51 protein-coding genes (2 of these 51 only partly in view) are annotated in these 56,439 nt (G+C 72.8%); 28 read left to right on the top strand and 23 right to left on the bottom strand.

All coding sequences use genetic code 11. From position 1 onward, the window contains the following. Positions 1-461, bottom strand: partial view of an FAD-binding and (Fe-S)-binding domain-containing protein gene (locus ACZ418_RS37605; RefSeq protein WP_468371981.1) — the start only. The gene continues 2,575 nt to the left of window position 1, outside the view; 461 of the gene's 3,036 nt are visible here — the first part of the coding sequence; it begins with the start codon at positions 459-461; its stop codon lies beyond the left edge, outside the window. Between the two features lie 125 nt (positions 462-586). On the opposite strand from ACZ418_RS37605, the gene ACZ418_RS37600 reads away from it, so the two are divergent. The 5 genes from ACZ418_RS37600 (at position 587) to rfbC (ending at position 5,707) form a co-directional block, all read left to right on the top strand. Then, complete coding sequence (locus ACZ418_RS37600; protein ID WP_468371979.1) at positions 587-1,024, top strand: MarR family winged helix-turn-helix transcriptional regulator; 438 nt, start codon at positions 587-589, stop codon at positions 1,022-1,024. After that, entirely contained in the window at positions 1,021-2,427 is a 1,407-nt protein-coding gene (locus ACZ418_RS37595; RefSeq protein WP_468371976.1) for an MFS transporter, read from the top strand. The genes ACZ418_RS37600 and ACZ418_RS37595 overlap by 4 nt, the downstream gene beginning before the upstream one ends. A 7-nt stretch (positions 2,428-2,434) precedes the next feature. Beyond that, positions 2,435-3,019, top strand: coding sequence for a hydrolase (locus ACZ418_RS37590; protein ID WP_468371974.1), 585 nt, complete (start codon positions 2,435-2,437; stop codon positions 3,017-3,019). A gap of 125 nt (positions 3,020-3,144) precedes the next feature. Next, positions 3,145-5,094 carry a glycosyltransferase family 2 protein gene (locus ACZ418_RS37585; RefSeq protein ID WP_468371971.1) on the top strand — a complete coding sequence of 650 codons (1,950 nt, stop codon included), beginning with the start codon at positions 3,145-3,147 and terminating at the stop codon, positions 5,092-5,094. Between the two features lie 4 nt (positions 5,095-5,098). After that, complete coding sequence (gene rfbC / locus ACZ418_RS37580; RefSeq protein WP_468371969.1) at positions 5,099-5,707, top strand: dTDP-4-dehydrorhamnose 3,5-epimerase; 609 nt, start codon at positions 5,099-5,101, stop codon at positions 5,705-5,707. On the opposite strand, the gene ACZ418_RS37575 is transcribed toward rfbC, so the two are convergent. The 6 genes from ACZ418_RS37575 to ACZ418_RS37550 form a co-directional block, all read right to left on the bottom strand. After that, entirely contained in the window at positions 5,697-6,500 is an 804-nt protein-coding gene (locus ACZ418_RS37575) for a class I SAM-dependent methyltransferase (RefSeq protein WP_468371966.1), read from the bottom strand. The genes rfbC and ACZ418_RS37575 overlap by 11 nt on opposite strands. After that, a complete protein-coding gene (rfbD, locus tag ACZ418_RS37570; RefSeq protein ID WP_468371964.1) occupies positions 6,497-7,363 on the bottom strand; it encodes a dTDP-4-dehydrorhamnose reductase in 867 nt (288 codons plus the stop codon). Before rfbD ends, ACZ418_RS37575 begins: the two co-directional genes overlap by 4 nt. Next, positions 7,360-8,331, bottom strand: coding sequence for a dTDP-glucose 4,6-dehydratase (gene rfbB / locus ACZ418_RS37565; protein WP_468371962.1), 972 nt, complete (start codon positions 8,329-8,331; stop codon positions 7,360-7,362). The genes rfbD and rfbB overlap by 4 nt, the downstream gene beginning before the upstream one ends. Next, on the bottom strand, positions 8,328-9,395 hold the full coding sequence (locus ACZ418_RS37560) for a glucose-1-phosphate thymidylyltransferase (RefSeq protein ID WP_468371959.1): 1,068 nt from the start codon (positions 9,393-9,395) through the stop codon (positions 8,328-8,330). The genes rfbB and ACZ418_RS37560 overlap by 4 nt, the downstream gene beginning before the upstream one ends. Positions 9,396-9,496: 101 nt before the next feature. Next, the gene (locus tag ACZ418_RS37555; RefSeq protein WP_468371957.1) at positions 9,497-9,691 is read right to left on the bottom strand and encodes a hypothetical protein; all 195 of its coding nucleotides are present in this window, start codon (positions 9,689-9,691) and stop codon (positions 9,497-9,499) included. 115 nt (positions 9,692-9,806) lie between these two features. Beyond that, positions 9,807-10,163 carry a DUF6479 family protein gene (locus tag ACZ418_RS37550; RefSeq protein ID WP_468371954.1) on the bottom strand — a complete coding sequence of 119 codons (357 nt, stop codon included), beginning with the start codon at positions 10,161-10,163 and terminating at the stop codon, positions 9,807-9,809. 108 nt (positions 10,164-10,271) lie between these two features. Here ACZ418_RS37550 and ctaD point away from each other — a divergent pair, with 108 nt between their 5' ends. Together ctaD and ctaF are read left to right on the top strand one after the other, a co-directional pair. Then, positions 10,272-11,954, top strand: coding sequence for an aa3-type cytochrome oxidase subunit I (gene ctaD / locus ACZ418_RS37545; RefSeq protein WP_468371951.1), 1,683 nt, complete (start codon positions 10,272-10,274; stop codon positions 11,952-11,954). Continuing rightward, complete coding sequence (ctaF, locus tag ACZ418_RS37540; protein WP_468371949.1) at positions 11,951-12,334, top strand: aa3-type cytochrome oxidase subunit IV; 384 nt, start codon at positions 11,951-11,953, stop codon at positions 12,332-12,334. Before ctaD ends, ctaF begins: the two co-directional genes overlap by 4 nt. Here ctaF and qcrB read toward each other — a convergent pair. From qcrB to ACZ418_RS37525, 3 genes are all read right to left on the bottom strand, one after another. Continuing rightward, positions 12,270-13,763: a cytochrome bc1 complex cytochrome b subunit gene (gene qcrB, locus ACZ418_RS37535; RefSeq protein WP_468371947.1), complete on the bottom strand. Its 1,494-nt coding sequence runs from the start codon at positions 13,761-13,763 to the stop codon at positions 12,270-12,272. The genes ctaF and qcrB overlap by 65 nt on opposite strands. Further along, a complete protein-coding gene (locus ACZ418_RS37530; RefSeq protein WP_468371945.1) occupies positions 13,760-14,035 on the bottom strand; it encodes a hypothetical protein in 276 nt (91 codons plus the stop codon). Before ACZ418_RS37530 ends, qcrB begins: the two co-directional genes overlap by 4 nt. 613 nt (positions 14,036-14,648) lie before the next feature. Then, positions 14,649-17,108, bottom strand: coding sequence for a SpoIIE family protein phosphatase (locus ACZ418_RS37525; protein WP_468371943.1), 2,460 nt, complete (start codon positions 17,106-17,108; stop codon positions 14,649-14,651). A gap of 273 nt (positions 17,109-17,381) precedes the next feature. On the opposite strand from ACZ418_RS37525, the gene ACZ418_RS37520 reads away from it, so the two are divergent. Next, positions 17,382-19,526, top strand: coding sequence for a PP2C family protein-serine/threonine phosphatase (locus ACZ418_RS37520; protein WP_468371941.1), 2,145 nt, complete (start codon positions 17,382-17,384; stop codon positions 19,524-19,526). Positions 19,527-19,567: 41 nt separating this feature from the next. On the opposite strand, the gene ACZ418_RS37515 is transcribed toward ACZ418_RS37520, so the two are convergent. Beyond that, a complete protein-coding gene (locus ACZ418_RS37515; protein WP_468372031.1) occupies positions 19,568-20,974 on the bottom strand; it encodes a S1 family peptidase in 1,407 nt (468 codons plus the stop codon). Between the two features lie 200 nt (positions 20,975-21,174). Here ACZ418_RS37515 and ACZ418_RS37510 point away from each other — a divergent pair, with 200 nt between their 5' ends. The 5 genes from ACZ418_RS37510 (at position 21,175) to ACZ418_RS37490 (ending at position 28,196) form a co-directional block, all read left to right on the top strand. Further along, a complete protein-coding gene (locus tag ACZ418_RS37510) occupies positions 21,175-21,588 on the top strand; it encodes a PaaI family thioesterase (RefSeq protein ID WP_468371939.1) in 414 nt (137 codons plus the stop codon). Positions 21,589-22,039: 451 nt separating this feature from the next. Then, positions 22,040-22,255, top strand: coding sequence for a type A2 lantipeptide (locus tag ACZ418_RS37505; protein ID WP_468371936.1), 216 nt, complete (start codon positions 22,040-22,042; stop codon positions 22,253-22,255). A 100-nt stretch (positions 22,256-22,355) separates the two neighbouring features. Beyond that, on the top strand, positions 22,356-23,162 hold the full coding sequence (locus ACZ418_RS37500) for a hypothetical protein (RefSeq protein WP_468371933.1): 807 nt from the start codon (positions 22,356-22,358) through the stop codon (positions 23,160-23,162). Further along, positions 23,159-25,378: an NHLP family bacteriocin export ABC transporter peptidase/permease/ATPase subunit gene (locus ACZ418_RS37495; RefSeq protein WP_468371931.1), complete on the top strand. Its 2,220-nt coding sequence runs from the start codon at positions 23,159-23,161 to the stop codon at positions 25,376-25,378. Before ACZ418_RS37500 ends, ACZ418_RS37495 begins: the two co-directional genes overlap by 4 nt. A 1-nt stretch (position 25,379) precedes the next feature. Then, a complete protein-coding gene (locus tag ACZ418_RS37490) occupies positions 25,380-28,196 on the top strand; it encodes an NHLP bacteriocin export ABC transporter permease/ATPase subunit (RefSeq protein WP_468371928.1) in 2,817 nt (938 codons plus the stop codon). A gap of 29 nt (positions 28,197-28,225) precedes the next feature. On the opposite strand, the gene ACZ418_RS37485 is transcribed toward ACZ418_RS37490, so the two are convergent. Then, positions 28,226-29,056: a ribonuclease BN gene (locus ACZ418_RS37485; RefSeq protein WP_468371925.1), complete on the bottom strand. Its 831-nt coding sequence runs from the start codon at positions 29,054-29,056 to the stop codon at positions 28,226-28,228. 181 nt (positions 29,057-29,237) lie between these two features. On the opposite strand from ACZ418_RS37485, the gene ACZ418_RS37480 reads away from it, so the two are divergent. After that, positions 29,238-30,347: an MGDG synthase family glycosyltransferase gene (locus tag ACZ418_RS37480; protein ID WP_468372028.1), complete on the top strand. Its 1,110-nt coding sequence runs from the start codon at positions 29,238-29,240 to the stop codon at positions 30,345-30,347. A gap of 510 nt (positions 30,348-30,857) precedes the next feature. Here the strand turns inward: ACZ418_RS37480 and ACZ418_RS37475 are convergent. From ACZ418_RS37475 to ACZ418_RS37455, 5 genes are all read right to left on the bottom strand, one after another. After that, on the bottom strand, positions 30,858-31,595 hold the full coding sequence (locus ACZ418_RS37475; protein ID WP_468371922.1) for a polysaccharide deacetylase family protein: 738 nt from the start codon (positions 31,593-31,595) through the stop codon (positions 30,858-30,860). Between the two features lie 38 nt (positions 31,596-31,633). Beyond that, positions 31,634-32,569: a DMT family transporter gene (locus ACZ418_RS37470; RefSeq protein ID WP_468371919.1), complete on the bottom strand. Its 936-nt coding sequence runs from the start codon at positions 32,567-32,569 to the stop codon at positions 31,634-31,636. 6 nt (positions 32,570-32,575) lie between these two features. Beyond that, entirely contained in the window at positions 32,576-33,430 is an 855-nt protein-coding gene (locus ACZ418_RS37465) for an SDR family NAD(P)-dependent oxidoreductase (protein WP_468371917.1), read from the bottom strand. A 343-nt stretch (positions 33,431-33,773) separates the two neighbouring features. Continuing rightward, positions 33,774-34,301, bottom strand: coding sequence for an SRPBCC family protein (locus ACZ418_RS37460; RefSeq protein WP_468371915.1), 528 nt, complete (start codon positions 34,299-34,301; stop codon positions 33,774-33,776). 6 nt (positions 34,302-34,307) lie between these two features. Beyond that, positions 34,308-34,652, bottom strand: coding sequence for an ArsR/SmtB family transcription factor (locus ACZ418_RS37455; RefSeq protein WP_468371912.1), 345 nt, complete (start codon positions 34,650-34,652; stop codon positions 34,308-34,310). 163 nt (positions 34,653-34,815) lie between these two features. On the opposite strand from ACZ418_RS37455, the gene ACZ418_RS37450 reads away from it, so the two are divergent. From ACZ418_RS37450 to ACZ418_RS37425, 6 genes are all read left to right on the top strand, one after another. Then, complete coding sequence (locus ACZ418_RS37450; RefSeq protein ID WP_468371909.1) at positions 34,816-36,324, top strand: MFS transporter; 1,509 nt, start codon at positions 34,816-34,818, stop codon at positions 36,322-36,324. A gap of 90 nt (positions 36,325-36,414) precedes the next feature. Continuing rightward, positions 36,415-36,912, top strand: coding sequence for a methyltransferase family protein (locus ACZ418_RS37445; protein WP_468371906.1), 498 nt, complete (start codon positions 36,415-36,417; stop codon positions 36,910-36,912). Positions 36,913-36,967: 55 nt separating this feature from the next. Next, entirely contained in the window at positions 36,968-37,144 is a 177-nt protein-coding gene (locus ACZ418_RS37440) for a hypothetical protein (RefSeq protein ID WP_468371904.1), read from the top strand. Between the two features lie 575 nt (positions 37,145-37,719). Then, positions 37,720-38,727 carry an iron-containing redox enzyme family protein gene (locus ACZ418_RS37435; protein ID WP_468371901.1) on the top strand — a complete coding sequence of 336 codons (1,008 nt, stop codon included), beginning with the start codon at positions 37,720-37,722 and terminating at the stop codon, positions 38,725-38,727. Beyond that, the gene (locus tag ACZ418_RS37430; protein ID WP_468371897.1) at positions 38,728-39,402 is read left to right on the top strand and encodes a HemK2/MTQ2 family protein methyltransferase; all 675 of its coding nucleotides are present in this window, start codon (positions 38,728-38,730) and stop codon (positions 39,400-39,402) included. Next, positions 39,383-39,592: a CDGSH iron-sulfur domain-containing protein gene (locus ACZ418_RS37425; RefSeq protein ID WP_468371894.1), complete on the top strand. Its 210-nt coding sequence runs from the start codon at positions 39,383-39,385 to the stop codon at positions 39,590-39,592. The genes ACZ418_RS37430 and ACZ418_RS37425 overlap by 20 nt, the downstream gene beginning before the upstream one ends. A gap of 211 nt (positions 39,593-39,803) precedes the next feature. Here the strand turns inward: ACZ418_RS37425 and ACZ418_RS37420 are convergent, their stop codons facing one another. Continuing rightward, complete coding sequence (locus tag ACZ418_RS37420) at positions 39,804-40,238, bottom strand: protease inhibitor (RefSeq protein WP_468371891.1); 435 nt, start codon at positions 40,236-40,238, stop codon at positions 39,804-39,806. 335 nt (positions 40,239-40,573) lie between these two features. On the opposite strand from ACZ418_RS37420, the gene ACZ418_RS37415 reads away from it, so the two are divergent. From ACZ418_RS37415 to ACZ418_RS37405, 3 genes are all read left to right on the top strand, one after another. After that, entirely contained in the window at positions 40,574-41,137 is a 564-nt protein-coding gene (locus tag ACZ418_RS37415; protein ID WP_468371888.1) for a hypothetical protein, read from the top strand. A 719-nt stretch (positions 41,138-41,856) separates the two neighbouring features. Next, the gene (locus ACZ418_RS37410) at positions 41,857-42,552 is read left to right on the top strand and encodes an alpha/beta fold hydrolase (RefSeq protein WP_468371886.1); all 696 of its coding nucleotides are present in this window, start codon (positions 41,857-41,859) and stop codon (positions 42,550-42,552) included. 68 nt (positions 42,553-42,620) lie between these two features. Next, positions 42,621-43,790: a lactate 2-monooxygenase gene (locus ACZ418_RS37405; protein WP_468371883.1), complete on the top strand. Its 1,170-nt coding sequence runs from the start codon at positions 42,621-42,623 to the stop codon at positions 43,788-43,790. A 64-nt stretch (positions 43,791-43,854) separates the two neighbouring features. On the opposite strand, the gene ACZ418_RS37400 is transcribed toward ACZ418_RS37405, so the two are convergent. The 3 genes from ACZ418_RS37400 to ACZ418_RS37390 form a co-directional block, all read right to left on the bottom strand. Beyond that, positions 43,855-45,612, bottom strand: a complete 1,758-nt coding sequence (locus ACZ418_RS37400) for an RICIN domain-containing protein (RefSeq protein WP_468371880.1) — start codon at positions 45,610-45,612, stop codon at positions 43,855-43,857. A gap of 483 nt (positions 45,613-46,095) precedes the next feature. Further along, a complete protein-coding gene (locus ACZ418_RS37395) occupies positions 46,096-46,473 on the bottom strand; it encodes a hypothetical protein (RefSeq protein ID WP_030739759.1) in 378 nt (125 codons plus the stop codon). A gap of 3 nt (positions 46,474-46,476) precedes the next feature. Continuing rightward, the gene (locus tag ACZ418_RS37390) at positions 46,477-46,716 is read right to left on the bottom strand and encodes a hypothetical protein (RefSeq protein WP_468371877.1); all 240 of its coding nucleotides are present in this window, start codon (positions 46,714-46,716) and stop codon (positions 46,477-46,479) included. Between the two features lie 175 nt (positions 46,717-46,891). On the opposite strand from ACZ418_RS37390, the gene ACZ418_RS37385 reads away from it, so the two are divergent. Together ACZ418_RS37385 and ACZ418_RS37380 are read left to right on the top strand one after the other, a co-directional pair. Continuing rightward, positions 46,892-47,401 (top strand): methylated-DNA--[protein]-cysteine S-methyltransferase, encoded by a 510-nt coding sequence (locus tag ACZ418_RS37385; protein WP_468371874.1) that lies wholly within the window; start codon positions 46,892-46,894, stop codon positions 47,399-47,401. 11 nt (positions 47,402-47,412) lie between these two features. Next, the gene (locus ACZ418_RS37380; RefSeq protein ID WP_468371871.1) at positions 47,413-48,135 is read left to right on the top strand and encodes a 2OG-Fe(II) oxygenase; all 723 of its coding nucleotides are present in this window, start codon (positions 47,413-47,415) and stop codon (positions 48,133-48,135) included. Between the two features lie 40 nt (positions 48,136-48,175). On the opposite strand, the gene ACZ418_RS37375 is transcribed toward ACZ418_RS37380, so the two are convergent. Then, the gene (locus tag ACZ418_RS37375; protein ID WP_468371868.1) at positions 48,176-51,268 is read right to left on the bottom strand and encodes a glycoside hydrolase family 2 TIM barrel-domain containing protein; all 3,093 of its coding nucleotides are present in this window, start codon (positions 51,266-51,268) and stop codon (positions 48,176-48,178) included. Between the two features lie 264 nt (positions 51,269-51,532). On the opposite strand from ACZ418_RS37375, the gene ACZ418_RS37370 reads away from it, so the two are divergent. Beyond that, positions 51,533-53,932, top strand: a complete 2,400-nt coding sequence (locus ACZ418_RS37370) for a SpoIIE family protein phosphatase (RefSeq protein ID WP_468371866.1) — start codon at positions 51,533-51,535, stop codon at positions 53,930-53,932. Between the two features lie 122 nt (positions 53,933-54,054). Here the strand turns inward: ACZ418_RS37370 and ACZ418_RS37365 are convergent, their stop codons facing one another. Next, positions 54,055-54,603: an RNA polymerase sigma factor gene (locus tag ACZ418_RS37365; RefSeq protein WP_468371863.1), complete on the bottom strand. Its 549-nt coding sequence runs from the start codon at positions 54,601-54,603 to the stop codon at positions 54,055-54,057. A 47-nt stretch (positions 54,604-54,650) separates the two neighbouring features. On the opposite strand from ACZ418_RS37365, the gene ACZ418_RS37360 reads away from it, so the two are divergent. After that, positions 54,651-56,042, top strand: a complete 1,392-nt coding sequence (locus ACZ418_RS37360) for a serine/threonine-protein kinase (RefSeq protein ID WP_468371861.1) — start codon at positions 54,651-54,653, stop codon at positions 56,040-56,042. 153 nt (positions 56,043-56,195) lie between these two features. Beyond that, positions 56,196-56,439: the beginning of a DUF4232 domain-containing protein gene (locus ACZ418_RS37355; RefSeq protein WP_468371859.1), read on the top strand. Its footprint extends 449 nt past the window's final position; only the first 244 of its 693 coding nucleotides appear in the window; the start codon lies at positions 56,196-56,198; the stop codon falls past the right edge of the window.

Below are 56,439 nucleotides of genomic sequence, written 5' to 3'. Positions count from 1 at the left end.
GCGGAGGCGCCGCAGGAGTTGTTGCCGATCATCCCGCCGAGCGCGCAGTGGCTGTGGGTGGCGGGTTTCGGCCCGAACTGGAGCTGGTGCGGGGCGAGTTGCCGGTTCAGTTCGTCCAGGACGATCCCGGGTTCCACCACGCAGGTGCGCCGTTCGGGGTCGACGGAGATCAGCCGGGTGCAGTACTTGCTCCAGTCGATCACCACGGCGGTGTTGGTCGACTGTCCGGCCAGGCTGGTGCCGCCGCCCCGGGAGAGGACGGGGGCGTCGAAGCGTGCGCACACCGACACCGCCCGGGCGCCCGCCTCCACCGTGCGGGGGACGACGAGGCCGAGGGGGATCTGCCGGTAGTTGGAACCGTCCGTGGCGTAGGCGCCGCGGCTGCCGGCGTCGAAGCGGACCTCGCCGTCCACCTCGGCACTCAGAGCGGCCTCCAGGCCGGACGTGTCCGGAGGGGTCATCTGCGCTCCCTGGGTTCACCGACGTACTGCGCTGTCCGAGGACCGGCGAGTACCCGACAATCAGTAAGGCAAAACTGAACAGTTCAGACTGGACAGTTTCCGCTGTCGGTCCTAGGGTGGGCGGCATGGCTGACATCTCCGACTCCGCCGCCCGCGCCGCGCGCGATCTGCGCGTGGTGTTCAGCCGGCTGCGGCGCCGTATCCGCGAGGTCGCGCAGGACACCGACCTCAGCCCCTCACAGGAGTCGGCGCTCACGCTGGTCGGCAAGCACGGCGCCGCCACGGCCAGCGCGCTCGCCGCCGCCGAGGGCGTACGCCCGCAGTCGATGGCGACCACGCTGGCCGCGCTGGACCAGCACGGTCTGATCCGGCGCGCCCCCGACCCCGAGGACGGCCGCCGCCAGCTGGTCACCCTGACCGACGCCGGGCGGGCCCGTATCGAGGGCAACCGCCAGGTCCGCGAGGAGTGGCTGGCCCGCGCCTTCCAGGACCGCTACACGGAGGAGGAACGGCAGACCGTCCTGACGGCACTGGAGTTGATGGAACGGCTGTCGCAGCCGTGATACCGAGGCTCACCGGACGCACCGGGAAGGCCACCGGCCCCGCCCCCGCCGGATTCGACCGCCGGCTGATCCCGCCGATGCTGTTCGGCTCGGTCCTCAACCCGGTCAACTCCTCGATGATCGCCGTGGCCCTGGTGCCGATCGGCGTCGCCTTCGGCGCCCCGCCCGCCGAGACCGCCTGGCTGGTCTCGGCGCTCTATCTGGCCACGGCCGTCGGACAGCCGGTCATCGGCCGCCTGGTGGACATGTACGGCCCGCGCAGGCTCTATCTCGCCGGTACGGCCCTGGTCGGCGTCGCCGGTCTGCTCGGCGCGCTCGCGCCCTCACTGGGCGCGCTCGTCGCGGCGCGGGTCCTCTTGGGCTTCGGGACGTCGGCGGCGTATCCGGCGGCCATGCGGCTGACCCGCAGCGAGGCCGAACGCACCGGGCAGGACAGCCCGGCCGGGGTACTGGCCGCGCTGGCCGTCGCCAACCAGACGGTGGCCGTCGTCGGGCCCGCGCTGGGCGGCCTGCTGATCGGCCTCGGCGGCTGGCGCGCCGTGTTCACGGTCAACGTGCCGCTCTCGGTGGTCTGCCTGGTGCTCGGCACCCTGCGGCTGCCCCGGTCCGGGACCCGGCGGCGGGCCGTCGACCTGCCCGGCATGGCGCTGTTCGCGCTGCTGCTGGTCGCACTGATGCTGTTCCTGATGCACCCGCGCGCCGACCGCTGGTACCTGCCGGTGCTGTCGGCCGTCGCCGCCGCCGGTTTCGCCGTGCGCGAGCTGCGGGTGCCGGACCCGTTCATCGACCTGCGCGTCCTCGGCGGCAACGGCCCGCAGCTCGCCACCTATCTGCGCCAGCTGCTCGCCTACACCACCTCCTACGCCTTCATGTACGGCTACACGCAGTGGCTGGAGCAGGGGCGCGGGCTCGGCGCCTCCACCGCCGGGCTCGTCCTGCTGCCGCTGTCGGTGTCCGCGCTGATCGTGTCCACGCTCACCGGGCGCCGGGAGGCGGTGCGCGGCAAGCTGATCGTCGGCTCCGCCCTCCAGGTCGCGGGCTGCGCCCTGCTGCTCCTCGTGCGCGCCGACAGCGCGCTGTGGCTGCTGCTCGCGGTCGGCGCGCTGCTCGGCATCCCGCAGGGCCTGATCGGCCTGGCCACGCAGAACGCCCTGTACCGGCAGGCCGATCCGGAGCGGATCGCCTCCGCGGCCGGACTGCTGCGGACCTTCACGTACCTCGGCGCGCTGGGCTCGTCCGCCGCCACCGCGGCGTTCTACCCGCACCGTGCCGACACGGCCGGACTGCACGGCCTGGCCCTGTTCATGCTCGCCGGCTCCGCGCTGCTGCTGGCGACGACCCTGCCGGACCGCTCCCTGGGCCGGCTCGGCACCACCACCCCCCGACCCCTCGGAAAGGCCTGACCGACCCATGTCGCTCACCACGCTCGACCCCCGTACCGCCCTCGTCGCGATCGACCTGCAGAACGGCATCGTGGGCATGCCCGTCCAGCCGCACGCGGCCTCGGACGTCGTCTCCCGCACGGCCGGACTGGCCGAGGCCTTCCGGACCCGGAACCTGCCCGTGGTCCTGGTCCGCGTCTCCTTCGCGCCCGACTGGGCCGACGCCCTCCCCGGCCGCACCGAGCGCCAGGCGCGCGGCCTCGCCTTCCCCGAGGGCTGGGACGTCGTCGTGGACGAGCTGTCCGGCCACCCCGGCGACATCCGCGTCACCAAGCACAACTGGAGCGCCTTCCACGGCACCGACCTGGACGTCCAGCTGCGCCGCCGCGGCATCACCCAGATCGTGCTGACCGGCATCGCCACCAGCATCGGCGTGGAGTCCACCGCCCGCGACGCCTACGCCCACGGCTACCACGTCACCCTCGCCACCGACGCGATGGCCGACGCCGACGCCGAGGCACACGCGAACAGCGTGGAGCGGATCTTCCCGCGGCTCGGCGAGAGCGGCACCACCGCCGAGATCCTGGAGCTGCTCGCCAAGACCCACGCCTGACCCGGGCGGCCCGGCCCCTTGCCGTGGGGGTGCCGCACCTCCGCGCAAGGGGCCGGGTTAGCATTCGGCCACGCCCACCGTGCCAAGGAGGCAACGGCAAGCGAATTGAGGGGGCTTGGAGCCGGATGCCGGTCAAGGTCAGCGTCATCGTCCCCGTGTACAACCCGGGGCCGTACATCGAGGACTGCATCGCCTCGCTGCTGCGCCAGTCGCTGCCTCCCGACGCCTATGAAGTGATCTTCGTGGACGACGGCTCCACCGATGCCACCCCGGCCCGCCTGGACGCGCTCGCCGCCGAGCATCCGCACGTACGCGTCATCCACCAGGAGAACTCCGGCTGGTCCGGCAAGCCCCGCAACGTGGGCATCGAGGCCTCGCGCGGCGAGTTCGTGATGTTCGTCGACAACGACGACCGGCTCGGCGACGAGGCCCTGGAGCGGATGTACGACTACGGGGTCGCCAACAAGGCCGATGTGATCGTCGGCAAGATGGCCGGAAAGGGCCGGCCGGTGCCGGTGGAGCTGTTCCGCCGCAACCGTCCGCACGCCACGGTCGAGAACGCGCCCCTGATCGACAGCCTCACCCCGCACAAGATGCTCCGGCGCTCCTTCCTGGACCGCACCGGACTGCGCTTCCCCGAGGGCCGGCGGCGACTGGAGGACCACGTCTTCATCACCGAGGCCTATCTGCGCGCGGACAACGTCTCGGTGATCGGTGACTACGTCTGCTACTACCACCTCGCACGCGACGACGCCTCCAACGCCGGCTTCCAGCGCTTCGAGCCGGTCGGCTACTTCCAGAACCTCCGCGAGGCCCTCGACGTGGTCGAGCGGTACACCGAGCCGGGGCCACTGCGCGACAAGCTGCTGCGCCGCTGGCTGCGGGTGGAGATGGTCGAGCGGATGAGCGGGCGCCGGCTGCTGGCGCTGCCCGACGACTACCGGCGCGAGCTGCTCAAGGAGATGCACGAGGTCGTCGTCGAGCGCTTCGGCCCCGGGGTCGCCCCAGGGCTGCGCCCCGCCCAGCGGATCGTCGCCGCGCTGATCCGCGAGAACCGCTACGACGACCTGGTCGCCTACGCCGAGTGGGAGGCCGGGGTGCGGCCCCGTGCCGTCCCGGCCGGTGTCGTCTGGCGGGAGGGCACCCTGCGCGTCGACCTGACCGCCGAGTACACGACCGCACAAGGCCCGCTGACGGTCCCGGCTGATGCCTCAGGGCCCCCCGCGGACGGCGCGCCCCGCGATCTCGCCGAGGCCGCGTCCTGGCTGGCCGCGGCCGCCGGGGACGGTTTCGACGCCGCCACCGTCGATCTGATCGTGCGCGACCGGGAGAGCGCGGCCTCCTTCTTCCAGCCGGTGGAGGTCACCCGCGAGCGGGTCCAGGCCGAGGACGGCGGCGTCCGGCTGGTACTGCGCGCCACGGCCGGCGTCGACCCCGCCACGGCGGCCGGCGGCGACCCGCTCGACGGCGGCCTGTGGGACCTGTACGTGCGGGTCGGGCTGGGCGGCTGGACCAAGGAGTGCCGGCTCGGCCCCGCCCCCGCGCAGGGGCTCGCGCTGCCACCGGCCGGGATCGTCGCGGGCCGGGTCGTCCTGCCGTACTGGACGAAGCAGTACCGCAACCTGTCCCTGGACGTGGACCGGGCCGTGAAGTCCCTCGGCCTGCACCGGCTCACCCCGGCGGACGCGGCGGTCTCCGACGCCGAGACACTGACCGTCGCGCTGCCGCTGTACGTGCCCGACAGCACGGAGGTGACCGTCCGGCTGGCCGGCGCCTCGGGCCGCACGGTCGACGGGCCGGCCGTGCTCACGCCCGCCGACGGCGTCCACGCGCTGCTGGCGGCCGGTCTGCCGCTGCGCGAGCTGCGGGGCGCCCTGTGGCGCACCGAGCTGCGCCTGGCCGGCGGACGGACCCTGAAGCTGCCCCTGCTGCTGCGGGTGGGCCGCACGCCAGGTGCCGTGGCGGTGGTCCGCCCGTCGCCGCCCGGTATGCTGCGCCGGCTGCTGCGCAGGGCACGGCGCCTGCTCGGCGGGGTGCCGGGAACGGGCACGACCACGACGACACGGAAGGCATGACGGCGTGCGGCAACTGGGGATAGGTGACGCGTGGGTGCTGGAGCCCCGGGTGTTCCCGGACGACCGGGGAAGCTTCCACGAGTGGTACCGGGGCGCGGAGTTCCGCGAGGCCACCGGCTATGACCTCGGCCTCGCCCAGGCCAACTGCTCGGCGTCCCGGCGGGGCGTGCTGCGCGGCATCCACTTCGCGGACGTGCCGCCGGGCCAGGCCAAGTACGTCACGTGTGTGCGCGGAGCCGTCCTCGACGTGGTCGTGGACATCCGCGTCGGCTCCCCCACCTACGCACAGTGGGAGGCCGTACGGCTGGACGAGGACACCCGGCGTGCGGTGTTCCTCGCCGAGGGGCTCGGGCACGCCTTCATGGCGCTCACCGACGACGCCACGGTGGTGTACCTGTGCTCGACCGGGTACGCACCGAAGCGCGAGCACGGGGTGCACCCGCTCGATCCGGCGCTGGGCATCGCCTGGCCGGAGGGCATCGAGCCGGTGCTGTCCCCCAAGGACGCCGAGGCGCCCTCGCTGGCCGAGGCGGAGCGGTCCGGGCTGCTGCCCACGTACGCGGACTGCTCCGCCCACTACCAGCGGCTGCGCTCCGGGGAGTTCAGCGGCTGACGGCGTACGGGGCCAGCGCGCGGCGCAGCGGCTCCCAGCCGCGGGCGCGCTTGGTGCCCCGGTTGCGGGCCGCGACCAGCGCCTTCCAGAAGCCGGCCGCGAGGAACTCCTCCGGCTTCACGGCCGTGGTGCGCTCCAGGACGGACTCGGGGACCTTCTGCGGGTCGGGTACCTCGAACTCCGCGATGATCTCGTCGTACTTGTCCTTGAGGACGGTGTTCTCCGGGTCGGCGCCGAAGACCAGCAGCTGGCCGGTGGGCGCGGTGTCGACCAGGACCGTGACGAGGTCGGGGCGGTGGCGGTTCAGGATCTCGATCAGCTTGTAGACGTCGCCGGTCCAGGCGTTGGTGTGCCGGTCGCGGGCGGCCTCGTCGATATTGCGCGGGAGCATGTCGTCGAAGACGATCACACTGGCCCAGTCCGAGTGCTTCTCGATGTTGATGAAGTCGCGCAGCGCGTACTCGAACAGGTGCATGCCGTCGATGAACGACAGGTCCAGGGTGGTGCGCCGCCAGTAGCCGAACGGGCTGCGGCCCCGGGCGAGGTTGCGCAGCGGGTGACGGCCGCCGCGCAGATGCGCGAGGGGGTTCTCGCGGGCGAAGAAGTCGTCGCTCGTCGCCTTCGCCAGGTGCACGTCGCAGCGTATCTCCGTGACCACCTTGAACGCGGGGTCGATCGCGATGCTGGGCACCCGGGACAGTGTCAGACTGCGGCCGTCGTTGACGCCGATCTCCAGGTAGTTGCGGTTCGCGCTGACCTTGTGGAGTTCCCGCAGGAACTCGTGCCGTTTCACTGAGACGTCTCCTTGCGGATGTGGGGCAGTGCTTCGTGCAGGGCGGACCGCCAGTCTCTGAGCGGTGCCAGACCGGCCGCCCGCCACCGTTCGTGGCCGAGGACGCTGTAGGCGGGCCGGGGCGCGGGCCGGACAAAGGCCCGGCTGTCGGTACGGCGCACCCGGTCCGGGTCGGCGCCGGCCAGGCGGAACACCTCGCGCGCCAGCTCGTACCAGCTGGCCTCGCCGGAGCTGGTGGCGTGGAAGACGCCGTGCGCGTCCGTGCCGCCCAGGTCGGCGATCCGGGCGGCCACGTCCGCGCTCCAGGTGGGCTGCCCGCGCTGGTCGTCGACGACGTCGACGGTGTCGCGGGCGGCCTCCAGCTCCAGCATGGTGCGCACGAAGTTCCGGCCGTGCACGCCGTACAGCCAGGCGGTACGCAACACGGCCGACCCGCCGGGGAGTTCGGCGAGTACGGCCCGCTCCCCGGCGAGCTTGGTACGGCCGTAGGCGGTGCGCGGGGCCGGCGGGTGGTCCTCGGAGTAGGGGGAGGTGCGGGCCTCGCCGGAGAAGACGTAGTCGGTGGAGACGTGGATCAGGCGGGCGCCGCGCGCGGCGCAGGCGCGGGCGAGCAGCCGGGGTCCCTCGCCGTTGACCAGCAGCGCCCGCTCCTCGTCGGTCTCCGCGGCGTCCACGGCCGTGTAGGCCGCGCAGTTGACGACGACGTCCGGCCGGTACTCGGCCAGCGCCCGCTCCACGGCGGCCGGTTCGGTGATGTCGAGGGCGGCGCGGCCGAGTCCCGTGACGTCCTCGCCGCGTCCGCGCAGCTCGTGCACGGTGTCCTGGCCGAGCATGCCGCCCGCGCCGGTGACCAGCCACCTCATCGCGCACTCCGCCGCTTCAACGGCTCCCACCAGTCGCGGTGGTCGCGGTACCAGGCGACGGTCTCGGCGAGCCCGGCGGTGAAGTCGCGGCGCGGACGGTAGCCGAGTTCGTCGCGGGCCTTGCTCCAGTCGACGGAGTAGCGCAGGTCGTGGCCCTTGCGGTCGGGGACGTACGCCACCCGGTCCCAGCCGGCGCCGCACGCGTCGAGGAGCAGGCCGGTCAGCTCCTTGTTGCTCAGCTCGGTGCCGCCGCCGATGTTGTAGACCTCGCCGGGACGGCCCTTCGTACGCACCAGGTCGATGCCCCGGCAGTGGTCGTCGACGTGCAGCCAGTCCCGGACGTTGCGGCCGTCGCCGTAGAGCGGGACCTTCAGGCCGTCGAGGAGGTTGGTGACGAAGAGCGGGATGACCTTCTCGGGGAACTGGTGCGGGCCGTAGTTGTTGGAGCAGCGGGTGACCCGGACGTCCAGGCCGTGGGTGCGGTGGTACGCCAGCGCCAGCAGGTCGGAGGAGGCCTTGGAGGCGGAGTACGGCGAGTTGGGGGCCAGCGGGTGCGCCTCCGGCCAGGAACCGGTGTCGATGGAGCCGTAGACCTCGTCGGTGGAGATGTGCACGAACGGGCCGGTGCCGTGCCGCAGGGCCGCGTCCAGCAGGGTCTGGGTGCCGAGGACGTTGGTGCGGACGAACTCCCCCGCGCCGTCGATCGACCGGTCGACGTGCGACTCGGCGGCGAAGTGCACGACCTGGTCGGCGTCGGCCATCAGCTTGTCGACGAGGGCGGCGTCGCAGATGTCGCCCTGCACGAAGTCCAGCCGGGGCCGGCCGGAGGGGAGGTTGGTGAGCGTGCCGGCGTAGGTGAGCTTGTCCAGCACGGTGATGCGCGGCGCGTCGGGCGCTTCGTCGGCGAGGAGCATGCGGACGTAAGCGGAGCCGATGAACCCGGCGGCGCCGGTGACGAGGAGGTTCATGAACGGATCTGCACCTTGCTGTGGTCTCCGAGGACGAGTCGGTGGGCACTGGGTACGCCGGCCGCCGGGGTGACCTCGACGTGCCGGCCGATCAGCGAGGACTCGATCCGGCCCACCCCGGCGATGGACGAGTCCCGCAGCACGATGGAGAACTCCAGTTCGCTGTCGGTGATCCGGCAGTTCTCCGCGACGGAGGTGTAGGGGCCGATGTAGGAGTCGCCGACGAGGGTGCCGGCTCCGATGACGGCGGGGCCGACGATCCGGGAGTTGGTGATCTTCGCGCCCTCCTCTATCACCACCCGGCCGACGGTCTCGGAGGCTTCGTCCACCTCGCCGTCGATGCGCCGCTCCAGGTGTTCCAGGACGGACCGGTTGACCTCCAGCATGTCGCCGACGTTCCCGGTGTCCTTCCAGTAGCCGCCGATCATGGTCGACCGCACGTCGGCGCCGGTGTCGATGAGATGCTGGAGGGCGTGGGTGATCTCCAGCTCGCCCCGCCAGGACGGTTTCACCGCGCGTACGGCCTCGTGGACGGCCGGGCCGAAGAGGTAGACGCCGACCAGGGCCAGGTCGCTCTTCGGGTGTTCGGGCTTCTCCTCGAGCCCCACCACCTGGCCGGACGCGTCGAGTTCGGCGACTCCGAAGGCGCGCGGGTCGGGCACGCGCGTGAGCAGGATCTGGGCGTCGGGCCGGTTCTCCCGGAACTCCTCGACCAGCGAGCTGATCCCGCCGACGACGAAGTTGTCACCCAGGTACATCACGAAGTCGTCCTCGCCGAGGAAGTCCCGGGCGATCAGCACCGCGTGCGCGAGGCCGAGGGGTCGTTCCTGGGGTATGTAGGTGACGTCCAGGCCGAACTTCGAGCCGTCGCCGACGGCTTCCTCGATCTCCGCCGCGGTGTCCCCGACGACGATCCCGACCTCGGTGATCCCGGCTTCGGCGATCGATTCCAGGCCGTAGAACAACACGGGCTTGTTCGCCACCGGTACCAGTTGTTTCGCCGAGGTGTGCGTGATCGGTCGCAGCCGGGTGCCGGAGCCGCCGGAGAGCACCAGAGCCTTCATTCGCCACACCCTAACGGCGATCGTCCGGATCGGACCGTTGTTTGTATGACTGGATTGTTACGACGGTGTGGCTCTGGTGTCGACGAAGCTTTACGGCCGGCTCAGTCCTCGCCCCGCACGATGTTGTCGTCCGTGGCGGCTGCGCCCTGCCGCTGTGCGGAGCCGCGGTCCATGACGGCCGGGAGACAGGTCCGCACTCCCCGGTCGCGGCGCCGGCGAGCCTTCGCCCAGCCGGTCTCGGCGTAGGGCAGTGCGGGTTTGTCACTGGGGTGCGCGGGCGCGGTCACGTCGTCCATCTTCCTTCTGCGTCATGCGCCGGGCAGGGCCGGTGCGCCGGCCCCGCGCGGGTCCGTGTGCGATCTGTGCCTCACTGGGTCCCCGCCGGACCGCGCCCGCAAACGCCGCGTCGGCTCAGGTCCGGCCGCCGCCCCCGCCGCCGAAGGCTCCACTGGAGCCGGGCGACCAGCGCGGGCGGCGCTGGTCGTCGGCGCGCCGAGAACGGACGCTGCCGATCTGATAGGGGGTGAGCCGCTCGCTGTCGTCCGCGGCCCGCGGCACCTCGTGGGGTTCGCGCATCTCACGGACCTCGCGGACGGGTCCGGACGGTGGCACCCGGGGCTGCTCCTCGGGCCGCGGCGGGGCCGGTTCGCGCCGACGCACCTGGAAACCGAGCCGGAAGGCCCAGAGCAGTCCGGCGACGCAGACGACCCCGGCGAGCAGGATGAGGACGTACCCGAACACCTGGACGCCCGTGGCGGCTGTGTACATGGCGGAGTTCATGGCCGTCGGGTACCCGGCCGAGCGGCGGATACGACCCCGGCCGCGAGGGCGTGGCGCATGGGAGGCCGCAGGTCACGGGGAGTAGCGTCACCCGCGATGACGGAACTACCGGAAATGCCGGACACCCACGAGGTCGTGGCGCGCTACACGGCGCCCGCGCCGCGTCCCGGCCGGGCCGTGCTGCGCTGGGTCTCCACCGCCGACCACAAGGTGATCGGCCGGCTCTACATGGTCACGGCGTTCTGCTTCTTCCTGCTCGCGGGGCTGCTCGCCCTCGGGATGCGCGCGGAACTCGCCCGGCCCGGTCTGCAGTTCCTGAGCGAGCACGGCTACAACCAGTTCTTCACGGTCCACGGCACGATCATGATGCTGCTGTTCGCGACCCCGATGTTCGCCGGGTTCGCCAACGCGGTGATGCCGCTGCAGATCGGCGCGCCGGACCTGGCCTTCCCGCGGCTGAACGCGCTGTCGTACTGGATGTACCTGTTCGGCGGCCTGATGGTGGTCTCCGGCTTTCTGGTGCCCGGCGGGGCGGCGGCGTTCGGCTGGTTCGCCTACGCGCCGCTGAACAGCGCCTACTTCTCCCCCGGTGCGGGCGGCGACCTGTGGGCGATGGGGCTGGTGGTCGCGGGTGTGTCGACGACGCTCACCGCGGTGAACTTCATCGCCACGATCCTGTGCCTGCGCGCGCCGGGCATGACGATGTTCCGGATGCCGATGTTCACCTGGAACGTGCTGTTCACCTCGATCCTGATCCTGCCCGCGTTCCCGGTGCTCACGGCGGCGCTGCTGGCGCTGGAGTCGGACCGCAAGTTCGGGTCGCACGTCTTCGACGCGACGAACGGCGGCGCCCTGCTGTGGCAGCACCTGTTCTGGTTCTTCGGGCATCCCGAGGTCTACATCGTGGCGCTGCCGTTCTTCGGGATCATCTCGGAGATCATCCCGGTGTTCTCCCGCAAGCCGCTGTTCGGCTATCTGCCGATGATCGGGGCCACGATCGCGATCACCATGCTGTCGGCGGTGGTGTGGGCGCACCACATGTTCGCCACCGGCGCGGTGCTGCTGCCGTTCTTCTCCATCATGTCGTTCCTGATCGCGGTGCCCACGGGCATCAAGTTCTTCGCGTGGATCGGCACCATGACGAACGGTTCGGTGTCGTTCGAGACCCCGATGCTGTGGTCGGTGGGCTTTCTGGTGTCGTTCCTGCTCGGCGGGCTGAGCGGGGTGCTGATCGCCTCGCCGCCGCTGGACTTCCATCTGACCGACACGTACTTCATCGTGGCGCATCTGCACTATGTGCTGTTCGGCACGGTGGTGTTCGCGATGTTCGCCGGCTTCTACTTCTGGTGGCCGAAGTTCACCGGGAAGATGCTGGACGAGCGGCTGGGGAAGGTGCACTTCTGGCTGCTGTTCCCGGCGTTCCAGCTGACCTTCCTGGTGCAGCACTGGCTCGGCGAGGCCGGCATGCCCCGCCGGTACGCGGACTATCTGCCCGAGGACGGCTTCACCCTGCTCAACTCCCTGTCGTCGGCGGGCGCGTTCCTGCTCGGCGTGTCCACCCTGCCGTTCCTCTACAACGTGTGGCGCACCGCCACCAAGGGCGAGCAGGTCACCCTGGACGACCCGTGGGGCTGGGGGCGCGGCCTGGAGTGGGCGACGTCCTGCCCGCCGCCCCGGCACAACTTCGTGGCACTGCCCCGGATCCGCTCCGAGTCCCCTGCCTTCGACCTGCACCACCCGGAGATCGAGAGCCCGGCCGGAGAGGAGCTGGCGCGATGAAGACGGAGGCGATGCTGCTCGGCGGGGTCGCGGCGTTCTTCGGCGGATCCGCGGCGCTGTACGGGGTGTGGTCGCAGGACGAGACGGGCACGGTGGTGCTGGTCGTGGCCTGCGCGATGGCCGCACTGGTCGCGTTCTTCTGCCTGATCCAGTACCGGCGCCGGGGCACCCGGGCCCAGGACCGCACCGGGGCGGAGGTGGCGGACGCGGCGGGGCCGGTGGCGTTCTTCCCCGACGAGAGCCTGTGGCCCATCGTCACCGCGCTGGGTTTCGCGCTGACGGCGACCGGAGTGGTCTTCGGCCTGTGGCTGTTCCTCATCGGTCTGGGCGTTCTGGCGCGGGGGGTGTTCGGGCTGGTGTACCAGTACGCGCACCGGTGAGGGGTCTGCGCGGGGCGCCGGGGCGGAACGTCTCCACGGGCTCGTGAGCGGTCTCGTAACCGCCGGTGACGCTCTGCCGGATCTCGCCCGTGGGCACGCCCTCGGCCAGCCGCTCGCTCTCGGCCGCCGTCAGGGCCCGGCACAGCCAACGGGTGACCAGGAAGGCGAGGACCGGCGCCACGACGAAGGCGACGCGCAGCACCCAGGTGATGGCGTTGACGGAGACGTGGAAGGTCTGGGCGATGACGTCGTTGCCGCCGGCCAGCAGCAGCACGCCGTACCACACCGTGCCCGCCACGCCCAGGCCGGTGCGCACCGGCCGCTCGCGGGGCCGGTCGCACAGGTGCCGCTCGGCCCACCACTCCCCCGTCAGCCGCTGCTCCACGAACGGATAGGCGTACAGGGCGGTGAACAGCAGGCCGGGCAGGACGACCGCGGGAAGCAGGACGTTCCACATGAGGGTGTGCCCGGCGACGGTCGTCTCCCACGGCGGGACCAGACGCAGCGCGCCCTCCAGAAAGCCGACGTACCAGTCGGGCTGGGAGGCGGTGGAGTCCTGGTCGGGGCGGTAGGGGCCGTAGTTCCAGACCGGGTTGATCTGGGCGATGCCCGCCATCAGCACCAGTACGCCGGTGACGATGACGGCCAGGCCGCCGGAGGAGCCGGTGAACTGCGGGAAGAACGGCTTGCCGACGGCGTTGCGCTGGGTGTGGCCGGGACCGCGCCACTGGGTGTGCTTGAGATACACCACCAGCATCAGGTGCACGGCGACCAGCGCGAGGAGGGCACCGGGAAGCAGCAGGATGTGCGCCGGATACAGGCGGGTGATGATGTCGTGGCCCGGGTACTGGCCGCCGAAGACGAAGAACGCCACGTACGTGCCGACGACCGGGATGGACAGCATGATGCCCTGCGCGATGCGCAGTCCGGTGCCGGAGAGCAGGTCGTCGGGGAGGGAGTAGCCGGCGAAGCCCTCGGCGAGCGAGACCGCGAACAGGGTCACGCCGATCACCCAGTTCAGCTCGCGCGGCCGGCGGAAGGCGCCGGTGAAGAAGATCCGCAGCAGATGCGCGCCGATCGCGGCGACGAAGACCAGCGCGGCCCAGTGGTGGGTCTGCCGCATCAGCAGTCCGCCGCGCACGTCGAAGCTGATGTACAGGGTGGAGTCGAAGGCGGCCGACATGCGCACTCCCTGCAACGGCACGTAGGGGCCCGTGTAGACGACCTCGCGCATCTCCGGCTGGAAGAACAGGGTGAGCCAGACCCCGGTCACGATCAGCACCAGCAGGCTGTACAGGGCGAGTTCGCCGAGCAGGAAGGACCAGTGGTCGGGGAACGCCTTGCGCAGCAGCGGGCCGCCCTCGATGACGGGCAGTCGGGCGTCGGCCGCGTCGACGAGCCGCTCGGCGCGGCGGCCGGCACGGCTCATGCGTCCTCGGGCTCCGCCGCCGCGCGGGCCACCTCCGCCTCCACCTCGGGGCGCGGCCGGCCCGTCTCCTTCGCGAACTCGCTCACCGCGGTCTGCACGTCCCGGGCGAGGTCCCGCCAGGCACGCAGCGCGGTCTCGTACGTGCCGGACTGGGCGCCGGTCATCCGCCGCTCGGCCGGCGGGCCGTAGGCGTCCCGCAGGTCCTCGACCGTGGCGTGGGCCGCGTCGGCCGCGCGCTGCTTCTGCACGAGTTCGTCGAAGGTGTGAGCCACACCAATCGACCCTAGGCATCCCTTCCCCGATGCGCCTCCCCAAGCCTCACCAACCTACCGAAACGCACCCGTGTGGCGGTCATCGACAAGGGGCACCACCGCGGGTGGGCGGGGGCGGTTCAGCCGACGGGGGAGGGACGGCGGACGCAGGGGCCGACGGTCAGCCGACGGGGCGGGACTTCGGGGACGGCGGGCACGAGGGCCGCCCTCCGGCGGTCAGCCGCGGGTACGGGTGACGGACGGCCGTGGCCAACCGACGGGAACAGGCGGCAGACGGCCGGGGCAACCGACGGCAACGGGGCTGGGGGACGGCGGTGAGCCGACGGAAACGGGCGGGCAGACCGCCACAGCCAACCGACGGCAACAGGGCCGAGGGACAGCGGTCAGCCGACGGAAACGGGTGGCAGACGGCCATGGCCAACCGACGGCAACAGGGCCGAGGGACGGCCATGAGCCGACGGAAACGGGCGAGCAGACCGCCACAGCCAACCGACGGCAACAAGGCCGAGGGACGGCGGCCAACCGACGGGAGCAGGCAGTACACCGCCACGGCCGACCGACAGGAACGGGGCCGGGGGACGGCGGTCAGCCGGCATCGGGTCCGGTGTGACGGTCAGTCCCTGGGTACCAGGTCCGCCCACACCTGTTTGCCGCCGCTGACCGGGACCGTGCCCCAGGCCGCCGACACCGCCTCCACCAGGAGGATGCCCCGGCCGCCGGTGGCCTCCCAGCCGATGCTGGTGGGCTTGACGGGGCTGCGCGGGGAGGTGTCGGCGACGGCGAGTCGCAGCCGGTGGTTGATCAGGCTCATGTCGAGGCGGACCTGGCCGTCGGTGTGCACGAGGGCGTTGGTGACGAGCTCGGAGACCACCAGCAGGGCCGTGTCCAGCGTGTCCTGCGAGACGCCCCAGAGGCGCAGGGTGCGCTGGGTGAAGCGGCGAGCGTGCCGGACCGCCTCCGGGAGCCGCCACACCGTCCAGCTCTCCCGCAGCGGGCGCACGGCCATGCCGTCGTAGCGCATCAGCAGCAGGGCGACGTCGTCGCCGCGGTGGGCGCCGGTGAGCAGCGCGTCGGCGACCAGCCCGAGGTGCTCGGGGTCGGCGGTGGCCAGTTGGGCGGCGAGCCGGTTCATGCCGGCGTCGATGTCCGTGCCCGGCGCCTCCACCAGGCCGTCGGTGGTCAGCGCGATCACCGTGCCCGGCAGCAGCCGCAGCGGGGTCATCGGGAAATCCGCCTGCCCCAGCACGCCCAGCGGCGGCCCGCCCTCGGCCCGCATGATCTCGGCGGTGCCGTCCGGGTGCCGCAGCACGGGCTGGAGATGGCCGGCGCGTACACACCAGGCGGTGCCCTGTTCCATGTCGACGTCGACATAGGCGCAGGTGGCGAAGAGGTCGGTCTCCATGTCCAGGAGGAGGCGGTTGGCGTGCGCGACGACCACGTCGGGCGTGTGCCCCTCGGCCGCGTAGGCGCGCAGCGCGGTGCGCATCTGGCCCATCAGCGTGGCGGCGCCCGCGTTGTGGCCCTGGACGTCACCGATGACGAGGGCCACATGGTTGTCCGCCAGCGGGATCACGTCGTACCAGTCCCCGCCGACCTCCAGTCCGGCGGTGGTGGGCAGGTACCGGGCGACGGCGACCGCGCCGGGCAGCCGGGGCAGCCGGCGCGGCAGCAGGGTGCGCTGGAGCATGCCCACGAGTTCGTGCTCGGCGTCGAAGGCGTGGGCACGCAGCAGGGCCTGGCCGGCGAGGCCCGCGCAGGCGGTGAGCAGGGCCCGTTCGTCGGGGCTGAAGTGGTGCGGGCGGTCCCAGCCGATCAGGCAGGCGCCGGCCATGCGGCCGCCGGCGGGCAGCGGCAGCACCGCGAGACCCCCGGGGCCGACCTCGGCGAGCGCGGGCTCCAGCGGACTGCCGGCGGGCCAGATCCGGGAGCGGCCCTCGCGCAGCGCGGCGGCCAGGGTGGGCATGGCGCGCACCGGCGCGTCGGGCCACTCGGTGCGCCATTCGGTGCGCCACACCTCGGGCCAGGACTCGGGCTCGGGCGGGTCGAGGACGGTGACGACGAGCCGGTCGTTCTCCAGTTCGGCGAGCGCGAGCCGGTCGGCCTGCAGCGGCCCGCGCAGCGCGGCGACGACGGCGTTGCCGACGTCCTTGACGGTGGTGGCGGTGGCGAGGGAGGCGGCCAGCCGCTGGACCCGGGCCACGTCGGTGACGTCGGAGCGCAGGGTGGAGGCGTCGGCGACGGTGCCGACGAGCCGGGCGGAGCGGCCCTCGCCGCCGGGCAGCTGCCGGCCGCGCAGCCGCAGCCACTTGGGCGGGCCGGAGGGCTGCAGGATGCGGAACTCCAGCTCGCGTTCGCCGATGGACATGTGGTCGGCCTCGACCACGGACATCAGCGCGGGCAGGTCCTCGGGGACGGTGAGCGCCAGCAGGGTCTCGACGCGGCCGTCGAAGGCGTCCCGGGTGAGCCCGAACAGCCGCAGGATCTCGTCGCCGACCTCGACCCGGCCGCTGTCCATGGCAAGGCTGAAGGCGTCCGGCGGCAGCTCGCCGCCCTCCTCGGCGGGCGCGGGCGGGCTGGGTACGGCGATCGCGCGGACGACCAGCTCCAGGCAGGCGCGGTCGTCGGCACCGAAGCCGCCGGGATGCTCGCTGACGGCCAGCAGACAGCCGCCGCCCGCCGGGCCGAGCGGGAGGGCGGCCACGGAGAAGTCCGCGGACGGGGTGCGGCGTGCCTCGGGACAGGCGGCGAGCTGCTCGGGGCCGAGCCAGAGCGGGTGTCCGCTGCGGTGAGCCTCGGCGACCGGGGAACCGCCGGCGGCCGGATAGCCGTCGCGGACCCCGTACAGGGTGCGCGGCAGGCCCACCGACTCGACGAGGAGCAGCTGGGCAGGGTCGTCGCCGGGCGTGTAGACCCCGGCGAAGGCCGCCCCGGCGAACACCAGCGCCTGTTCGAGGACCCTCCGGAGCCGGTCGGGCGTGGCGGGTGCCGCGGTGAGCGTGTCCAGGGCGGCTTCGGCACGCTCCGTTTTCGTTCTGCTGATCGCAGCGCCCTCGCTCCTCACCACGTTCGCCATTACAGCGCGTGTAGGGCTCCCGCGCAGCCCCTGTGAAGACTCAGAGGCGATGACGGGCCCGTTCGCTCGAAAATCGCCGAACACAACTTGACCCATGTGTACCGCACGGCGACCTCAGACAGACATGACAGACATGACTGTGCGCGACCACCCGGCAGTGCCCGAGCCCGAGCTCCTGGCCGCCGCCGACGCAGTCGGTCCGGCTCGCCGTGCGCGGCGCGGCCTCGCGAGGGAATCTTGTGCCCAGGATGCGCGACGCGGCCGTACGAGGAGGTGGTCGGCGTGTCCGAGGGGCCGGCGCCGCCACCGGCGGCCGAGGGGACACCGGCCGTCGATCCGGTGCTGTCGCTCGCGCTGGTGTCGATGATGCAGGAGGTGCACGCGCACTCCGGCGGGGTCTACCTGCTCAGGCCCGACGAGCCGGTCCTGGAGCTGGCGGTGCACGCGGGGATGCCCCGGGCGTTCGCGGCGCCGTGGGAGCGGGTCGGGCGGTCCGCGCCGATTCCGGTGGCCGACGCGGTGCGCGAGCGGCGGCTGGTGTGGGTGGGCGGCGAGGAGGAGATGGTCCGCCGCTATCCGCGTATCGCGGTGGTGCTGCCGTACCCGTTCGCGCTGGCCGCGCTGCCCGTGGCGACCGAGCGGCAGGTGTACGGCGCGGTGTTCGTGACCTTTCCGGGGGCGCATCCGCCGGAGCTGTCCGACTGGGAGCGGGACCATCTGTGGGCGGCCTGCGAGCGGCTGGCACTGCGGCTGGAGCGGGCCACGGCGGAGGACGGGTCCCTCGACCGCGGGGCCGAGGTGCTGACGGAGCCGGTGTCGGCCGTGGCGGACACGCTGGGCTCGGTGGAGGCGGCACGGATGGTGTCCAGGCTGCCGTACGGGCTGGTGTCGCTGGATCTGCACGGCCGGATCGGGTTCGTCAACACGGCCGCCGCCGAGCTGCTCGGCAGACCGGCCGGGGAGCTTCTGGGCACGCCGCTGTGGGCGTCGGTGCCCTGGCTGAACGACCCGATGTACGAGGACCGTTACCGAGGGGCGCTGATGAGCCAGCAGGCGACCTCGTTCGTGGCGATGCGCCCGCCCGGCGAGTGGCTGTCGTTCCGGATGTATCCGAGCAGGACCGGGCTGAGCGTGCGGATCAGCCGGGCCAGGGCGGTGGCGGAGATGGCGCGCGGGCCGGCGCCGGCGGAGGCGGCCCCGCCCCGGCTGGTGACCATCTCCCAGGTGCTGAGCTTCGCGGGTGCGCTGACCGAGGCGGTCGGCGTGCAGGACGTGGTGCAACTGGTCTGGGACGAGGTGGCGCCGGCGGTCGGCAGCCGGGCGATGCTGATTCTCGGCTCGCAGGGCGGGCGGCTGCACGTGCTGGGACATCGCGGGTACCCGGACCCGCACACCGTGGAGCGGTTCCACGGGCTGCCGCTGACGGAGCGCACCCCGGGCACCCAGGCGCTGAACAGCGGGGTGCCCGCGTTCTTCGAATCCCAGGAGGAGCTGGAACGGCTGTATCCGGGCCGACACGAGACCCCGGACGGCTTCGCGGCCTGGGCGTATCTGCCGCTGATCGCCTCAGGGCGGCCGGTGGGCACGTGTGTGCTCGCGTATGCCGAGCCGCATGTCTTCCCGGCCGACGAGCGGGCCGTACTGACGTCCCTGGGCGGCCTGATCGCGCAGGCGCTGGAGCGGGCCCGGCTCTACGACGCCAAGCACCGGCTCGCGCACGGGCTGCAGCAGGCCCTCCTGCCGAACTCGCTGGCGCCGCCGCCCGGCATCGAGGCGGCCGCCCGCTATCTGCCGGCCACCCACGGCATGGAGATCGGCGGCGACTTCTACGACCTGGTGCCGACGCTGCCGCTCACGGCCGCGGTGATCGGGGACGTCCAGGGGCACAATGTGACCGCGGCGGGCCTGATGGGGCAGATCCGCACCGCGGTGCGGGCGTACACCACGGTCGGGCAGGCCCCGCACGAGGTCATGAGCAGCACGAACCGGCTGCTGGTCGACCTCGGCACCGAGCTGTTCGCCAGCTGCCTGTATCTGCAGCTGGACCCGGCGCGCGGGCGGGCCGTCATGGCGCGGGCCGGGCATCCGCCGCCGCTGCTGAGACGGCCGGACGGACGGGTGCGGGTGCTGGACCTGGCCGGGGGCCCGCTGCTCGGGATCGACCCGGACGCGGTGTATCCGACGACCGAGGTGTCCCTCGCGCCCGGCTCGGTGCTCGTCCTGTACACCGACGGCCTGGTGGAGACGCCCGGTACCGACATCGAGGACGCGCTGGTCGGCCTCGGCGAACTGCTGTCGCAGGCCGGCGACCAGCCGCTGGAGCGGCTGGCGGACGAGGTGGTCCGGCACGGCGCGGCGGTGCGGGAGCGGGGGGACGACGTGGCGGTGCTGTTGCTGCGCGCGTGCGACGACGCGTGACGGTCCGGCCCTCCCGCCGGAGGGCCGGACCGTTCCGCTGCTCAGCGGGTGCTGGTCAGGGACGACCCGTCGTTCGCGGAGCCGTTGCCGGACTGGTCGGCGGAGCCGGCTCCGTTCCCGGACTGGTCGCCGGCCGAGGCGGACGGGTCGGCCGAGCCGGCGCTCTGGTCGCCGCCCGCGCCGGCCGGGTCACTCGCCGAGGCCGACGGGTCCGCGGAGCCGGACTGGTCACCCGCGCCGGACTGGTCGCCCGCCGAGGCCGACGGGGCGGCGGAACCGGACTGGTCGCCCGCGCCGCCGGCGGCGCCCGCGCCGTTGCCGAGGGTCGCGCCGGTGGCCTGCAGGGCCGCGGTGACCGGCTGGAAGAAGGTCTCGCCGCCGCTGGTGCAGTCGCCGCTGCCGCCGGAGGTGAGGCCGACGGCGCCGCCGTCCTGCGTGAACAGGGAGCCGCCGCTGTCGCCGGGCTCGGCGCAGACGTTGGTCTGGATGAGGCCGTTGACGGTGTCGGTGCCGCCCGGGACGGTCTCGCTCGCGAAGTTCACGGTGGCGTCGAGCCCGGTGACCTGGCCGTCGTGCAGCCCGGTGGTGGAGCCCATGCGGAACACGGTCTCGCCGACGGTGGCATCGGCGGCCTGGGTGATCTGGACGGTCTGTCCGTTGCCGGTGTTGACCTCGCTGGGCGCCTGGGTGTTCGGGTCGTTGTACTTGACGAGCGAGAAGTCGTTGCCGGGGAACTTGGCCTGGTCCACGGTGGCGACGGGCTGGCCGTTCTGCGAGTCGGACCAGTCCTTGGCGGCGACACCGCAGTGACCGGCCGTCAGGAAGGCGGGGCTGCCGTCGGAAGCGGTGACGTTGAAGCCGAGGGAGCAGCGGACTCCGCCCTGCTGGGTCTGGGCGAAGATGGCGTCGCCGCCCGAGACGAAGGTCTTGAAGGTGCCGGCGGACTTCTTCAGCGTCGCCATGCCGGAGCCTAGGCTCTGCACGGTCGACTGCAGTCTGTTCCACTTGGCGCCGGTGACGGTGGAGTCGGCGGTGACGAGGATCTTGTTCGTGCGCGGGTCCACGGCCCAGGAGGTGCCGGGGATCGTCGCCTTGGTCTTCAGCGTCGTGGCGGCGGCCTTGAGCTCGCGGGTGCTGTTGTTCACCTGGCGCGCGACCGCGCCCGCCTTCTTCACCTGTGCGATCACGTTGCTGTCGCCGCTGACCACGTTGACGACGAGTTGCTGCTTGCCGCTGTCGAAGTACGACCCGGCGACGGCGTCACCGAGGATCTTCTGCAGTTGGGCGGCGAGATTGGACGCCTGCGTGGCCTTCAGCGTCTTCGCGGTGCCGGTGGCTCCGGACGCCTGGTTCTTGTCCTGGGACGCATTGGCATTGGGCAGCAGAAGGGCCGCCGCTCCGAGCGCCGCGACACCGCCCACCGCTATCGCCGCCTTGCGCTTGGGCATTCGCTTGTGACTCAAACTTCTCGACCTCCTGGGGGGACGGGGGTCTGCCGCTTGCGGGCAGTTCGTATCGGGGCGCCTGGATGGCCGTACGTACGCACCGGCCGTGCGGTGTGTTCAATTCCGTTTCCCAACTGCCGTGCCGGACGGGCGAATCGGCCACGCCCCGCGTGTCGCCGCGAGCGGCCGGGCACAACCCCGGTATGACGATGACCCCCGCCGAAGCCGACAAGATCCTCTCCGCCCACTTCGCCCCCTGGGTGCTCGATCTCGGGCTCACCGTCGAGGCGGTGGGCGAGGACCGGGCCGTGCTGCGACTGCCCTGGTCAAAGCGGCTGGCCCGGGAGGGCGGCGGCCTGTCGGGGCAGGCGCTGATGGCGGCCGCCGACACGGCGACGGTGATCGCGGTGTCCGCCGCGCGAGGCGGTTTCGTGCCGATGACGACGGTTCAGCAGTCGACGTCGTTCCAGCGGGCGGTGACCGGTTCGGATGTCCGGATCGAAGCGGTCCTGACGAAGCTGGGCCGCCGGATGGCGTTCGCGGACATCACCCTGAGCGACGCGGATTCGGACGCGCTCGCGGCCCGGGCGAGCACGGTGTACGCGATTCTGGGCTGACACGTTGCGCTACCGATCGGTAACGATCCGTTCCGCACTCGATGCGGAATCCCTGCTTCAGGGAATCTGCACATTGAATACTCAACCAAGTCACTGACGACCGCGGATCTGCACATCCGCGCGCCCCCCGGCACTCCTTTGGCGCGGAGTGCCGGATTCACGGCCCGCTGGACAAGCCTTCGTGCGCAACGATGCCGTGCGGCATGTGAAGGAGTCGCCGACATGCCGTGCACACGCCTGCACCGATGACGCCCTTCCCGAGCCAAGTCCCCTGGTGAGAGCCCTGGTTGATTGGAAGCGCCGCCCGCCTGCGTGCTTTGATCCATCGCACCGCGGGGGTCGCGGCGGGCTCCCGGCGACCGGGGCCCGGCGCCCGCGGTCGCGGCCGTCCGTCTGTCCCCAGAGGGGGCCGCTCCCCTTGTGAAATATCCATAGGAAGGGAAGTTCCATCATGAACTCCACCCCCCAGGTCGAGACCGTCGAGATCTCGGACGCCGAGCTGGACAGCGTCTCCGGCGGTCTGTCCGTGAACACCCTCAACAGCGTGACCGGCGCCGTGAACGGCGTCGCCCCGGTCTCCGGTGCGGTCGACACCGCCATCGGCACCGCCGAGGGTGTCACCGGCCTGAACGTGCAGCCGGTCACCGACCTGGTCGCCGGTCTCTGATCGCACCTCGTCGCATCGAAGGTCCCGGAGCCGCCCCCGGCTCCGGGGCTCTCGGATGCCCTGAAACACCCGCGTCTCTCCCACAGGTGAGGGAAGTTCCGTGCAGTTCCGCCAACAGGCCCTCGCCAAGCTCCAGTCGCCGGAAGAGCTGGATCTTCCGGTCCGGCTGGCCCGCCCCCAGGGCTGGCTCGCCCTCGGCGTCACCGTCGTCGTCATGGCGGCGGCCTCCGTCTGGGCGGTGACCGGTTCGGTCGCCTCCACGGTGAGCGCACCGGCCATCCTCACCCACGGACAGGGCAGTTATCTGCTGCAGAGCCCGGTGTCCGGCCAGGTCACGGCCGTCCTCGCCCAGCAGGGCCAGCGCCTGCCCGCGAACGCCCCGGTCCTCAAGGTCCGTTCGAGCCAGGGCGACTCGGTGGTCCGTACGGTCGCCGCGGGCCGCGTCACCGCGCTCGCCGCCACCATCGGGCAGATCATCCAGACCGGCACGAATGTCGCCGCGGTGGAGAAGGTCGCCCACGCCTCCGACCCGCTGTACGCCACCGTGTACGTGCCCGCCGAGAACGCCGCCGCCATCCCGGCACACGCCTCCGTCGACCTCACCGTCTCCTCGGTGCCGACGCAGACCTACGGCGTGCTGCGGGGCCAGGTGAAGTCGGTGGACCGCACCGCACAGTCCGCCCAGTCGATCTCCGCGTTCCTCGGCGACAGCCAGCTCGGACAGCAGTTCACCGACAAGGGCCGCCCGGTGGCCGTACTGGTCGCGCTCGACAAGTCGCAGTCCACCAAGAGCGGTTACCGCTGGTCCACCACCGACGGGCCGCCGTTCCGGCTCGACTCCATGACGCTCGCCTCCGGTTCGATCAGGCTGGCCGACCAGCACCCCGTCGATTGGCTGCTCCCGTGACCGCCTCCCAGGAACGCGGCCGCAGACGCGCCGCCCCGGCCAAGCGGCCGGTCCCCAAGCCCCGTGGCGGCACGGTCCGTACGCCCACCGTGCTCCAGATGGAGGCCGTCGAATGCGGCGCCGCCTCCCTCGCCATGGTCCTCGGCCACTACGGCCGGCACGTCCCGCTGGAGGAGCTGCGCATCGCCTGCGGCGTCTCCCGCGACGGCTCGCGCGCCTCCAACCTGCTGAAGGCGGCCCGCAGTTACGGCCTGACGGCCAAGGGCATGCAGATGGACCTGGCCGCCCTCGCCGAGGTGCAGGCGCCGGCCGTCCTGTTCTGGGAGTTCAACCACTACGTCGTCTACGACGGCATGGGCCGCCGCTTCGGCCGGCGCGGCGTGTACATCAACGACCCCGCCAAGGGCCGCCGTTTCGTGCCCATGGAGGAGTTCGACGGCAGCTTCACCGGTGTGGTGCTGGTGTTGGAACCCGGCGACGGCTTCACCAAGGGCGGACGGCGGCCCGGGGTGCTCGGTGCGATGCCGGCCCGGCTGCGCGGCACCGCCGGCACCCTGCCCGCCGCCGTCCTGGCGAGCCTGCTGCTGGTCGCGGTCGGCGCGGCGATGCCCGCGCTCAGCCGCACCTACATCGACACGTTCCTCATCGGCGGCCAGACCTCCCTGCTGGGCGTGCTGTTCGCCTCGATGGGCACCTGTGTGCTGCTCACCCTGGTGCTGACCTGGCTCCAGCAGGCCAATCTGCTGCACGGCCGGATCATCTCCTCCACCCTCTCCAGCGCCCGCTTCCTGCGCCATCTGCTGCGGCTGCCGGTGACGTTCTTCGCCCAGCGCTCCCCCGCCGACCTGGTGCAGCGCCTGCAGTCCAACGACCAGGTCGCCGAGACCCTGGCCCGCGACCTGGCGGCGGCCGGCGTGGACGCGATCGTCGTCGTCCTGTACGCCGTGCTGCTCTACACCTACGACCCGCAGCTGACGTGCGTCGGCATCGGCGTGGCTCTGTTCAACGTGGTCGCCATGCGGCTGGTCGTACGGCTGCGCGCGACCCGTACGGCGAAGCTGCGCGCGGACACGGCACGGCTCACCAACACGTCGTACACCGGTCTTCAGCTGATCGAGACGATGAAGGCGACCGGTGGCGAGGACGGCTTCTTCCGCAAGTGGGCCGGTCAGCACGCCACCACCCTGGAGGAGCAGCAGCGGCTCGGGGTGCCGAGCGCCTGGCTCGGGGTGGTGGCGCCCACGCTCGCCACCTTCAACAGCGCGCTGATCCTGTGGATCGGCGGTCTGCGCGCGGTCGAGGGGCACATCTCGGTGGGTCTGCTGGTCGCCTTCCAGGCGCTGGTCACCCGCTTCACCGCGCCCCTCACCCGGCTCAACGGTGTCGCGGGCCGTATCCAGGACTTCGCGGCCGACGTGGCCCGGCTGAAGGACGTGGAGAACTTCCAGGCCGACCCGCTCTACGCCCGCCCGGGCCGCGGCGACTCCACGCGCCGGCTGCACGGGCACGTCGAGCTGGAGAACGTCACCTTCGGCTACAGCCCGCTGGACAAGCCGCTGCTGAGCGGCTTCGACCTGGCCGTGGGCCCCGGTCAGCAGGTGGCGCTGGTCGGCGGTTCCGGCAGCGGCAAGTCCACGGTGTCCCGGCTGATCTCGGGCCTGTACGCCCCGTGGGACGGGGTGATCCGCATCGACGGCCGCCGCCTCGAGGACATCCCGCGCGGCGCGCTCGCCGCCTCCGTCTCCTTCGTCGACCAGGACGTGTTCCTCTTCGAGGGCTCGGTCCGCGACAACGTGGCGCTGTGGGACCCGTCGATCCCGGACGAGGCCGTGGTCGAGGCGCTGAAGGACGCGGCCCTGTACGACGTGGTGATGCGCCGGCCCGGCGGCATCCACAGCAAGGTCGAGCAGGACGGCCACAACTTCTCCGGCGGCCAGCGGCAACGGCTCGAGATCGCCCGGGCCCTGGTCCGCCGGCCGAGCATTCTCGTCCTGGACGAGGTGACCAGCGCGCTGGACGCGGAGACCGAGCTGATCGTGATGGACAACCTGCGCCGGCGCGGCTGCGCCTGTGTGGTGATCGCGCACCGGCTGAGCACGGTCCGCGACAGCGACGAGATCGTGGTGCTCCAGCACGGCACGGTCGTGGAGCGCGGGCGGCACGAGGAGCTGGTGGCGCACGGCGGCGCGTACGCCGCGCTGGTCAGGGAGCGATGAGATGACGACCGTCGGCGAAGGCGACCTCGTTCTCGGTGCGCTGGGGTCCATGGGCACCCGCATCGACTGCGCCGGGTTCAACCGGCTGGACCTGGAAGGCCCGCAGGTGCTGTGGCTGATCGCGGCCGGCGCGCTCGACCTGTTCGCGGTGGACGCCGTCCAGCAGGGCCACTGGCACCACCTGGGCCGGCTGGAGGCGGGCGCGCTGCTGCTCGGCCCGGTCGCCGGCCCCCAGCACACCCTGGTGGCCCGCCCGGTCCGGGACTGCGTCATGCACCGGATCAACCTGCGCGAGCTGTACCAGCCGGCCAACACCCAGACCTGGTCGTACGACGAGTACGGCAACCCCCAGTACGTGCCGCCCGCCACCAGCCCGCTGGAGTACGCGGTCGCGCTCGGCGTCGGCCGCGGCCTGTCCGTCCTGTTCCAGGCGCCGATGGCGGAGGAACGGGCCGCCGCACCGGCCGACGACGACGTGTTCTGGATGCAGGTGCCGCCGGGCAGCGTCCAGTACGGCTCGCTGTACGGCGCGGAGGCCGCCGCCGACCTGCTGATGGACCCGGCGCTGTGGCAGACCATGGTCGACCAGCAGTACCGGCTGCTGACCGCGCTGGACCGGTGGATCGAGCAGCTGGAGCGCACCCACGAGAACCGCGCGGCCGCCGGGATCAAGGCCGGTGAGGCGGTGCGCGCCCAGGCCGACCAGACCCTGCTGGCCTCCATCGGCAAGCGCTCGGCCCGCCGGACGACGGCCGCCGACGCCGACGCCGGCTACGCCGCGTGCAAGCTGGTCGCCGAGGCGGCCGGGATCAAGCTCGCCGAGCCCGCGCAGAGCGGCACCGAGAGCGAACGCCTCGACCCGGTCGAACGGGTGGCGCTCGCCTCCCGGGTGCGCACCCGGGCCGTACGGCTGCAGGGCCGCTGGTGGCGGGAGAACGTGGGCCCGCTGGTCGGTCACCGGGCGCTGTCGGGCGCGCCGGTCGCGCTGCTGTGGCGGCGCGGCGGGTATGTGGCCGTGCACCCCGGCACCGGACGCGAGACGCCGATCGAGAAGGCGAACGCGGAGGAGTTCGAGCCGCGCGCGGTGATGTTCTACCGGCCGCTGCCCGACAAGGCGCTGACGCCGTTCGGTCTGCTGCGGTTCAGCCTCCAGGGCACCCGCGGCGATCTGCTCGGGCTGATCCTGGCGGGCCTGGTGACGGTGGCGATCGGCGCGCTGGTGCCGGTCGCGACCGGCAAGGTGCTCGGCGAGTACGTGCCGAGGGCGCAGACGGGCCTGATCGTCCAGGTGTGTCTGGCCGTGCTGGTGAGCGGGGTGGTCGCGGCGGCGTTCACGCTGCTGGAGAACCTCTCCATCCTGCGCCTGGAGGGCCGGATCGAGGCCGCGCTCCAGCCCGCCGTCTGTGACCGGCTGCTGCGCCTGCCGACCCGGTTCTTCACCCAGCGCTCCACCGGTGAACTCGCCAGTGCCGCGATGGGCATCAGCGCGATCCGCCGGCTGCTGGCGGGCGTCGGCCCGGTGGTCGCGCAGTCGGTGACCGTCGGCGCGATGAACCTGGGCCTGCTGTTCTGGTACAGCCCGTCGATGGCCCTGGCGGCGCTCGGCATGCTCGTCGTCATCGCCGCCGTGTTCCTGGGGCTGGGGCTGTGGCAGGTGCGCTGGCAGCGGAAGCTGACGGTGCTCGGCAACAAGCTCAACAACCAGGCCTTCCAGACCCTGCGCGGCCTGCCCAAGCTGCGGGTGGCGGCGGCGGAGAACTACGCGTACGCGGCCTGGGCGCGGGAGTTCGCGCGCAGCCGGGAGCTGCAGCAGAAGGTCGGCCGGATCAAGAACCTCACCACGGTGCTCGGCGGGATCTATCTGCCGGTGTGCACGCTGCTGATGTTCATGCTGCTGGCGGGCCCGGCGAAGGGCGCGATGTCGGCGGCGGACTTCCTGACCTTCAACACCTCGGTGACGATGGTGCTGACCTCGGTCACCCAGCTGACCGGCTCCTTCGTCTCGGCGGTCGCGGCGCTGCCGCTGTTCGAGGAGATCAAGCCGGTCTTCGAGGCGACCCCCGAGGTGCGCACGTCGAGCACCCGTCCGGGTCCGCTGTCCGGCGCGATCGAGGCCCGGCGACTGTCCTTCCGGTACGCCGACGACGGCCCGCTGGTCCTGGACGACGTCTCCTTCACGGTCCGGCCGGGCGAGTTCGTGGCGATCGTCGGCCCGAGCGGCTGCGGCAAGTCCACCCTGCTGCGGCTCCTCATCGGCTTCGACAAGCCGGTCTCCGGCAGTGTCCTGTACGACGGCCAGGACCTCGCGGCGCTCGACCAGTCGGCCGTACGCCGCCAGTGCGGGGTGGTGCTCCAGCACGCGCAGCCGTTCACCGGCTCCATCCTGGACGTCATCTGCGGCGCCGAGCCGTACACGCCGGAGGAGGCGATGGCGGCGGCCGAGATGGCGGGGCTCGCGGAGGACATCAAGCGGATGCCGATGGGACTGCACACGATCGTGGCCGGCAACGGCGCGATCTCGGGCGGTCAGCGGCAGCGGCTGATGATCGCGCAAGCTCTGATCCGGCGCCCGCGCATCCTGTTCTTCGACGAGGCCACCAGTGCCCTGGACAACGACACGCAGCGCATCGTCATCGACAGCACCCGCAAGCTGAACGCCACCCGTGTCGTCATCGCCCACCGGCTGTCGACGGTCCTGGACGCCGATCGGGTGGTCGTGATGGAGGACGGCAAGGTCGTCCAGCAGGGCGCACCGGCGGACCTGCTCGCCGACACCACGGGCCGGCTGCACGAGCTGGTGCGCCGGCAGCTGACGTAGCGTCCGCCGCGACCGGCCGCAAGGAGCGTTCAGTACTTCCCCCGGCGCGGTTCCCGCTCCTCGTCTCCCCGGTCGTCGTGGTGCGGCGTCCAGTGGTGTTCGGTGAACCAGCGGCCGAACAGGGCGCCGCCGTAGATGACGAACCCGACGCCGATCAGCCAGGACTCGACCACGAGGACGGTGCCCACCGCGCCGTAGCTGAGCGCGTTGGTGACGATGAGCGGGGTGAAGACGAGGTAGGAGAAGGCCCGCAGGCCGGCCAGGCCGAGGACGGTGGCGAGCGCGCCCGGCAACAGGGAGCGCCAGTTGACCTGGCCGCCCAGCAGGAAGCGCTGCCCCCACCAGAAGAAGAGGATGCCGCTCAGCGTGGACAGCGCGATCCGCTGGCCTCCGTGCAGCGCGTCCTTGCTCGCCACCTCCTGGTAGAGGTAGGCGGTGAGCGCCACCAGCCAGGTCGCCTGCCGCCAGACCCGGTGCCAGGGGCCGGGAGGCACGCCCCAGATCCGTTCGTAGGCGTTCTGCACGCTGCCGGCGAAGGACACGCCGAAGACGGCCAGCAGGACACCACCCCAGACGCTGGTGGTGCCGATGACGTTGCGCGGCGGGCTGATGACGTCGGTGACCACATGGGCGGACCGGCCGGACAGACCCATGCCGTCGGTGAGCCACGAGGCGAATCCGCCCCTTACCAGGGGATCGGCGGCGGCGACCACGATCAGCAGCGGCGCCAGCGTCACCAGCGCCAGGGTGGCGAACCCCATGGCCCGGTGCATCAGCTCCAGCTCACGGCCGCGGTCGAGCAGCGCCCTGGCCCTGAGCCACTCCCAAGCGCGGTGCAGACCGCGCCGCCACCGAATCACGGCTCCTCCCGTGCTCGCCACCCACACGCTGTCCTGAGCCGATTCATCCACTCCGGCGGGCTCGGGGCAACTTGCCGTGGTGACGTGTCGTGGCTCCGCGGTCCGGCGACACGGCGGCGGAGTGACCGGTTTGCGGGCGGTGTCCACCGGAGAATCGGACCCCGTGCGTACTCCTGCCGAGGTGCCCTCCCCGCCGCCGGCCCCGCCGGGCGGCCGGCGGCGACCGCTGATCCTGAGCGCGAGCATGGGCGCGGGTCACGACACCGTGGCCGCCGAACTGGCGCGGCGCGCCGCGGCGTGCGGACACGAGCCGCGGGTGGCCGACGTCCTGCGCCTGCTGCCGTACGGCCTGGGCGGCGGGCTGCAACGCTCCTACCAGGCGTCGGTACGGCACTTTCCGTGGGCGTACGCCGGAGTCTACGGCGCGTTCCTGCGCGGCGGCGGGGGGCCACGCCCGAGCGGGGTGCCGCTGGCCCGGCTCGCCGCCGCCGGGCTGACGGAGCTCGTGGAGCGGCTGGACGCCGATGTGGTGGTGTCCGTCTTCCATCTGGCCGCTCAGCTCACCGGTCATCTCCGGGCCCGGGGGCGGCTGCGGGTGCCGAGCGCGGTGTTCCTGGTCGACTTCGCCGTGCACCGGCAGTGGCTGCATCCCGGCAACGACCGGTATCTGTGCCTCACGGACGGCGCGGCGGCCGAGGTGCACCGGGCCCTGGGCACGCCCGCCGTGACGACCGGTCCGGCGGTCGCGCCCGCGTTCCGCGCCCCGGCCCCCGGGGCGGCGCGGTGGCGGGAGCGTTTCGCCGGCGAGGCGCCCGGCCGGCCGGCGGTCCTTCTCTCGGCGGGCGCCTGGGGTGCGGCGTACCGCCCGGAGACCACCGCCCGGCTGCTGGCGGGGGCCGGCTATCTGCCGGTGGTGCTGTGCGGGCGCAACGCGCTGCTGCGGGCGCGGGTGGCCCGGGTGCCGGGAGTGCTCGCCCTGGACTGGGTGGACGACATGCCCGGGCTGCTGGCCGCCGCGTACTCCCTGGTGGACAACGCGGCCGGCCAGACCGCCGTACAGGCCCTGGCCGCCGGGCTGCCCGTGATCGGCTACCGGCCGCTGCCCGGCCACGGGGTGGACGGGGTCCGCCGGATGGCCGACCTCGGCGTCTCGGAACTCGCCCCGGACGGCCCAGCGTTGCTGACGTCCCTGGCCAGGCTCACGGAGGGCGGCCCGGAACGGAGGGAACGGGTGGCGCGGGGGCGGGCGCTGTTCCGTGGCGATCCGATGGCACACGTGGTGGCGTTGTGAGCGGGGACGCGCCGACGGCCGCAGGGGAACCGGCCCGGCGCGCCGGCCGACCGACCTGGACTCGGCAACTCGGAGCCCGAGGCGCCGGGCGACTGCTCGCTGTGTACTCCGGCACGCACAGTCCCGAAACACAGCGCGCCGAAGACCACCGAAGACCCGGCCCCGCGCATCGGCCCACCCACCCGAACTCAACGACCCAGAGCCCGACACGCAAGGCGACTGCCGCCCGTGCCCCAGGACGCACAGCCCCGCTCCGGCAACCCTGACACGAAGACACGGGCCGCCGACGACCACCGAAAACCCGGCCCCGCGCATCGGCCCACCCACCCGAACTCAACGACCCGGAGCCCGACACGCAAGGCGACTGCCGCCCGTGCCCCGGGACGCACAGTCCCGCGCGCCGGCGGCTACTCGACCTGTGCCTCGGACGTGCGGTCCGGCGCTCCGGCGGCTCCTCGGCCTGTTACCGGGCCCTGCCCCGCCCGGCGTCTGGGGGCTGCTCGCCCGTGCTCAGCGAAGTGCCCCGTGGTCGCGCAAGGGGCCGATCGAGAGGCCGGCCTCCCGGCAGTCCGCCACCAGGTCCGGCAGCGCGCCGAGGGCCGAGCGCCAGCAGCCGGGGGCCGCGAGCCGGTCCGAGTCGTGGAGCAGGACGGTGCCGCCGCCGCGCAGGTCCGCCGCGACCAGGGCCCGCACGGACGCGGGGGTGGCCTCGGCCGTCCAGTCCCTGCCCCACGCCGACCAGAGCACCGGCCGCAGCCCGGCCCGCCGTGCGGCCAGCCAGCGTCCGGAGGTGAGGATCCCGTACGGCGGGCGGTACCACTGCGGGTGGTGGCCGGAGACCTCGTGCAGGACGCGGACGGTCCGCGCGACCTGGACCGCGTCCCGGGCGGGTGCGGGGCGCCAGGGACGGTCGTGCGTCCAGCCGTGCACCGCCAATTCGTGTCCGCGCCGGGCGGTCTCCCGGACCAGCGCGGGATGGCGCACCACGTTCTCGCCGAGCACGAAGAACGTGGCCCGCACGCCGAGGTCGTCCAGCGCGTCGAGGAAGCGGGGCGTCGAGCGCGGGTCCGGGCCGTCGTCGAAGGTCAGCGCGACGTGCCGGCGGCGGCCGGTGCCGCAGAGCCGCGGGAACAGCAGCAGCCGCACGCCGGGAAGCCAGGTGGCCGCCGGTCCGATGTGCGCGGCGGCGACGGCGGCCGGCAGCAGGACGGCCGCGGTCCGCCAGGGCCTGCCGGACATGGGGGACATCAATCGCCCGCCTTCCCTTACGTGTCCTCTACGTGTCCTCACCGGTGCGTCCGATGCAGGCGCCTTCCGGTCTCCTTCCCGTCCCGCGACCGCGTGTCCCACTCCCGCCCGACGGCCGGTGCCCGGGCCAGTCCGATGCTGCCCGCCCCGATCAGCGCGACGCCGAGCGCCTCCGGCAGCATCCGCAGCCCGAGGTGGACCGCCTCCGCGAACAGCACCCAGCCGAGGACGACGCTGGTGAGCGCGTCACCCAGGGTGAGGGCGGGCTGGGAGGCCGTGAGCGATCCGGCGCCCAGCGCGCTCTGCAGCAGCAGGAAGGCGACGAGTCCGGCGCCGGCCGTGGCGTACGGCGACCAGTGGGTGAACATCGCCGCGGGCCCGTGTCCGAGCAGCCCCACGGCCTCCTTGAGCAGCGCGGCGGTGGTGGCGAAGCACACGGCGGAGGCGAGGCCGAACAGCGCGGCCCGGGGCGCGCCCTTCGTCGGGCGGGCGGCGGCCACGAGGAGCACGACCAGGCCGAGCGCCCCGCCGCCGCCCAGCAGCCAGGACCGGGGCGGGGCGGTCGGCCGGCCCGCGCCCGGGGCGGCCGCCAGCAGGAACACGGCCAGCCCGGCGGCGAGGGCGACGAACGCCAGCCAGGTCCACAGGCCGGGGCGGCGCCGGAAGACGACACCACCCACCAGCAGGGTGAACAGCAGCTCGGTGGCGAGCAGCGGCTGGACCAGGGAAAGGCTGCCCACGGCCAGCGCCCCGGCCTGCAGCAGCCCCGAGACCGCCAGCAGCGCGGCGCCCGCGAGCCAGTACGGGCGCCGCAGCAGCCGGGCGAGCCGACGCACGGCCGACCCCGCCCCGCGGGCCCCGCCGGCCCCGCTGTCCTCGGACCGCTCCTGCACGGCGGCCAGGCGCTGCAGCACGGACGCGGACGCGTTGGCCAGAGCCGCGAGCAGCGCGAGCAGCACCGTGACGGTCAGCATGGCCGGTCACCCGAAGCGAGCGGCGAGCCACCGGTAGAGCCCGGGCGCGACGCCGCGCACCTGGGCGGGATACCGCAGCCAGCCGGGGACGTACACCTCGTCCCTGCCGTGCCGGACGGCGGCCCAGACGGCGTCCGCCACCCGCTCGGCCGGCACCGGGCGCGGCCACGCCCGCCTGTAGGGGGCGCCCCGGCGCTCGAAGAACGGCGTGTCGACCGCGCCGGGGATCACCAGGGTCACGCCCACCCCGGTGCGGCGCAGCTCGTAGCGCAGGGCGTCGGCGAAGGCGGCGAGGGCGGCCTTCGCGGCGGAGTACACGGCCTCGCCGCGCACGCCGACGCTGCCCGCGACGGACCCGATGAGCACGATGCGTCCCGAGCCGGCCGCGACCATGTGGGGCAGCAGGGCGCGCACGAGGTGCAGGGTGGCCAGCAGGTCGACGCCGACGATCTCGTCGATGCGCGCGTGCGGCATGCCGGTGAAGTCCCCGGCCCAGCCCAGTCCGGCGCACGCCACCAGCAGGTCGAGGCGGCCGGCGTGGTTCAGGACCAGATCGGTGAGCAGACGGTCGGCGCCCGGCCGGGTCAGGTCCGCCGGCACGGCCAGGGCGTCGAGCGGGGCGGCCACCTGCTCCAGGCGGGTGGCGTCCCGCCCGTTCAGCACCAGCCGCCAGCCTCCCTCGGCGGCGAGCCGGCGGGCGACGACGGCACCGATGCCCGAGGAGGCACCCGTCACCAGGGCGGTGCCGCCCCGGCCGGCCCGGTTCCCGGCGGATTCGGGCACGGAGGCCGCGTCCGGGACGGTGGTCGCGACCGGCCCGGCGCGTTTCGACGGTCCTGCGGGGGGCGGGGCGTGGGACATGGTGACGACCTCACTGCGACATGTGCACGGGCTCGCGAACTCCGGGGCCGAACCTTCGCGGTGTATCCAGGGCGCCACACACTGAAACACCGCGCACGGCGGAGCCCCGCCGAACGCGTGCCGCCGGTGTACGAACGGGGCCCGCGTCGCCAGGTGGTGCGTCCGGGACGACCATGGGTTACGGAGAACGAGGGAGCGGGACGGGGGGCGTAGGGCCGACGTCACGACCGTACGCCGAGGCGTCCCCGACAGCCCAGTCGTGGCGTCCGGTCCGCTTCCAGACCCCGGCACGTCGTCCGCGGCCCTGGACCGGTGTTCGCGAGCCGACACAGGCGGTGGCCGGTCAGTCCAGGCCCGGCACGGGGGCGCCGGAGGGCACACCGGCGCCGAGGTAGGCGGCGTAGAACTCCTTCCAGGCCGAGCTCGCACCGGCGTGCGCGCCCTCGAAGCGCTCGCCGTGCGCCTTGGCGTCGAGGGCGGCGAGGCACACCTCCCAGCCGGCGCCGTTGCGGGCGGCGGTCTTCGCCTCACTGAGGACGTTGGTGAGCGTGAACCGGGTGCGCCGTTCGCCGACGGCCTCCAGGTCGAAGTGGAGTTCGTCGCCGCCCCATGCGAAGGACAGGTGCCGGGGCGGGTCGACGGCGAGCACCCGGCCGGTGGACTCGGGCATGTTCGGGTCGCCGCTGAAGCGGATGGTGCCGCCAGGACGCAGCTCCATCTCGGCGCGGGAGGGGAACCACTGGGCCAGTTCGTCGGCATCGGTGACGAACCGCCAGACACGGTCCGCCGGGTGGTCGTAGGTGCGGCTGAACCGGACGGCGGGGCGGCCGTCCTCCAGGATCAGATAGGTGCCGGTGAGGTCGACGGGCATGGTGCGTCAAGTCCTTCGCTGTGGGGGGTGTCGGGTGTCGTCCGACGTCTCGTCGAGGCGCCGGCCCAGGGCGTCCAGGCTGCGGTTCCACAACCGGCGGTAGGGCTCCAGCCAGGCGTCGAGGGCGGCGATCGGTGCCGGGTCGAGGGTGTAGACGCGGCGCTGCGCGTCCTGCCGGACCCGGACCAGGCCCGCCTCCCGGAGCACCTTCAGGTGCTTGGAGGTGCTCGGCTGGCTCAGCCCACAGGCCTCGACAAGCTCCCCGACGGACCGGGGGCGCTCCAGCAGGAGCGCGACGATGGCCCGCCGGTGCGGGTCGGCGAGGGCGGACCAGAGCGCTGCGTCGGACATGGCGCCAATATGCCTCGGCAGTTATATGCCAGTCAAGGAATGAACGAAGCGAAACGTTGCCGTTTCGCTAGGCGTGCCCTAGGCTTCCATGTGTACGAAACAGTTTCGTTTATGAGCTGTTCGCCTTTCCGTACCCGAACGACTTGCCCTGGAGTGGTTCCCCATGCCCCAGAAGACCCTGGCCGAGGGCTCACGAGCAGGAGCCGCCGCGATCGAGCACGGTGGCGTGGCCTCGCCGAAGCGGTGGTGGATCCTGGCGGTCATCGCCGTCGCCCAGCTGATGGTCGTCCTCGACGCCACGATCGTGAACATCGCCCTGCCGTCCGCCCAGACCGACCTCGGCTTCTCCGACGGCAACCGGCAGTGGATCGTGACGGCCTACGCCCTCGCCTTCGCCTCCCTGCTGCTGCTCGGCGGCCGGATCGCCGACCTGTTCGGCCGCAAGCCCGCCTTCCTCGTCGGCGTCGTCGGCTTCGCCGGGGCCTCCGCGCTCGGCGGCGCCGCGAACGGCTTCACCATGCTGGTCGTCGCCCGGGCCCTGCAGGGTGCCTTCGGTGCGCTTCTCGCGCCCGCCGCGCTGTCGCTGCTCAACACGACGTTCACCGACGCCCGGGAACGGGCCCGCGCCTTCAGCGTGTACGGCGCGATCGCCGGCGCCGGCGGTGCCGTGGGTCTGCTGCTCGGCGGTGTGCTGACCGACGCGCTCGACTGGCGCTGGACCCTGTACGTGAACGTGGCCATCGCGGTCGTGGCCTTCGCCGGCGGCTGGATCCTGCTGGGCAACCACCGAGACGCGGCGAACGCCAAGCTGGACGTGCCAGGCACGGTCCTCGTGGCCGCCGGCCTCTTCTCGCTCGTCTACGGCTTCTCCAACGCCGAGACCCACGACTGGGGCTCGCCGCTGACCTGGGGTTTCCTGATGGCGGGCGGTCTGCTGCTGGCGGCCTTCGCCTGGTGGCAGACCCGGGCCACGCATCCGCTGCTGCCGCTGCGCATCCTGCTCGACCGCGACCGCGCGGCCTCCTTCATCGCGGTGCTGATCACCGGCGCGGGCATGTTCGGCGTGTTCCTCTTCCTGACCTACTACCTCCAGCTCAACCTCGGCTTCAGCCCGACGAAGACCGGTGTGGCGTTCCTGCCCATGGTCGGCGCGCTGATGGTGACCGCGCAGGTGGGCACCACGATCCTGCTGCCCCGGATCGGCCCGAAGACGGTCATCCCGCTGGGCTTCGCGGTCGCCACGGCCGGCATGGCCTGGCTGACCGGCATCGGCCTCGGCTCGCACTACCTGAGCGCGGTGCTCCCCCAGCTGATCGTGATCGGCGTGGGCCTCGGCCTGGTCATGCCGCCGGCCATGCAGCTGGCCACCGGCGGGGTCGCGGCCGAGGACGCGGGTGTGGCCTCCGCGACCGTCAACGCCATGCAGCAGGTGGGCGGTTCGATCGGCACGGCTCTGCTGAACACCCTCGCCGCGAGCGCCGCCACCGACTACCTCTCCGGCCGGGACGCCACCAGCAAGCTGGTGCGGGCACAGGCGACGATCGAGAGCTACACGACGGCCTTCTGGTGGTCGGCGGGCTTCTTCGCCGCGGGTACGGTGCTCGCCTTCCTGTTCTACCGGCGCGGAGTGCCGCAGCAGGACGCGGGAGCCGCACCGGTGGTCCACATGTGACAGCCACGATGTGACAGCCACGCGCCATCCGGCCCGAGGGGCCGCCGTCAGCAGGGAGACGGCGGCCCCTCGCCCTGTCATGGTGGGGGCATGCGCAAGGCCTCGGCGGCGCTCGGCAGCGCCCTGTTCCTCGTCCTCGTCTCGGGCAGCGCGGCCGTGCTGGTGCCACGGTGGCTGACCGGGGGCTGGCGGGCGGGCCACTGGTGGATGCCGCTGCGGCTGCTCGGGCTGCTGCCCCTGGCGGCCGGTGCCGTCGTCATTCTGGAGGCCTTCACCCGGTTCGCCCTGGAGGGGCTCGGCACGCCGGCGCCGGTCGCGCCGCCCGCGCGGCTGGTGGTGAGCGGCACCTACCGGTATGTGCGCAATCCGATCTACGTCGCGGTGGTCGCCGTACTCATCGGGCAGGGCCTGCTGCTGGCCCGGCCGGTGCTCTTCGGTTATGCGGCCGGCGCCTGGGTGCTGACCTGGGCGTTCGTCCGCTGGTACGAGGAGCCGGGACTGGTGCGCCGGTTCGGCGCCGAGTACGAGCGCTACCGTCGGGCGGTGCCGGCCTGGCGGCCCCGGCGCACTCCCTGGCAGGGCGCTTGAGACGCCGTCGGCGGGTAACTCAGCGATCAGGGGTACGGCGGCGGAAGGACAGGCCATGACCAGCGAGCAAGACGAGCAGGACCGCAAGGAACAGTTCGACACCGCCCTGCAGGAGGTGCTCCGGGAGGTGGAGGAGGCCGAGAAGCGCGACGAGGACAAGGCCGCCGGCGGCGAGGCCGGGGACGCCGTCACGCCGAACACCGAGGCGCAGGAGCAGGCGGACGAGGACTGAGGGGACCGGTCGGGGCCGGCCGTATGCTCCGGGGTTGTCGATCACACGTCCGCTGCAGGCGTGGCGAGTACGCATGCGCTCCATCGGCCGACCACCCATGCGCCCCAGGCATGGCAACCGCTCGTGCACCCCAGGGCGGAGCCACACCGGTGACCTTCCCAGGCCGAACAACCGCAGTGCCCTTCCCGGGCGGAACGACCACCGGTGACCTTCCCAGGCCCAACGACCGCAGTGCCCTTCCCGGGGCGGAACAACCGCCAGTGGCCTTCCCAGGCCCAACGACCCCAGTGCCCTTCCCGGGGCGCAACGACCGCCAGTGGCCTTCCCAGGCCCGACGACCGCAGTGCCCTTCCCTAGACCCAGCCACCACCCGCCACCACCCCAAGGCCCGGCCACCACCCGCAGCCACCCCGAAACCCAGCCACCACCGGTGGCCGTTCCAGGGCTCAGCCACCCCGGTCACCGTCCCAGAACCCAGCCACCCCGTCACCGTCCCAGAGCCCAGCCACCCCGGTGGCCATCCCGGGAGCGGGACCACCAGCCGTGCCCGCCCAGGGTCGGGGTACCCGGCTCTCATGAACAGCCATGAGCGCGGGCCGCGGCTGCCTCCGCCCCGAGGGCCCATCTCCGCCGCGGTCGCCGCCCGTCTGCGCGGCACGGGATCCCTGCCCCGCCCCGCCGAGGCCGGGGAGGCCTACGGCGACGATCCGCAACTCGCCCTGTACCTCTGCTACGAGTTGCACTACCGGGGCTTCGCCGGCGTCGGCCCCGAGGCCGAATGGGATCCTGACCTGCTGCGTGTCCGCGCCGCGCTGGAGCGCCGCTTCCTGTCCGCGCTGCGCGCCGACGCGCCGGGCCACGACAGCCTCGACGACGCGCTCGCGGCGCTGCTGGTGGAACCGGTCGAGGGCAGCGGGGTCAGCGATTTCCTCTGTGCCGAGGGCGAGTTGTGGCAGCTGCGCGAGTACGCCGCCCAGCGCTCGCTGTACCACCTGAAGGAGGCCGACCCGCACGCCTGGGTGCTGCCACGGCTGTGGGGCCGGGCCAAGGCGGGGATGGCGGCGGTGGAGTTCGACGAGTTCGGCGGCGGCCGGGCCGACCGGATCCACGCTCACCTGTTCGCCGCGCTGATGACGGACCTGGGCCTGGACAGCACCTACGGCCGCTATCTGGACGCGGCCCCCGCGCAGATGCTCGCCGTCGTCAACCTGATGTCCCTGTTCGGCCTGCACCGAGAGCTGCGCGGTGCGCTGGTGGGCCACTTCGCCGATGTGGAGATCACCTCCTCACCGGCCTCCCGCCGGCTCGCCGACGCCATGCGCCGCACCGGCGCCGGACCCGCGGCGGAGTTCTTCTACGACGAGCATGTCGAGGCGGACGCCGTCCACGAACAGGTCGTACGCCATGAGGTGATCGGCGGGCTGCTCGCCGAGGAGCCGGAACTCGCGGCGGACGTGACCTTCGGGATCGACGCGACCGAGTATCTGGAGGACCGGCTGGCGCGGCGGCTGCGCGCCGACTGGCGCGCCGGGCGCTCGTCCCTGCGTACACCCCTGGAGCCAGAGATATCCCATACATCCTGAATGCCGGGGTACTCGCGCGGTGTGATCGCCGTGGTGCTTCCGGGCGTGTACGCCCCGCAGGACGACACCGAGTTGCTGGCCGAGTCCCTCCGCGAGGAGGCCCCGGCGCCCGGCGCCCGCGTGCTCGACGTCGGCACCGGCAGCGGGGCGCTGGCCCTGGAGGCGGCCCGGCACGGCGCCGAGGTGACCGCGGTGGACGTGTCCCGGCTGGCGGTGTGGACGGCACGGATGAACGCCTGGCTGACCCGGCTGCCGGTGCGGATCCGGCGCGGCAACCTCTTCGGACCGGTTCGGGGCCGCACATACGACCTCATCCTCGCGAACCCGCCGTACGTTCCCGCACCCGATACCGGACGCGGGCCGCGCGGCCGGTCCCGGGCCTGGGACGCGGGCCGGGACGGCCGGCTGCTGCTGGACCGGATCTGCCGGGACGCGCCCGTACTGCTGCGCCCCGGAGGCGTGCTGCTGATCGTGCACTCCGCGCTCAGCGATCCCGAGCGCACCCTGCAACTGCTGCGCGCCGCACGCCTGAAGGCCTCGGTGGTCCGGCGGCGCTGGATCCCCTTCGGTCCGGTGCTGCGCTCGCGGGAGGACTGGCTGCGCAGGTGCGGACTGCTCGCACCGGCCGCACAGGAGGAGGAGTTGGTGGTCGTCCGTGCCGAACGAACGCGCTGACCGGGCCCGCCGGATCACAGTGCGGCGGCAGGGGCCGCTGCTCGTGGAGGGGCCGGTGGAGGTCGAGTTGGAGGACGGCACCACGGTGTCCTCGGACCGCTTCCTGGTCGCTCTGTGTACCTGCCGGCGCAGTCGCCGCTATCCCTGGTGCGACACGAGTCACCGGCGCAAGGCCAGGGACAGCGGTTGAAACCGGCTGTTTTTCGCCGCTCCCCGGGGAAGGCCCCCCACGGGCCTGCCCGGGGAGCGGCTGTGTGCCCGGAAGCCGGCGGGCGGCCCCACTCCGCCCGTCGGTTCCGGTGCGAGATCGCAGGTTCCCCGCTCCAGGGGCCGCACTCCCCGGTTGCGGACCTGTTCCGGCGTATGCGGGGTCCATTGCGATCCCGGTCCTGGAAGCCGTCCTAGAAGGCGAAGACGCCGCCGCCCACGGAGTCGCGCACGCAGGTGTTGCCGAAGGTGCGCTCGTAGGAGACGCGCTTGCCCTGCCAGACGCCCTGGACGGTGACGACGACCGGGTCGTACAGCTTGTTGCACCACACGTCGCCGGCGGGCTTGAGGGCATCGAAGTCGCCGCCGGTGCCGCGCAGTTCGGCGCAGGCCGCGGCCGCCGCCGGGTGGGTGCCGGAGGCCGTGGGGGCGCAGGTCAGGGTGACGGCGCGCTCCGGTGTGGCCGTGGCCGCGTCGTTGCCGTGGCCGGTGGTGAGGACCAGCGCCGAGGGGGCGTAGAGCGACGACGGGGCGGCGTCCGGTGCAGCGACGGCGGCCCCGGTCAGGGGTCCGCAAACGGCGGCGGCCGTGAGGCCGAGGGCCGCTGCCCAGCGCGCGGTGTTCCGCATTGTGTGCATCCTTCCGCTCGGATAGACGGGTGCCGGCTCCGGCCCGGTCGGCACCGGAGCGGCGAGCGCCACTCTGCCGAGTCCGGCGCCGAAACACACATCGAACCCACCGCTTTCAGTAACCTTGCGTGTTGAAACAGTGGCGTGAAGTTACGGAAATAGAAGACCCTGACCGCGTAACTGAGCGGTTCTTGATCATAGAGAGCGGTCACATGGCCGAAAATCACCGGCTCGTTAATCGGCCTGAAACATTCCGGGTTCGCCTCGAGTGAAAGCTTTCACGACGCCTTCACGACTCCTTGTGTTCATGAAGGCTGGTGCGTAACGCTGATTACATGATTACAACTGAGCAGAAAGAGAAGCTGCGCGGCTGGTTCGCCGGCCGTCTGCCGGACGATCTCTTCGAGGAACTGGTCGACGTCACCGCCGACCGCGAGGAGATCACGGTGATCGGCCGCGTACCCGAGCCCCGGCTCGCCGAGGGCGCCTCGGACGCCGAGCGGGAGGCCGCCCTGCGCGCCCGGATCCAGGAGTTCCGCGAGCGGACCCGCGAGGACCGGATGGAGGTGGCCCGGGAGGCCGAGCACCTGTTCCGCCGCAAGGTCTCCTGGGGCGTGGAGTGCGGTCCGGAGCGTGCCCTGTTCACCCATGTCGCCGCGCCGGTCATGACCCGGCTGCGCCAGTCGGAGCGTCAGGTGCTGGACACCCTCATCGCCGCGGGCGTCGCCCGCAGCCGCAGTGACGCCCTCGCCTGGTGCGTGCGCCTGGTCCAGCGGCACACCGAGGACTGGCTGACCGAGCTGCGCGAGTCGCTGGAACACGTCCAGCGGGTACGGGCGCAGGGACCCGACGCCGAGGAGGCGGACGATTCCTCCACTGGTGACGGCGAAGATGGATGAATCGCCCTCTGGCAGGGGCCTTCACCGCGGTCTTACCGTCTGCAGACCGCTCCGGACGACCCCTGCCCGCGCCGCACCACCCCTGCGGCGCGGCGGTCGTCCACCACCACCGCGCGAGCAAGCGCTCCATCGCCACGACCTCGCTGGAGCCCTCCGCGACCCCGCATTCCCCCGACTCGCCCACCGTGCCGCCGCCGTTGGCCCGGGTGAACGTCGTGGAGCCGCTGGGGCCCGAGGAGCCGCCGCGACGACGCCTGGCCACGCCTGGAGTACTCCGACCGGCCCGTGGCGAGGAGCAGCAGTGCGCCGGTTGTGGCCGTGAGGGCGTCGAGCGCGGGGGCCGCCAGGGCCTCGGTGATCGGTGAGCGGGGGCAGCGACGCGTACCTCACCCATCCCTGGCCGACCCCCGAGGCCGCCCGGGCCGTGGTGGAGACCGGCGCCCGTACCGTGGCCGTGGACGCGCTCAGCGTGGACCCGACCCCCCGGCGATCCCGACGCGGGCCACGGTCTGCCGGCCCATCGGGTGCTGTGCGGCGCGGGCGGGTGATCGCCGAGAACCTCACCGGTCTGGACCGCCCGGTCGGGGCGGAGGCGGTCGAGGTGTTCCTCTTCCCGCTGCTGCTTCACCTGTCCGCAGGTCCGGCACGGCCGCGACCGGAATCTTCAACTCCTCTGTCTTCAGGCGTAGTTGTCGGATCCATGCGGTACGTTGGCGGCCATGACCGACTTCGTACTGGTGGCGGGCGCATGGCTGGGCGCATGGGCGTGGGACGAGGTGGCGGCCGACCTGCGTGCCGCCGGCCATGAGGTGCACGCCCTGACCCTGTCCGGGCTGGCCGAGAAGAGCGAGTTGCCCACGGGGCAGCAGATCCACGTCCAGGACATCGTCGACGAGGTCGAGCGGCTGGACCTGCGGGACGTCGTCCTGGTCGGGCACAGTTACTCGGGCGTCCCCGTCGGGCAGGCGGCCGAGCGGATCGGTGACCGGCTGCGCCGTGTGGTGTTCGTCGACGCCAACCTGCCGGCGGACGGCGTGTCGTTCCTCGACGGCTTCCCCAGCGACCACATCCGTGCCGCTCTCACCGAGCGCGACGGCGTGTGGCCGCTCCTGCCGCCGGCGGCCTACGCGAACCAGGACCTCACCGACGAGCAGATCGCCCGTCTCATCGGCGAGGGCACCCCGCACCCGGCCGCCACGCTGACCGAACCGGCCGTACTGAAGCGGCCGCCGGCCGAGCTGCCGGCGACGTACATCAAGTGCCTCCTGGACGGCCGCGATCCGCTGCCCGCCGTGACCGAGGCGCTGCGGGGCGGACGCTGGGAGCTGGTCGAGCTCGACACCGGCCACTGGCCGATGTTCTCCACGCCCCGGGAGCTGGCCCGCATCCTGGACCAGGCGGCCAACCGCCCCTGAGGCCCCCGGCTACCCGCCAGTATGGTCGGGCTGCACGCGTACTCAGCGACGAGAGGCGGGACGGCCGGATGGCGAAGCACTGGGCGGACTTCCAGTACGAGATCTATCTGAACGGGATGACGGGTGCCGTGCCCCGGCTCCCCACCGACCTGACCCGGCTGGAGGAGCTGGCCGAACACCGGCTCGCTCCGGGCCCGGTGGGCTATGTGGCGGGAAGCGCGGGCGACGGCAGCACGGCCCGCGCGAACCGGGCCGGGCTCGCCCGGCGCCGGATCGTGCCGCGCATGCTGCGTGACGTGGCCGAGCGGGATCTGTCGGTCGAGGTGCTCGGCCGGGCACTGCCGGCGCCGCTGGCGCTGGCGCCCGTCGGCGTGCTGTCGATCATGCATCCGGACGCCGAGTCCGCCGCCGCCCGGGCCGCCGCCGCGCAGGGCGTGCCGTACATCCTGTCCTCGGCGTCGAGCACGCCGATGGAGCAGGTGGCGGAGGCGATGGGGGACGCCGAGCGGTGGTTCCAGCTGTACTGGGGCAAGGACCGTGAGGTGACGCGGAGTTTCCTGAGCCGGGCCGCGGCCGCCGGGTTCTCGGTGCTCGTGGTCACCCTGGACACCCCGCTGCTGGCATGGCGGCCGCGCGACCTGGACCAGGCGTATCTGCCGTTCCTGCACGGGGTGGGCACCGCGAACTACTTCACCGACCCGGCGTTCCGGGCAGGGCTCGCCAAGCCCGTGCACGAGGACCCGAACGCGGCGGTGCTGCACTTCCTCGGTCTGTTCGGGGACGCCGGCCACACCTGGCCGGACCTGGCGTTCCTGCGCGAGCACTGGGACGGCCCGATCGTACTCAAGGGCATCCTGCACCCGGACGACGCCCGGCTCGCCGCCGACGCCGGGGTGGACGGCGTGGTGGTCTCCAACCACGGCGGCCGGCAGGTGGCCGGCTCGGTCGCCGCGGCCGATGCGCTGCCCCGGGTCGCGGACGCGGTCGGCGACCGGCTGACGGTGCTGTTCGACAGCGGGGTGCGCACCGGCGACGACGTTTTCAAGGCACTGGCCCTCGGCGCGCGTGCCGTGCTCCTCGGCCGGCCGTACGTCTACGGGCTCGGGCTGGACGGACAGTCCGGGGTGGAGCATGTCATCCGGTGCGTGCTGGCGGAGCTGGATCTGACACTGGCTCTGTCCGGGCACACCGGTCCGGGGACGGTGACGTCGGCGGACCTGGTCGAGGACCCGACCTGACCACGGCCCGCCGAGCGCTCCGCGGGGTGCCGCGCAGCGCTCCGCAGGGTGCCGCGGCAGGCCGTCAGGCGTCTGCGGCGCCGTCTCGGCTGGTCGCGCAGTTCCCCGCGCCCCTTCGGGGCGTGGGGCCACCCGTGCCGGCGATGGAGAGGGAACCGGGGCTCGCGGAGGCCGCATCGGTCACCCAGCGCTGGCCGGCCGACCCGTCCCGCACCTTGACCACGAGATCGGCGCCCACAGCGTCGGCGGATGCCGCCAGCGCGAGCGTCCGGTCCCAGCGGGGCAGCAACTCGCCCTGCGCGGTGAAGTCGTAGCGCACGTCGTCACCCCGCTTCGCGCCGGCGTCCGCACAGGTGCCGAGGATCACCACTCCGGCGTCGGCGTGCGAGTCCAGGCACAGCCCCGGGGCGGCCGCGCTGCGCAGGCGCCCGTCGGCCTCGTACGTCCACTGCTGGGTCGATGCCGAGGAGCAGACGGCGAGGACCGCGCCCGCACCGGCCTTCGGCGCGCCCTTGATGTCCAGGCACAGGTCGGCGGCGGCGTTGCGCAGCCGGGCGGGGCGGCCGGTGGCGGGCAGTCCCGCGGCGCCGGAGGCGGTGCCGGGCGCGGTGGCCGAGGCGGGCGGCGACTGGCCGGTGGCGCTGCCGGGGACGGCGCTGGTGGAGGCGACCGGGTCGGTGCCGTCGCCGCCGTCCGGCCACACGCTGATCGCGAGGACGGTCGCGAGCAGTCCGGCCGAGGCCACGCCGACTCCGGTGAGCAGCGTCCGGGACGACCAGGCGGTGCCGGGGATCCGGGCGAGCGGTCCGGGTTCGCCGCCGTGTCGCCGGCCGCGGGACTCCGGGATCCGGGTCCCGGGTTCGCCGTCGGCGCGCCGCCGGGTGCCGGGCAGGGCGGCGCGGGTGAGCAGGCCGGGCTTGCCGCCGCCGCGGCGGCGTCCGCCGGAGCGCCGGGAGCCACCGCGGGTGCGGGCGGTACCGGGGCGCCGGCCGGGGCGCGAGTCGAGGTAGCGGCGGGCGCCCCAGCCGAGCACGGCCTCGGCGAGCAGGACGCCCAATGCCGCGTCGGCGTGGCCCAGTTGCTCGGCGGCGTGCCGGCAGTAGGGGCAGGCGGACAGATGCTCCTGGACGTCGGGCAGCAGGGCGCCGGCGCCGCCGCGTCGGATCGGAACGTCGAGCAGACGGTTGTAGTAGCGGCATTCCTTGCCGGGCGCGAGTTCCCGGTGGGCGCGTACCAGGCCCTCCCGGAATTTCTCGCGTGCCTGTTCCAGCGCTACCACTGCACTCTCGATGTCCACGCCGAGCAGTCCGGCGGGAACGGTTATCGGCTCGGCCTCGACCTCGATGTGCCAGAGCAGCGCCTGCTCCAGCCGGGGAAGGGCGTGAAATGAGCGGTCGGAGAGGGCGCGGTTTTCCGGTATCAGGGTCTTCGCGGCGCGCATACCGCGGCCCCCGGCGGGTTTCCCGAGTCCGGGCAGTACGGCGGTGATCCGGTCGGTGCCGGACCAGTTGACGACCGTGTCCCGGACCGCCACGAGCAGCCGGGGCCGCAGCGCCTCCGCGGGTTCGCCGAGCGCGAGGCGGCCGAGGACCTGGTGGAAGGCGGTGGCGGTGACCATGTGGGCGAGCGGCCCGGAAAGGGCCAGGCAGACGACCGCGTAGTCCTGCGCGGGCTGCCAGTGCCGGGACATCAGCAGGGCTGCGGAGCGCGAGGCCTCCGCGTCGGAACCGGCCCGCAGCGGACCGGCGAGCGACTCGTCGGACTCCCCGGGATCGCCGCCAGGCGGCGGATAGGGAGGACGAGGAGGGTGGGGGGTGGGCACTGAGCGGATTCCTTTGGTGCGACGTGCGTTGATGCGTGGCTCTGCGACGCGCGGGGAAGGAATTGGCCGGCGCTCGGCCGGTGAAGTTGTGCAACTGCCGGAAGAACCCCGGATATTACCCCCCGCACGGTCCTTTCAACCTTTGCACAACTTCCACACGGGCAACAAGGCACCCGTACGACATCGGCAGTTTTGAAAGAAAGTCAGAAACTGCCCTCCGCCGGGCTTCCCTGCAGCGGCTTTCGGTATTTCATGCGCCCCGTGTGAACCATGCGCACACGGCGGCGGTGCCGCGCACGCTTCCGGGGTGAGCGGTCCGGTAGTGGACTGGGGCCGGCCTCCTCGGAAAAGGCCGAAACCAGCCGCCGGCCCCGTTCCTCCCGCCCTCGGCCGGCGGCCCCGCCCACCCTGCCCCGGACGGCGGCCCCGGCGGCTTCCCCCGCCGGCCGGGGCGGGACGGGTTCCGTGGGACGCCGCGCCCACTCAGATCTGCCAGGACCGCAGGCGATCGGCCGCGCCGTACACGTCCGTCTTGCCGGAGATCAGATCGCGGGCGAGGTCGACGAGGGCGCCGTAGGGCGGGTCGATGCCGACACCGCTGACGAACATGTAGGCCACGGCGGTCGCGCAGGCGAAGCGGGCGTTGGCCGCGGGCAGCGGCTTGAGCACGGCGAGCGTGTGCAGCAGGGCGGCGGCCCGCCAGGCGGGGTCGGAGTCCACGCCGAGCCGGGGCGGATCCACGCGGTGCCGGGCGACGGCGGCGACCAGCGCGGAGAAGTCGTCGACCGCGGGCTGGTCGGGCAGGACCTCCTCGTGGCGCTGGAGCAGCCAGGGGACGTCGATGTGGATGACGGAGGGCATGCGTCAGGCGGCCTCGTCCTTCGCGGGGGACTCGTCGTCGGGGAAGGCCGCGGCGAACTCCTCGGCATGCGCGGCGAAGAACTTGCGGAAGGCCTCGGCGCCCTCCTGCAGGGCCCGGTGCCGGGCGATGTCGGCGGCGGCGGCCTCGCGCACGAGGGCCTTCATCGACGTACCGCGCTCCTTGGCGATCTGCCGCAGGTCCTCTAGTTCCCGTTCGCTGAACTCCACATTGAGAGCTGGCATGCCCCTCACGGTACCGCGCGGGTACTTACCCGTAAATATCACCAGGTCAAATGGCCTTCCCACCGGTACCCACGGAGTCCGAGAGCCATGTCCGATGCCCGCCGGTCACGCGGCGCGCGGCGCAGCAGACTCGACAGCAGGAAGAAGCCGGCAACGCAACCGAAGGAGCCCTGCCATGAGCACACGCAGCGTCCACACCGTCCACCCGAGTCCGCTGGGCGACCTGCTGCTGACCGGCACGGTCTCGCCGGCCGGCCTGACACTCGGCTCGCTCGGCATGCCGGGGCAGCGCGGCGCGCCCGCCGTCCGCGCCGATAGCCGCGACGACGGGCCGTTCGCCGAGGCGCACCGGCAGCTGGACGCCTACTTCGCGGGCCGCCGGACCCGTTTCGAGCTGCCGCTCGCCGCCAACGGCACCCCGTTCCAGCGGGCGGTGTGGGAGGCCCTGGACGACATCCCCTACGGCACGACGACCACGTACGGCGAGCTGGCCGCCCGGCTGGGCGTGCCGCGCGCCGACCTGCGCGCGGTGGGCCGGGCGCTCGGCGCCAACCCCCTCCTGCTCGTCCGCCCCTGCCACCGGGTGATCGGCGCGGACGGCTCGATGCGCGGGTACGCGGGCGGAGTCGAGCGCAAGCTGTGGCTGCTCACGCACGAAGGCGCACTGCAGCCGGCCCTGGTGTGAAGGAGGCGGTCATGACGTTCACCCCGGCCGAGGCCCGCCGCCGGGTGGCCCGCACGGACTGGGTCGCGCTCGCGGCCGAGCTGGACGAGCACGGCAGCGCGCCCACGGGCCCGTTGCTCTCCCCCGCGGAGTGCGCCGACCTGGCCGCGCTCTACGACAAGCCGGAACTGTTCCGCACGACGGTGGATCTGGCCCGGCACCGGTTCGGCTCCGGCGAGTACCGCTACTTCACCCATGACCTGCCCGCCCCGGTGGCCGCGCTGCGCGCCGCGCTCTACCCGCGGTTGCTGCCGGTCGCCCGGGACTGGGCGGCCCGCCTGGACCGCCCGGCGCCCTGGCCCGACACGCTCGCCGAGTGGCTGGAGCGCTGTCACGCCGCCGGCCAGGACCGCTCGGCGCAGATCCTGCTCAGCTATGGTCCGGGCGACTGGAACGCCCTGCACCGGGACGTGTTCGGCGAGCTGGTCTTCCCGCTCCAGGTGGTGGTCGCGCTGGACGCGTACGGCACGGACTACACCGGCGGCGAGTTCCTGATGGTGGAACAGCGCCCGCGCGCCCAGTCCCGGGGGACGGCGAGCATCCTGCGCCAGGGCCACGGCCTGGTGTTCACCACCCGGGACCACCCCGTGCGCACCCGCCGAGGCTGGTCGGCCGGGGCGATGCGGCACGGGGTGAGCACCGTACGGTCGGGCCGGCGGCGGACGCTGGGGCTGGTGTTCCACGACGCGGCGTGAGGGCACCGCGGTAGCGACGCTCCCGGATCCGGCGCTCTCCTCACACATCCAGCCTGCTGATCCGCACCGCCCCCTTCGCCTCCCCCGGATGGGCGCTCCTGAGCGTCAGGCGCAGCCGGGAGCCACGTGCCGCGTCGAAGGTGATCACCGTCGGGCTGTCCGATGCGGTGGCCCAGTCCACCTTCGCGCCCGTGACCGGGACGAAGGCACGCCCGTCCCACACCGCCACGTCGGCCTTCGCGGGCAGGGTGTGCGTGGCGTCCACGGTGAAGGAGACCGCCACCCGGTCGAAGGTCCGGGCGCGCCCGAAGTCGACGCAGACCCAGTCCTGGGCACGCGCCCCGTTGAACGCGGGCAGCAGCGCGGTGGCCGACTTGGCGAAGGCGTTGGACCAGCCCGTGGCGGGGTCGCCGTCGAGCATCGCGGCGGGCAGGGTGTCCGGGCGTCCGGAGTAACTTGCGTCCGCGTAGGGGTAGTTGACGGGCGACGGGTGATCGGGCCGGAAGTCGGTCGCCGGGGTGCGGGCGGTGTCGCGCGCCGGGGTGGTGGGCACGCTCGCCGTGCCGGTGCGCAGGCCGTCCGCCCGCGCGGTGACCGTCAGCGGGCCCGGCTTCGTACCGGAGCGGACGATGGCGAGGGCCTTGCCGTGGAACGCGGTGCGGGTGCTCGCCTGGTAGCGCTCGGCGCTCTCCTCGCGGCCGTTGTCGACCCCGGCCAGGGAGCCACCGGTGACGTCGAAGGTGATGAGGTGCTCCGCGTCGGGCACCACGACACCGCGCGCGTCGACGATCTCGGCGGTGACGAAGACCAGCGAACGGCCGTCTGCGGCAACGGACTCGCGGTCGGCGGTGAGGCGAACGGCGTGCGCGGCGCCTGCCGTTCGGAGCACATCGGTGGCGACCGCCTTCCCGTCCCGCCGGGCCACCGCCCTCAACTCGCCCGGCTGGTAGGGGACTTTCCAGCTCAAGTGCAGTTTGCCCGCGCTGCCGTTGGGGCTGGTGTAACTGCCCGGGTAGGGGCCGTCGGTGAAGGTCTTGTCGTCACCCGTGGCCTCGGTGGTCTCCAGGTAGCTGCGGCCGTCGGTGGTCTGTTTGACGTCGAACTGCCGTACGCCGAGGGACTTTCCGTTGAGGAACAGCTCGACCGACGGCACGTTCGCGTACGCCCAGACCTCGACCGTGTCGCCCTCCTCGTGGTTCCAGGTCATCGGCAGCAGATGGACCATCGGCTCGGTCGTCCACTGGCTCCTGAAGAGGTGGTACATGTCCTTCGGGAAGCCGGCCGTGTCGACCGCGCCGAAGAAGGAGGTCTTGACCGGGAAGACGTCGTACGGGGTGGGCTCGCCGATGTAGTCGATGCCGGACCACAGGAACTGTCCCGCGAACCACTTCCGGTCCCGGTCCTTCTTGTGCCCGTACTCGCCGCTCATCGTCCAGGAGGCGAGGTTGTTGTCGTAGGAGGAGGTCTCCCGCCTGCCCGGGGTGTGGTTCTCGCCGGTGTTGAGGTGTTCGGGCTCCTGGTACGTGCCCCGGGTCGAGGTCTCCGAGGACGACTCGGACTCGAAGAGGAACAGGTGCGGGTACCGGGCGTGCAGGGCGTCGACCGACTTGGCCGTGTTGTAGTTGAGGCCCAGGCCGTCGAGCTTGGCGAGCATCAGGTCGGCCGCCGAGCCCTGGGCGGGCACGCCGTGGTACTTGTTCGAGCCGATCACCACCGGCCGGGTGTCGTCCGCGGACTTGATCGCGCCGATGATCCGGTCGGCCATCGCGAGCCCGGCCGTGGAGGTGGAGTCGGGGATCTCGTTGCCGATGGACCACAGGACGACGGCGGGTGAGCTCCGGGCGGCCAGGACCATCTCGGTGGCGTCCTTCTCGCACCACTCGTCGAAGAAGCGGCCGTAGTCGTACCGGGTCTTGCCGGTGCGCCAGCAGTCGAAGGCCTCCACCATCATCACGATGCCCAGCTCCTCGCAGGCCTGGATCATCTGCGGCGAGGGCGGGTTGTGGGAGGTGCGGAAGGCGTTGACGCCCATCGACTTCATGATCCGCATCTGTCTGCGGACCGCGTCGATGCTGACGGCGGCGCCGAGCGCGCCCTGGTCGTGGTGCAGGTCGACGCCCCTGATCTTGGTGTACGTGCCGTTGAGGGAGAAGCCCTCGTCGGGGTCGAAGCGGTAGCTGCGGATGCCGAAGGGGGTGCTGTAGCTGTCGGTGGCGCGACCTGCGACGCGCAGCTCGGTGTGCAGGGTGTAGCGGTGCTCCGGGGTCGCGAAGTCCCACAACAGGGGTTTTCCGACGGTCAGTTGCTGGGTCTCGGTGGCCCGGTCGGAGACGGCGACCGTGGTGGAGGTGCGGGCGACCGTGCGGCCGTCGGGGCCGGTGATCCGGGACAGGACCTGGACGTCCGTTCCGGTGCCGGACTCGTTCACCACCGTCGTGGCCACCCGGACGAGGGCGCTGCCCGCCGAGACCTCCGGGGTCGTGACACAGGTGCCCCAGCGTGCGACGTGCACCGGTTCGGTGATCACGAGCCGAGCCTCGCGGTAGATGCCGCTGCCGGAGTACCAGCGGCTGCTCGGCAGCTGGTTCTGCACCTTGACCGCGAGCACGTTCGGCGTGCAGCCGTCGGTGTGCACGAGGCCGGTGAGGTCGAGGGCGAAGCCGGTGTAGCCGTAGGGGTGGCGGCCGGCCTCCGTGCCGTTGCAGTAGACGTACGAGTCCATGTAGACGCCGTCGAACTCCACCGAGATCCGCTTGCCGGCGTATGCGGGCGGCAGGGTGAACGCGAGCCGGTACCAGCCGAGGCCGCCGGGAAGGAAGCCGGTGCCGCTGGTGGTGCCGTGATCGGTGGTGGGGGTCTGCTCGATCGACCAGTCGTGGGGCACGGCGACCTCGCGCCAGGCCGAGTCGTCGTAGCCGGGATCGGCGGCCTGTGCGTAGGCGCCGCTGGGATCGGTGATGCCGCCCGGATCGACCAGGACGAAGCGCCAGCCGTCCCGCAGGGGCACGGTGTGGCGTCCGCCGGCACCGGCGGACGCCTCGGCGGCGGCCGGTGGGGCGGGGATGCTCAGCAGCGCTCCGGCCGCGGGTGTCGCGGTGGCGGCGACCAGAACCGATCGGCGAGTGACCGTCATGGCGGCTCTCCCTCATCAGGGCCCAGAAGTACTCACAACTGATCGTGAACAAACAGATTCTGACGGGCCGCCACACGCGATCGTCAAGGGTCCGGAGCCCTGTGACCGCCCCCGTCGGCACATCGGCCGGATTTCCCCCTTGACCCTGTTCGACCGACCGGCCAAGTGGGCGGTGGTGGCGATTCACGGCAGTCCACGAAGCACTACGCTGGATACGAGAGGTGCCACCTGTTCACTGTGAGTGTGCGCTTGGGAGCGGCGAGGATGAGCCGGGGCTATCCGTTCGACGACGCGGCTACGGCCCGGGCTGTCATCGACACCGACGGACGGCTGGTCGAGTGGAACGAGGGCGCCAGGCGCCTGCTCGGCCACCCGGCGGACACCGTCCTGGGCCGCCCCGCCGCCCGGCTTCTGGCCGAGGACCACCTCCCCTCCCTGCCCCCGGGCCCCCGCTGGCAGGGAACGGTCGGATTGCGCCACCACGACGGCCGTACCGTCCCGGTCTGGCTGCTCGCCCACCGCCGGCCGGCGCACGACGGAGGCGGCGGCAGCTGGCTCGTCGTCACCCCGCTGACCGGCACGGCACCGCCCGCCGAGGACGACCCGCTCGCCGCGGCGGGCCTGATCCAGTCGCCGTGCGCCGTCGCCGTGTACGACGCGGAGCTGCGGCTGCGCCGGATGAACCACGCGATGGCCGACGTCATCGGTCTGCCGGAGGAACGCGTGCGGGGCTTGCGGATCTCGGAGATCGGCGGCCAGCCGCAGAGCGAGGACCTGGAGCGGGGCATGGTCCAGGTGCTGACCACCGGCAGCCCGCTGGATCTGCAGACCTGCGTGCGCACCGGCGGCGAGGACCGCGCCCACGCCTGGCTCGCCCGGATGGCCCCGGTCAGGGACGACCAGGGCCGGGTGCAGGGGGTGAGTCTGGCCGCGCTCGACGTCACCGACAACTACCGGGCCCGGCAGCGGCTGCAGCTGGTCAACGAGGCGAGCGTGCGCATCGGCAGCACGCTGGACGTCGCCCGCACCGCCCAGGAACTGGCGGAGGTCTGTGTGCCCACGCTCGCCGACTTCGTCACCATCGACCTGCTGGACCCTGAGGACTACGGCGGCGAGCCCCCGGCCCGCCTCACCGCGCCGGTCACCCTGCGCCGGGCCGCCCATCGGTCGGTCCTGGAGGGAGTGCCGGAGGCGGTGCTGAGGCCCGGGCAGGACGAGGAGTACCCGGCGGGCTCGCCCCAGGCGGACTCGCTGACCGCGGGCCGCACGATCCTCGGCTCGGTCGCGGCGGGCGAGTCGCAGCCGTGGCTGACCTGGAGCGCGGAGCGCGGCGAACGGGTGCGCAGATTCGGCGTCCACTGCTCGATGGCGGTGCCCATCCTGGCCCGCGGGCTCACCCTCGGTGTCGCGGTGTTCGCCCGCCACCGGCGGCCGGACCCGTTCACCGCGGACGACCGGCTGCTCGCCGAGGAGATCACCACAAGGGCCGCCGTCTGCATCGACAACGCCCGCCGCTACTCCCGCGAGCGGGAGACCGCGCTCGCGCTCCAGCGCAGCCTGCTGCCCCGCACGCTTCCGCGCACGGCCGCGCTGGAGGCCTCCTCACGCTATCTGCCGGCCGCGCAGGCCGGGGTGGGCGGCGACTGGTTCGATGTGATCCCGCTGTCCGGGATGCGCGTCGCGATGGTCGTCGGGGACGTCGTCGGGCACGGCGTCGAGGCCTCGGCAACCATGGGCCGGCTGCGGACCGCCGTGCGCACCCTCGCCGACATCGATCTCGCCCCGGACGAGCTGCTCACGCATCTGGACGACCTGGTGGTCAGGCTGTCGGAGGAGTCCGGCGTCGTCACCAGTCCCGGCGAGGCCGGCAGCCCCGGCGAGGTCGGTGCGACCTGTGTGTACGCCGTCTACGACCCGGTGTCCCGGCGCTGCACAGTGGCCCGCGCCGGGCATCCGCCGCCCGTGGTGCTGCCGCCGGGCGGCGTGCCCCAGGCGCTGGACGTACCCGCCGGTCCCCCGCTCGGCCTGGGCGGGCTGCCCTTCGAGGCCACCGAGGTGGAACTGCCCGAGGGCACCGTCCTCGCGCTGTACACGGACGGTCTGGTGTGGTCCCGGGAGCGGGATCCGGAGACGAACCGGGCGATGCTCTACGAGGCGCTCGGGACGTACGCGGACTCCCTTGACCGGACCTGCGACCGGATCCTGCACACCGTGCTGCCGCCGGGCGGCTCCCTGGACGACGTGGCACTGCTGCTCGCCCGCACCCAGGGCCTGCCGTCCACGCAGGTCGCGACCTGGGACATCCCGGCCGACCCGGCCCTGGTCGCGCCGATCCGCAAGCAGGCGGTGGAGCAGCTGGCCACCTGGGGGCTGAGCGAGGCCGCGTTCACGACGGAACTGGTGGTCAGCGAACTGGTCACCAACGCCATCCGGTACGGCTCACACCCCATCCGGCTCCGTCTGATCCACGACACGAGCAGGCTGATCTGCGAGGTGTCCGACACCAGCAACACCGCCCCGCACCTGCGCCGGGCCAAGATCTTCGACGAGGGCGGCCGCGGCCTGCTCCTGGTCGCCCAGCTCACCCAGCGCTGGGGCAGCCGGCACACCCCGGAGGGCAAGACGATCTGGGCGGAACTGCCGCTGTACGAGGTGGACCAGTAGTCGGTCGACGTCGAACCGCCCGGTGTGGTCCGTGGAGACCGTGCCGGAACTGGAGCCCGAGTAGCAGCGTGGCCCGGGCCGCATCCCGGCCATGCCCGGCGCCGGGTCCGGCGCAGCGCGGCTCAGCCGCCCGCGAGCCAGGGCCGTACCAGTTTGCGGGCCTCGTGCAGACGGGACTTCAGGGTGCCGAGGGGGATGCCGACGCGCTCGGCGACCTCCGCGTAGTCCAGCTGGCAGATGTCCCGGTAGACCAGCGGCGCCACCAGGTGCGGATGCGTCCGCTCCAGCCGCTCCAGCGCCTCCAGCAGATCCACCCGGGATCCGGCGATGACGCTGGTGGTGCGCGGGTCGACGGCGTGCGAGGGCTCGATGGCGGCCGGCTGCTCGGCGGCCCGCCGCTTCAGCTCGCGGTACTTCTGCCGGGAGCAGTTGGCGACCACGGTGTACAGCCAGGTGCTGAAGCGGCTGCGGCCCTCGAAACGGGAGATGTGCCGGGCCACCTGAAACAGCACGTCCTGCGCGGCCTCCTCGGCGTCCTCCCGGCACGGCAGGAAGCGCCCGCAGCGGCGCAGGACCTCCGGCCGGATCTCGGTGAGCAGCCGGTCCAGGGCCGCGCTGTCGCCGACGGCGGCCCGCCGCGCGAGGTCTTCCACCGGCGCCTGGTCCTGCACGTACGGGTCCCCCCTCGAGTCGATCTCAGGCCAGGCATGATAGTCGTATGCACTCCCTGGATCGGATCGGCCGCTACCGTCTCGAACGGCCGCTGGGCACCGGCGCCTTCGCCACGGTCTGGCTCGCCCACGACGACGAGCTCCAGGCCCAGGTCGCGCTGAAGGTCCTCGCCGAGAACTGGGCGCACCGGCTCGACATCAGGGATCGCTTCCTGTCCGAGGCCCGGCTGCTGCGCCGGGCCGGCTCCAGCCGCGTGGTGCAGGTCTACGACATCGGTGAACTCCCCGACGGAAGGCCGTACTTCGTGATGGAGTACGCCGCCGGTGGCACCCTCGCCGACCTGCTGGCGCACGGGCCGCTGCCGGTGGGGCACGCGCTCGCACTGACGGCCGAGGCCGCCCGCGCCGCCGCCGCGCTGCACGAGGCGGGGATCGTGCACCGGGACATCAAGCCGACCAACGTGCTGCTGCACACCGCCCCGGACGGCACCCGGCGGGTGCTGCTGGCCGATCTGGGGCTCGCCAAGAGCCTCGCGCAGGCCTCGGTGCTCACGCTGGCCGCGGGCTCGGCGGGCTATCAGCCGCCGGAGCAGGCCGAGCCCGGCGAGGGCATCGACGAGCGGGCCGACGTCTACAGCCTGGGCGCGGTCGGCTACGAGCTGGTCACCGGGAGCGTGCCGGGCCCGCCGGGCCGGGTCGTACCGCCCCGGCGGCTGCGGCCGGACCTGGGCGAGGACGTGGAGCGGGCGCTGCTGCGCGCGCTGGAGCCGGACCGGGCGCGCCGCTGGCCCGGCGCGCAGGCCTTCGCGAACGAGCTGGACCGGCTGGCGGCGGGACCGCCGGTGCTCCGGTCCGCCCGGCGACTGGACGGTGTGCGCGGCCGGCTGAACACGGTGACGCTGGCCGTGGCCGCGGTCCTCGCCGCGGTGGCGGCCGCGGCCACGGTGACCTTGGTGATCCACCACGGCGGCTCCTCGGACCAGGTGCGGGTGACGGACTCGACCGGGCGGGTGGCCGTCAAGGTACCGGCCGGCTTCGGCCGCGAGCTGCGCGCCTCCGGCTGGGACCCGGGCGCGCTGGGGCTCGCCAAGGGCCACGAACCGGGGCTGGTGATCGCCGACGACCTGAGCCGGTGGCCCGATCTGGGGGCGGCGGTGGACGGCGTGTTCGTCGGGGTGAGCGAGCACGGTGACGTCACCGCGCGGGTGAAGGCCCTCGCCCACTCCGGCTGCCGCTTCTCCGGCAGCCGCACCTTCACCGACGCCGACTGGCACGGTCTGGTGCGGGCCTGGAGCGGCTGCCGGGACGGCGGCTCGGTCACGGAGTCCGCCCTGGGCCCGGCGGACGGCGCGGCGCAGCCGCAGGTGTACGTGCAGGTGCGGGAGCGGGGCGACAAGGACGCGACCGAGGAGATACTCCGTTCGCTGAGCGTGACCTGACGGGTGCCTGCCGACGGTCATGACGGGGAAAAGAATCCTGCGTGTGCCGAACTTTTCCGGCGCTGCGCGCATCGGAGTGTGAGGACGGCGCACCCAGCGTCTTGAGGCATGCGTTCCGGCGCGTGCCGTGACCCTCCAGGAGTGTTGAGCGACATGGTGTACACCCCCCGGTCCGCGCGGCACGGGGCCCTGCTCGTGGGCACGGTCGCCGTGCTGGGCCTGCTGACCGCCTGTGGCAACGGCAAGGACGTCCACAGCAACCCGCCGATCACGGCCTCCGGTACGGCTGCGCCGGCGACGGGCACCACGAAGAGCCCGGCCTCCGCCACGTCCAGCCCGGCCGGCACCCGCACCGGCGCCGCGACGTCCGGCCCCTCGAAGGCGGCCCCCTCCGCGA

The organism is Streptomyces sp. NPDC030820 (assembly GCF_055572075.1).
Note: the sequence above shows the minus strand (reverse complement) of the source record. Positions and strands in the feature narration are given on the sequence as shown.

Coding starts and splice junctions, on each gene's coding strand:
- ACZ418_RS37600 (WP_468371979.1), top strand. CDS start 587: ATGGCTGACATCTCCGACTCCGCCGCCCGCGCCGCGCGCGATCTGCGC.
- ACZ418_RS37590 (WP_468371974.1), top strand. CDS start 2,435: ATGTCGCTCACCACGCTCGACCCCCGTACCGCCCTCGTCGCGATCGAC.
- ACZ418_RS37585 (WP_468371971.1), top strand. CDS start 3,145: ATGCCGGTCAAGGTCAGCGTCATCGTCCCCGTGTACAACCCGGGGCCG.
- rfbD (WP_468371964.1), bottom strand. CDS start 7,363: ATGAGGTGGCTGGTCACCGGCGCGGGCGGCATGCTCGGCCAGGACACC.
- rfbB (WP_468371962.1), bottom strand. CDS start 8,331: ATGAACCTCCTCGTCACCGGCGCCGCCGGGTTCATCGGCTCCGCTTAC.
- ACZ418_RS37560 (WP_468371959.1), bottom strand. CDS start 9,395: ATGAAGGCTCTGGTGCTCTCCGGCGGCTCCGGCACCCGGCTGCGACCG.
- ACZ418_RS37555 (WP_468371957.1), bottom strand. CDS start 9,691: ATGGACGACGTGACCGCGCCCGCGCACCCCAGTGACAAACCCGCACTG.
- ACZ418_RS37550 (WP_468371954.1), bottom strand. CDS start 10,163: ATGTACACAGCCGCCACGGGCGTCCAGGTGTTCGGGTACGTCCTCATC.
- ctaD (WP_468371951.1), top strand. CDS start 10,272: ATGACGGAACTACCGGAAATGCCGGACACCCACGAGGTCGTGGCGCGC.
- ctaF (WP_468371949.1), top strand. CDS start 11,951: ATGAAGACGGAGGCGATGCTGCTCGGCGGGGTCGCGGCGTTCTTCGGC.
- qcrB (WP_468371947.1), bottom strand. CDS start 13,763: ATGAGCCGTGCCGGCCGCCGCGCCGAGCGGCTCGTCGACGCGGCCGAC.
- ACZ418_RS37525 (WP_468371943.1), bottom strand. CDS start 17,108: ATGGCGAACGTGGTGAGGAGCGAGGGCGCTGCGATCAGCAGAACGAAA.
- ACZ418_RS37515 (WP_468372031.1), bottom strand. CDS start 20,974: ATGCCCAAGCGCAAGGCGGCGATAGCGGTGGGCGGTGTCGCGGCGCTC.
- ACZ418_RS37510 (WP_468371939.1), top strand. CDS start 21,175: ATGACGATGACCCCCGCCGAAGCCGACAAGATCCTCTCCGCCCACTTC.
- ACZ418_RS37505 (WP_468371936.1), top strand. CDS start 22,040: ATGAACTCCACCCCCCAGGTCGAGACCGTCGAGATCTCGGACGCCGAG.
- ACZ418_RS37490 (WP_468371928.1), top strand. CDS start 25,380: ATGACGACCGTCGGCGAAGGCGACCTCGTTCTCGGTGCGCTGGGGTCC.
- ACZ418_RS37475 (WP_468371922.1), bottom strand. CDS start 31,595: ATGTCCCCCATGTCCGGCAGGCCCTGGCGGACCGCGGCCGTCCTGCTG.
- ACZ418_RS37470 (WP_468371919.1), bottom strand. CDS start 32,569: ATGCTGACCGTCACGGTGCTGCTCGCGCTGCTCGCGGCTCTGGCCAAC.
- ACZ418_RS37465 (WP_468371917.1), bottom strand. CDS start 33,430: ATGTCCCACGCCCCGCCCCCCGCAGGACCGTCGAAACGCGCCGGGCCG.
- ACZ418_RS37460 (WP_468371915.1), bottom strand. CDS start 34,301: ATGCCCGTCGACCTCACCGGCACCTATCTGATCCTGGAGGACGGCCGC.
- ACZ418_RS37455 (WP_468371912.1), bottom strand. CDS start 34,652: ATGTCCGACGCAGCGCTCTGGTCCGCCCTCGCCGACCCGCACCGGCGG.
- ACZ418_RS37450 (WP_468371909.1), top strand. CDS start 34,816: ATGCCCCAGAAGACCCTGGCCGAGGGCTCACGAGCAGGAGCCGCCGCG.
- ACZ418_RS37445 (WP_468371906.1), top strand. CDS start 36,415: ATGCGCAAGGCCTCGGCGGCGCTCGGCAGCGCCCTGTTCCTCGTCCTC.
- ACZ418_RS37440 (WP_468371904.1), top strand. CDS start 36,968: ATGACCAGCGAGCAAGACGAGCAGGACCGCAAGGAACAGTTCGACACC.
- ACZ418_RS37435 (WP_468371901.1), top strand. CDS start 37,720: ATGAACAGCCATGAGCGCGGGCCGCGGCTGCCTCCGCCCCGAGGGCCC.
- ACZ418_RS37430 (WP_468371897.1), top strand. CDS start 38,728: ATGCCGGGGTACTCGCGCGGTGTGATCGCCGTGGTGCTTCCGGGCGTG.
- ACZ418_RS37420 (WP_468371891.1), bottom strand. CDS start 40,238: ATGCGGAACACCGCGCGCTGGGCAGCGGCCCTCGGCCTCACGGCCGCC.
- ACZ418_RS37415 (WP_468371888.1), top strand. CDS start 40,574: ATGATTACAACTGAGCAGAAAGAGAAGCTGCGCGGCTGGTTCGCCGGC.
- ACZ418_RS37410 (WP_468371886.1), top strand. CDS start 41,857: ATGACCGACTTCGTACTGGTGGCGGGCGCATGGCTGGGCGCATGGGCG.
- ACZ418_RS37405 (WP_468371883.1), top strand. CDS start 42,621: ATGGCGAAGCACTGGGCGGACTTCCAGTACGAGATCTATCTGAACGGG.
- ACZ418_RS37395 (WP_030739759.1), bottom strand. CDS start 46,473: ATGCCCTCCGTCATCCACATCGACGTCCCCTGGCTGCTCCAGCGCCAC.
- ACZ418_RS37390 (WP_468371877.1), bottom strand. CDS start 46,716: ATGCCAGCTCTCAATGTGGAGTTCAGCGAACGGGAACTAGAGGACCTG.
- ACZ418_RS37385 (WP_468371874.1), top strand. CDS start 46,892: ATGAGCACACGCAGCGTCCACACCGTCCACCCGAGTCCGCTGGGCGAC.
- ACZ418_RS37380 (WP_468371871.1), top strand. CDS start 47,413: ATGACGTTCACCCCGGCCGAGGCCCGCCGCCGGGTGGCCCGCACGGAC.
- ACZ418_RS37375 (WP_468371868.1), bottom strand. CDS start 51,268: ATGACGGTCACTCGCCGATCGGTTCTGGTCGCCGCCACCGCGACACCC.
- ACZ418_RS37370 (WP_468371866.1), top strand. CDS start 51,533: ATGAGCCGGGGCTATCCGTTCGACGACGCGGCTACGGCCCGGGCTGTC.
- ACZ418_RS37360 (WP_468371861.1), top strand. CDS start 54,651: ATGCACTCCCTGGATCGGATCGGCCGCTACCGTCTCGAACGGCCGCTG.